The sequence below is a fragment of the Variovorax beijingensis genome (assembly GCF_007828835.1).
Classification (GTDB): domain Bacteria; phylum Pseudomonadota; class Gammaproteobacteria; order Burkholderiales; family Burkholderiaceae_C; genus Variovorax; species Variovorax beijingensis_A.
Genome location: NZ_VIVL01000004.1, coordinates 393,618 through 448,594, shown reverse-complemented (window position 1 = coordinate 448,594; position 54,977 = coordinate 393,618). Strand labels below are relative to the sequence as shown.

55 protein-coding genes and 1 other RNA gene (2 of these 56 cut by a window edge) are annotated in these 54,977 nt (G+C 66.7%); 22 read left to right on the top strand and 34 right to left on the bottom strand.

Annotation, left to right across the window (positions count from 1 at the left end):
• A protein-coding gene (locus FB547_RS15625) for a xanthine dehydrogenase family protein molybdopterin-binding subunit (protein ID WP_145743662.1) crosses the window boundary here: on the bottom strand, positions 1-2,330 show its 5' portion. It extends 1 nt beyond the left edge of the window; only the first 2,330 of its 2,331 coding nucleotides appear in the window; it begins with the start codon at positions 2,328-2,330; the stop codon is cut by the window's left edge — 2 of its three bases fall inside, at positions 1-2.
• A 234-nt stretch (positions 2,331-2,564) separates the two neighbouring features.
• On the opposite strand from FB547_RS15625, the gene aat reads away from it, so the two are divergent.
• The 3 genes from aat to FB547_RS15610 are packed head-to-tail and all read left to right on the top strand — an operon-like array spanning position 2,565 to position 4,942.
• Positions 2,565-3,320 (top strand): leucyl/phenylalanyl-tRNA--protein transferase, encoded by a 756-nt coding sequence (gene aat / locus FB547_RS15620; protein WP_145743660.1) that lies wholly within the window; start codon positions 2,565-2,567, stop codon positions 3,318-3,320.
• Positions 3,317-4,066 (top strand): arginyltransferase, encoded by a 750-nt coding sequence (locus FB547_RS15615; RefSeq protein WP_145743658.1) that lies wholly within the window; start codon positions 3,317-3,319, stop codon positions 4,064-4,066. The genes aat and FB547_RS15615 overlap by 4 nt, the downstream gene beginning before the upstream one ends.
• Before the next feature lie 30 nt (positions 4,067-4,096).
• A complete protein-coding gene (locus FB547_RS15610; RefSeq protein ID WP_145743656.1) occupies positions 4,097-4,942 on the top strand; it encodes an IclR family transcriptional regulator in 846 nt (281 codons plus the stop codon).
• Between the two features lie 70 nt (positions 4,943-5,012).
• Here the strand turns inward: FB547_RS15610 and FB547_RS15605 are convergent, their stop codons facing one another.
• The 8 genes from FB547_RS15605 to FB547_RS15570 all read right to left on the bottom strand — a co-directional run bounded on the left by FB547_RS15605 (position 5,013) and on the right by FB547_RS15570 (position 14,602).
• Entirely contained in the window at positions 5,013-6,197 is a 1,185-nt protein-coding gene (locus FB547_RS15605; RefSeq protein ID WP_145743654.1) for a serine hydrolase, read from the bottom strand.
• Positions 6,198-6,312: 115 nt separating this feature from the next.
• A complete protein-coding gene (locus tag FB547_RS15600) occupies positions 6,313-7,851 on the bottom strand; it encodes a 2-isopropylmalate synthase (protein ID WP_145743652.1) in 1,539 nt (512 codons plus the stop codon).
• 51 nt (positions 7,852-7,902) lie between these two features.
• The gene (leuA, locus tag FB547_RS15595; protein ID WP_145743650.1) at positions 7,903-9,606 is read right to left on the bottom strand and encodes a 2-isopropylmalate synthase; all 1,704 of its coding nucleotides are present in this window, start codon (positions 9,604-9,606) and stop codon (positions 7,903-7,905) included.
• A gap of 184 nt (positions 9,607-9,790) precedes the next feature.
• On the bottom strand, positions 9,791-10,615 hold the full coding sequence (gene pssA / locus FB547_RS15590; RefSeq protein WP_021007106.1) for a CDP-diacylglycerol--serine O-phosphatidyltransferase: 825 nt from the start codon (positions 10,613-10,615) through the stop codon (positions 9,791-9,793).
• 184 nt (positions 10,616-10,799) lie between these two features.
• Complete coding sequence (ilvC, locus tag FB547_RS15585) at positions 10,800-11,816, bottom strand: ketol-acid reductoisomerase (RefSeq protein WP_093019123.1); 1,017 nt, start codon at positions 11,814-11,816, stop codon at positions 10,800-10,802.
• A gap of 53 nt (positions 11,817-11,869) precedes the next feature.
• The gene (locus FB547_RS15580; protein ID WP_145743648.1) at positions 11,870-12,142 is read right to left on the bottom strand and encodes a DUF4282 domain-containing protein; all 273 of its coding nucleotides are present in this window, start codon (positions 12,140-12,142) and stop codon (positions 11,870-11,872) included.
• A gap of 55 nt (positions 12,143-12,197) precedes the next feature.
• The gene (gene ilvN / locus FB547_RS15575; RefSeq protein ID WP_012747479.1) at positions 12,198-12,689 is read right to left on the bottom strand and encodes an acetolactate synthase small subunit; all 492 of its coding nucleotides are present in this window, start codon (positions 12,687-12,689) and stop codon (positions 12,198-12,200) included.
• Between the two features lie 128 nt (positions 12,690-12,817).
• A complete protein-coding gene (locus FB547_RS15570; RefSeq protein WP_145743647.1) occupies positions 12,818-14,602 on the bottom strand; it encodes an acetolactate synthase 3 catalytic subunit in 1,785 nt (594 codons plus the stop codon).
• A 285-nt stretch (positions 14,603-14,887) separates the two neighbouring features.
• Between FB547_RS15570 and FB547_RS15565 the strand changes: the two genes are divergently transcribed.
• The 6 genes from FB547_RS15565 to FB547_RS15540 all read left to right on the top strand — a co-directional run bounded on the left by FB547_RS15565 (position 14,888) and on the right by FB547_RS15540 (position 18,388).
• The gene (locus FB547_RS15565; RefSeq protein WP_012747477.1) at positions 14,888-15,454 is read left to right on the top strand and encodes an RNA polymerase sigma factor; all 567 of its coding nucleotides are present in this window, start codon (positions 14,888-14,890) and stop codon (positions 15,452-15,454) included.
• The gene (locus tag FB547_RS15560) at positions 15,451-15,873 is read left to right on the top strand and encodes a DUF3619 family protein (protein ID WP_145743645.1); all 423 of its coding nucleotides are present in this window, start codon (positions 15,451-15,453) and stop codon (positions 15,871-15,873) included. Before FB547_RS15565 ends, FB547_RS15560 begins: the two co-directional genes overlap by 4 nt.
• A 20-nt stretch (positions 15,874-15,893) precedes the next feature.
• Positions 15,894-16,781, top strand: a complete 888-nt coding sequence (locus FB547_RS15555) for a DUF3106 domain-containing protein (protein ID WP_145743643.1) — start codon at positions 15,894-15,896, stop codon at positions 16,779-16,781.
• A 119-nt stretch (positions 16,782-16,900) separates the two neighbouring features.
• Entirely contained in the window at positions 16,901-17,362 is a 462-nt protein-coding gene (locus FB547_RS15550; protein WP_410000803.1) for an RDD family protein, read from the top strand.
• Entirely contained in the window at positions 17,359-17,766 is a 408-nt protein-coding gene (locus FB547_RS15545; RefSeq protein WP_145743639.1) for a diacylglycerol kinase, read from the top strand. Before FB547_RS15550 ends, FB547_RS15545 begins: the two co-directional genes overlap by 4 nt.
• A 31-nt stretch (positions 17,767-17,797) precedes the next feature.
• Positions 17,798-18,388, top strand: a complete 591-nt coding sequence (locus FB547_RS15540; RefSeq protein ID WP_145743637.1) for a TIGR00730 family Rossman fold protein — start codon at positions 17,798-17,800, stop codon at positions 18,386-18,388.
• A gap of 24 nt (positions 18,389-18,412) precedes the next feature.
• On the opposite strand, the gene FB547_RS15535 is transcribed toward FB547_RS15540, so the two are convergent.
• Together FB547_RS15535 and FB547_RS15530 are read right to left on the bottom strand one after the other, a co-directional pair.
• Positions 18,413-18,751 (bottom strand): P-II family nitrogen regulator, encoded by a 339-nt coding sequence (locus tag FB547_RS15535; protein WP_012747471.1) that lies wholly within the window; start codon positions 18,749-18,751, stop codon positions 18,413-18,415.
• Positions 18,748-20,442 carry an NAD+ synthase gene (locus FB547_RS15530; RefSeq protein WP_145743636.1) on the bottom strand — a complete coding sequence of 565 codons (1,695 nt, stop codon included), beginning with the start codon at positions 20,440-20,442 and terminating at the stop codon, positions 18,748-18,750. Before FB547_RS15530 ends, FB547_RS15535 begins: the two co-directional genes overlap by 4 nt.
• 19 nt (positions 20,443-20,461) lie before the next feature.
• Here FB547_RS15530 and FB547_RS15525 point away from each other — a divergent pair, with 19 nt between their 5' ends.
• Positions 20,462-21,643: a GNAT family N-acetyltransferase gene (locus FB547_RS15525; protein WP_145743634.1), complete on the top strand. Its 1,182-nt coding sequence runs from the start codon at positions 20,462-20,464 to the stop codon at positions 21,641-21,643.
• A 78-nt stretch (positions 21,644-21,721) separates the two neighbouring features.
• A complete protein-coding gene (locus FB547_RS15520) occupies positions 21,722-22,474 on the top strand; it encodes a hypothetical protein (RefSeq protein WP_145743632.1) in 753 nt (250 codons plus the stop codon).
• 9 nt (positions 22,475-22,483) lie between these two features.
• Here FB547_RS15520 and ppa read toward each other — a convergent pair whose 3' ends face one another.
• The gene (gene ppa / locus FB547_RS15515; protein ID WP_021007095.1) at positions 22,484-23,011 is read right to left on the bottom strand and encodes an inorganic diphosphatase; all 528 of its coding nucleotides are present in this window, start codon (positions 23,009-23,011) and stop codon (positions 22,484-22,486) included.
• A 254-nt stretch (positions 23,012-23,265) separates the two neighbouring features.
• Between ppa and FB547_RS15510 the strand changes: the two genes are divergently transcribed.
• Both FB547_RS15510 and FB547_RS15505 read left to right on the top strand, forming a co-directional pair.
• A complete protein-coding gene (locus tag FB547_RS15510) occupies positions 23,266-25,794 on the top strand; it encodes a sodium-translocating pyrophosphatase (RefSeq protein WP_145743630.1) in 2,529 nt (842 codons plus the stop codon).
• Positions 25,794-26,162 (top strand): nuclear transport factor 2 family protein, encoded by a 369-nt coding sequence (locus FB547_RS15505; RefSeq protein WP_145743628.1) that lies wholly within the window; start codon positions 25,794-25,796, stop codon positions 26,160-26,162. The genes FB547_RS15510 and FB547_RS15505 overlap by 1 nt, the downstream gene beginning before the upstream one ends.
• Before the next feature lie 8 nt (positions 26,163-26,170).
• Here the strand turns inward: FB547_RS15505 and FB547_RS15500 are convergent, their stop codons facing one another.
• Complete coding sequence (locus FB547_RS15500; RefSeq protein WP_145743626.1) at positions 26,171-26,800, bottom strand: TetR/AcrR family transcriptional regulator; 630 nt, start codon at positions 26,798-26,800, stop codon at positions 26,171-26,173.
• Positions 26,801-26,912: 112 nt separating this feature from the next.
• On the opposite strand from FB547_RS15500, the gene FB547_RS15495 reads away from it, so the two are divergent.
• Entirely contained in the window at positions 26,913-27,749 is an 837-nt protein-coding gene (locus FB547_RS15495) for a metal-dependent hydrolase (RefSeq protein ID WP_145743624.1), read from the top strand.
• Here FB547_RS15495 and FB547_RS15490 read toward each other — a convergent pair.
• The 8 genes from FB547_RS15490 to FB547_RS15455 all read right to left on the bottom strand — a co-directional run bounded on the left by FB547_RS15490 (position 27,743) and on the right by FB547_RS15455 (position 35,292).
• On the bottom strand, positions 27,743-28,324 hold the full coding sequence (locus FB547_RS15490) for a hypothetical protein (protein WP_145743622.1): 582 nt from the start codon (positions 28,322-28,324) through the stop codon (positions 27,743-27,745). The genes FB547_RS15495 and FB547_RS15490 overlap by 7 nt on opposite strands.
• A 222-nt stretch (positions 28,325-28,546) precedes the next feature.
• A complete protein-coding gene (locus FB547_RS15485) occupies positions 28,547-28,777 on the bottom strand; it encodes a hypothetical protein (protein WP_012747462.1) in 231 nt (76 codons plus the stop codon).
• On the bottom strand, positions 28,764-29,132 hold the full coding sequence (locus FB547_RS15480) for a hypothetical protein (protein WP_145743620.1): 369 nt from the start codon (positions 29,130-29,132) through the stop codon (positions 28,764-28,766). The genes FB547_RS15485 and FB547_RS15480 overlap by 14 nt, the downstream gene beginning before the upstream one ends.
• 17 nt (positions 29,133-29,149) lie before the next feature.
• Entirely contained in the window at positions 29,150-30,049 is a 900-nt protein-coding gene (locus tag FB547_RS15475; RefSeq protein WP_145743618.1) for a DUF6999 family protein, read from the bottom strand.
• Entirely contained in the window at positions 30,033-31,976 is a 1,944-nt protein-coding gene (locus FB547_RS15470) for a 3-oxoacyl-[acyl-carrier-protein] synthase III C-terminal domain-containing protein (RefSeq protein WP_145743616.1), read from the bottom strand. Before FB547_RS15470 ends, FB547_RS15475 begins: the two co-directional genes overlap by 17 nt.
• Positions 31,977-31,979: 3 nt before the next feature.
• A complete protein-coding gene (locus FB547_RS15465) occupies positions 31,980-32,936 on the bottom strand; it encodes a fatty acid desaturase family protein (RefSeq protein ID WP_145743614.1) in 957 nt (318 codons plus the stop codon).
• Positions 32,920-33,708: a sterol desaturase family protein gene (locus FB547_RS15460; RefSeq protein ID WP_145743613.1), complete on the bottom strand. Its 789-nt coding sequence runs from the start codon at positions 33,706-33,708 to the stop codon at positions 32,920-32,922. The genes FB547_RS15465 and FB547_RS15460 overlap by 17 nt, the downstream gene beginning before the upstream one ends.
• Positions 33,709-33,717: 9 nt before the next feature.
• The gene (locus tag FB547_RS15455) at positions 33,718-35,292 is read right to left on the bottom strand and encodes a phospholipase D family protein (protein ID WP_145743611.1); all 1,575 of its coding nucleotides are present in this window, start codon (positions 35,290-35,292) and stop codon (positions 33,718-33,720) included.
• A gap of 44 nt (positions 35,293-35,336) precedes the next feature.
• Here FB547_RS15455 and FB547_RS15450 point away from each other — a divergent pair, with 44 nt between their 5' ends.
• The 5 genes from FB547_RS15450 to glp all read left to right on the top strand — a co-directional run bounded on the left by FB547_RS15450 (position 35,337) and on the right by glp (position 40,557).
• Positions 35,337-35,891 (top strand): peroxiredoxin, encoded by a 555-nt coding sequence (locus FB547_RS15450; RefSeq protein WP_145743609.1) that lies wholly within the window; start codon positions 35,337-35,339, stop codon positions 35,889-35,891.
• A gap of 20 nt (positions 35,892-35,911) precedes the next feature.
• Positions 35,912-37,345: an aldehyde dehydrogenase family protein gene (locus tag FB547_RS15445; protein ID WP_145743608.1), complete on the top strand. Its 1,434-nt coding sequence runs from the start codon at positions 35,912-35,914 to the stop codon at positions 37,343-37,345.
• 100 nt (positions 37,346-37,445) lie between these two features.
• Positions 37,446-38,597, top strand: coding sequence for a GTP 3',8-cyclase MoaA (moaA, locus tag FB547_RS15440; protein ID WP_145743606.1), 1,152 nt, complete (start codon positions 37,446-37,448; stop codon positions 38,595-38,597).
• Complete coding sequence (gene mobA / locus FB547_RS15435) at positions 38,594-39,244, top strand: molybdenum cofactor guanylyltransferase MobA (RefSeq protein ID WP_145743604.1); 651 nt, start codon at positions 38,594-38,596, stop codon at positions 39,242-39,244. Before moaA ends, mobA begins: the two co-directional genes overlap by 4 nt.
• Positions 39,241-40,557, top strand: coding sequence for a gephyrin-like molybdotransferase Glp (gene glp, locus FB547_RS15430; RefSeq protein WP_145743602.1), 1,317 nt, complete (start codon positions 39,241-39,243; stop codon positions 40,555-40,557). Before mobA ends, glp begins: the two co-directional genes overlap by 4 nt.
• Positions 40,558-40,568: 11 nt before the next feature.
• Here the strand turns inward: glp and rnhA are convergent, their stop codons facing one another.
• Positions 40,569-41,018, bottom strand: coding sequence for a ribonuclease HI (rnhA, locus tag FB547_RS15425; RefSeq protein WP_145743600.1), 450 nt, complete (start codon positions 41,016-41,018; stop codon positions 40,569-40,571).
• Between the two features lie 35 nt (positions 41,019-41,053).
• Positions 41,054-41,809, bottom strand: a complete 756-nt coding sequence (locus FB547_RS15420; protein WP_145743884.1) for a class I SAM-dependent methyltransferase — start codon at positions 41,807-41,809, stop codon at positions 41,054-41,056.
• 19 nt (positions 41,810-41,828) lie between these two features.
• Here FB547_RS15420 and gloB point away from each other — a divergent pair, with 19 nt between their 5' ends.
• A complete protein-coding gene (gene gloB / locus FB547_RS15415; RefSeq protein WP_025569369.1) occupies positions 41,829-42,608 on the top strand; it encodes a hydroxyacylglutathione hydrolase in 780 nt (259 codons plus the stop codon).
• A complete protein-coding gene (locus FB547_RS15410) occupies positions 42,605-44,215 on the top strand; it encodes a transglycosylase SLT domain-containing protein (RefSeq protein WP_145743598.1) in 1,611 nt (536 codons plus the stop codon). The genes gloB and FB547_RS15410 overlap by 4 nt, the downstream gene beginning before the upstream one ends.
• A gap of 37 nt (positions 44,216-44,252) precedes the next feature.
• Here FB547_RS15410 and FB547_RS15405 read toward each other — a convergent pair whose 3' ends face one another.
• The 7 genes from FB547_RS15405 to dnaX all read right to left on the bottom strand — a co-directional run bounded on the left by FB547_RS15405 (position 44,253) and on the right by dnaX (position 50,589).
• On the bottom strand, positions 44,253-45,086 hold the full coding sequence (locus FB547_RS15405; RefSeq protein WP_145743596.1) for an ABC transporter permease: 834 nt from the start codon (positions 45,084-45,086) through the stop codon (positions 44,253-44,255).
• The gene (locus FB547_RS15400) at positions 45,083-45,979 is read right to left on the bottom strand and encodes an ABC transporter ATP-binding protein (protein WP_145743594.1); all 897 of its coding nucleotides are present in this window, start codon (positions 45,977-45,979) and stop codon (positions 45,083-45,085) included. Before FB547_RS15400 ends, FB547_RS15405 begins: the two co-directional genes overlap by 4 nt.
• Before the next feature lie 74 nt (positions 45,980-46,053).
• Positions 46,054-47,088: an ABC transporter substrate-binding protein gene (locus tag FB547_RS15395; protein WP_145743592.1), complete on the bottom strand. Its 1,035-nt coding sequence runs from the start codon at positions 47,086-47,088 to the stop codon at positions 46,054-46,056.
• A 170-nt stretch (positions 47,089-47,258) separates the two neighbouring features.
• The gene (locus tag FB547_RS15390; RefSeq protein WP_145743590.1) at positions 47,259-47,651 is read right to left on the bottom strand and encodes an MAPEG family protein; all 393 of its coding nucleotides are present in this window, start codon (positions 47,649-47,651) and stop codon (positions 47,259-47,261) included.
• Positions 47,652-47,701: 50 nt separating this feature from the next.
• Positions 47,702-48,292, bottom strand: a complete 591-nt coding sequence (gene recR / locus FB547_RS15385) for a recombination mediator RecR (RefSeq protein ID WP_025569363.1) — start codon at positions 48,290-48,292, stop codon at positions 47,702-47,704.
• Between the two features lie 7 nt (positions 48,293-48,299).
• On the bottom strand, positions 48,300-48,632 hold the full coding sequence (locus FB547_RS15380) for a YbaB/EbfC family nucleoid-associated protein (RefSeq protein ID WP_012747441.1): 333 nt from the start codon (positions 48,630-48,632) through the stop codon (positions 48,300-48,302).
• Positions 48,633-48,729: 97 nt separating this feature from the next.
• Positions 48,730-50,589 (bottom strand): DNA polymerase III subunit gamma/tau, encoded by a 1,860-nt coding sequence (dnaX, locus tag FB547_RS15375; protein WP_145743588.1) that lies wholly within the window; start codon positions 50,587-50,589, stop codon positions 48,730-48,732.
• Positions 50,590-50,767: 178 nt separating this feature from the next.
• Between dnaX and ffs the strand changes: the two genes are divergently transcribed.
• An RNA gene (ffs, locus tag FB547_RS15370) (signal recognition particle sRNA small type) lies at positions 50,768-50,864 on the top strand.
• A 105-nt stretch (positions 50,865-50,969) separates the two neighbouring features.
• Here the strand turns inward: ffs and FB547_RS15365 are convergent.
• The 4 genes from FB547_RS15365 to FB547_RS15350 all read right to left on the bottom strand — a co-directional run.
• A complete protein-coding gene (locus FB547_RS15365; protein ID WP_145743586.1) occupies positions 50,970-51,569 on the bottom strand; it encodes an SCO family protein in 600 nt (199 codons plus the stop codon).
• Complete coding sequence (locus FB547_RS15360) at positions 51,566-52,039, bottom strand: hypothetical protein (RefSeq protein ID WP_261380292.1); 474 nt, start codon at positions 52,037-52,039, stop codon at positions 51,566-51,568. The genes FB547_RS15365 and FB547_RS15360 overlap by 4 nt, the downstream gene beginning before the upstream one ends.
• Before the next feature lie 6 nt (positions 52,040-52,045).
• A complete protein-coding gene (locus FB547_RS15355; protein WP_145743584.1) occupies positions 52,046-53,959 on the bottom strand; it encodes a galactose oxidase-like domain-containing protein in 1,914 nt (637 codons plus the stop codon).
• An 81-nt stretch (positions 53,960-54,040) separates the two neighbouring features.
• Positions 54,041-54,977, bottom strand: partial view of a TIGR03862 family flavoprotein gene (locus FB547_RS15350; protein WP_145743582.1) — the 3' portion only. The gene runs 302 nt beyond the window's last position; 937 of the gene's 1,239 nt are visible here — the last part of the coding sequence; its start codon lies off the right edge, out of view; the stop codon is at positions 54,041-54,043.

Genomic DNA, 54,977 nt, shown 5'->3' with positions numbered 1-54,977 from the left:
CAGTCGACGGTGTGCATGGCCTGCCACACGCGCGCCGGGCTCAGCGGCATGTGCAGGTGCGGAGCGCTGGCCGCAAGGCCGTTGCGCGCGAAGGCATCGGCCACCGCGTTCACGATGGCCGGCGTGGCGCCAATGGTGCCCAGCTCGCCCACGCCCTTCACGCCCAGCGGATTGTTGGCGCACGGTGTCGACTCGTCCATTTCCATGTGGAACATGGCCTGGACGATGTCCGCGCGCGGCGCGGCGTAGTCCATGAGGCTGCCGGTGAGCGGCTGGCCGGTTTCGTTGTCGTACACCACCTGCTCGTAAAGCGCCTGGCCGATGCCCTGCACTGCACCGCCTTCGAGCTGGCCGCGAACGATCATCGGGTTGATCACGCGGCCCACGTCGTTGACCGAGCTGTAGGCCACCACGCTGATCTCGCCTGTGGGCGGATCGATTTCGATCTCGCAGACGTGGCAGCCGTTGGGCCAGGTCGGCCCGGCCACGGTGCTGGTCGAGTCGACGAAGATCTCGCGCCCGGGCTGCTTGCCCGCCAGCGCGAACAGGTCGAGTTCCAGGTCGGTGCCGGCCACGGTGAAGACGCCGCGGGTGTAGGTGATGTCGTCGATGGCGGCTTCGAACTCCTGGGCCGCGAGCGTGCGCGCCTTGTCGATGGTGCGCTCGGCGCCGATGCGAACCGCCGAGCCGCCGGTGAACAGGGAGCGCGAACCGGCGCTGCCGAAGCCGTCGCCGCGGTCGGTGTCGCCGAGCACCACGCGCACCTTCTCGATCGGCACGCCGAAGGCATCGACTGCCAGCTGCGCGAGCGAGGTGGCAATGCCCTGCCCCATGGCATTGACTGCGGAGAACACCTCGATCACGCCATCGGCCTGCACCGAGACCGTGACACGCTCCTCGAACACGTTGCCACCGGTCCATTCGAGAAAGGTGGCAATGCCCAGCCCGCGATGCTTGCCGTTCTTCGCCGACTCGGCGGCGCGGGCCTCGAAGCCCTGCCAGTCCGCCAGCGCCAGTGCCTGGTCCATCACCGACTCGAACTTGCCGGTGTCGTAGGTCTGCGCCATCGGGTTCCTGTAGGGCATCTGCTCGGGGCGGATGAAGTTGCGGCGGCGCAGCGCGACGCGGTCGATGCCCGTCTGGCGGGCGGCCTCGTCCATCAATCGCTCGATGGTGAAGATCGCCTCGGGACGGCCCGCGCCACGGTAGGCGCCGGTGGGCGCGGTGTTGGTGAGCACCGCCTTGAAATGGAAGTCGATGGTCTGGATGTCGTAGACGCTGGTCTGCACCCAGGGGCCGATCAGGAGCTGGATCGCCACGCCGGTGCCGGTGGCATAGGCGCCGACGTTGGCCAGTGTCTTGATGCGCAGCGCAAGGATCTTTCCGTCGGCGTCGAGTGCGAGTTCGGCCTTGGCTTCGATGTCGCGGCCGTGCGCGCTCGAAAGAAACTCCTCGCTGCGGTCGGCCACCCACTTCACGGGGCGCTTGACCTGCAGCGCGGCAAAGGCCACGGCGATGTCTTCGGGATAGGCGCCGGTCTTCATGCCGAAGCCGCCGCCCACGTCGCCCACCACCACGCGCACCTTTTCCTTCGCGAGCCCGATGGCGGCGCAGATCGAATCGCGCACGCCCGAAGGCATCTGGGTGCTCATGCGGATGGTCAGGCGGCCGGATTCGGCGTCGGGCGCCGCGAGCACCGAGCGCGGCTCGATGGTCAGCGCCACCACGCGCTGGTTGACCACGTCGAGCGCGACCACGTGCTTCGCCTTGGCAAAGGCGGCTGTTGCGGCGTCGCTGCTGCCATGGCGCATTTCGGCGGCGACGTTGCCGGTGGCTTCATCGCACAGCAGCGGCGCACTGTCGGCGGTGGCGCTTGCGAGGTCGACCACCATGGGAAGCGCCTCGTAGTCGACCACCACCGCCTCGGCGGCATCGCGTGCCTGCTGGACGGTTTCGGCCACCACCGCGGCCACGGCCTCGCCCACGAAGCGGGCTCTGCCATGCGCCAGGGCCAGGCGCGGGGGGCTGGCGCAGTCGCTGCCGTCGGCCCGCTTGAAGCCCACGGCGCCCGGCATCGGCTTGACGCCGGCCTCGGCCAGCTCGGCGCCGGTGATCACGCGCAGCACGCCGGGCATGGCGGCGGCGGCGGCCGTGTCGATCGACACGATGCGCGCATGCGGATAGGGCGACCGAAGAAAGACGAGATGCGTCTGACCGGGGAGCGCAACGTCGTCGGTGTAGCGGCCTGCGCCGGACAGCAGGCTCTCGTCCTCGAGGCGGCGCACTGCCTGGCCGCTGCCGAAACGGGTGGGGATGGAATCAGTGGTCAACGTGGTCCTCTTGGGCAGGCCGGTACCGGGCAACGCTGGCCCGGCGGGTCCGCATGGAGTGCGAATGGGAAGCAGCACTATATGGGCTTCGGATAGTCTTGTGCGCTTCACGGGCGGCGCCTGTGGCGCGCGGGCTGCAATCGTTTGCCTTCCCGCTGTTTGCCTTCCCGCTGCAGGACGGGCATTTTTCCGGCCTCGGCCGAAGCGCGGGCGAAGCCGTGTATACCTACGGCCATGCAACAACTGCCCTGGCTCGAACCCGGCGACGCACTGCCCGACCCCGCCTCCGCCTGGGGCGAGCACGACCCCGTACCCGGCCTGCTCGCCGCCGGCGGCGCGCTCGACGTCGACACCCTGGTGCACGCCTACGGCCGCTGCGTGTTCCCCTGGTTCAGCGAAGACCAGCCGATTCTCTGGTGGAGCCCCGACCCCCGCATGGTGCTGCAGGTGGCCGAATTCAGGCTCCACAGGTCGCTGCGCAAGACCCTGGCCCGCTTCACGCAGACCGCCGGCTGCGAGGTGCGGATCGACCATGACTTCGCCTCGGTCATCGCGGCCTGCTCGCAATCGCCGCGCACCGGCCAATCGGGCACCTGGATCGTGCCGGACATGGTGCAGGCCTACATGGCGATGCACCGGGCCGGCCACGCGCACAGCGTGGAAACCTGGATCGACGGCAAGCTCGCGGGCGGCCTCTACTGCGTGGGGCTGGGGCGCGCGGTGTTCGGCGAATCAATGTTCACGCGCCGTCCGGACGCCTCCAAGATCGCGCTGGCCGCGCTGGTGTGCCTGTGCCGCCGCTTCCAGGTGAAGATGATCGACTGCCAGCAGAACACCTCCCATCTGGCCAGCCTGGGAGCCCGCGAAATATCGCGCAGCCGCTTCGTCGCGCACGTCGCGAGGGCCCGGGAACAACAGGGGCCACAGTGGCATTTCGAGCCCGTATACTGGGCAGAACTCCTTTCCGCGCGACCTTCCGGACCGACGTGACGCACCTCAAGGATCTTCCGCTTCACACGCTGCAGTTCTACGCGACGGCGCCCTACCCCTGCAGCTACCTGCCGGACCGCCAGGCCCGCTCGCAGGTGGCCACGCCCAGCCATCTGATCCACAACGACGCCTACTCCGACCTGGTGCTCAGCGGCTTCCGGCGCAGCGGCATGTTCACCTACCGGCCCTACTGCGACGGTTGCCGCGCCTGCATACCGCTGCGCGTGCTGGTCGATAGCTTCCACCCCAGCCGCAGCCAGCGCCGCGCCGTGAAGCAGCACCAGAACCTGCTGGCGCGCGTGCTCAAGCTGTGCTTCGTGCCAGAGCACTACAAGCTCTATCTGCGCTACCAGACCGGCCGCCACGCCGGCGGCGGCATGGACCACGACAGCATCGACCAGTACACCCAGTTCCTGCTGCAGAGCCGCGTCAACTCCAGGCTCGTCGAATTCCGCGAGGCACTGCCCGACGGCACGGCCGGCGCGCTCAAGATGGTGTCGATACTCGATGTGCTGAACGACGGCATTTCTGCGGTCTACACCTTCTACGAACCCGACAGCAGCGCAGGCTACGGCACCTACAGCGTGATGTGGCAGATCGAGCAGGCGCGCAAGCTCGGCCTGCCGCACGTCTATCTCGGCTACTGGATCGAAGGCAGCGCCAAGATGAACTACAAGGCGCGCTTTGCGCCGCACGAACTGCTGATCGACGGACGCTGGCAAGCACCATCTGATTTCACAAGGTAAAATGGCGCCCGGTCCACACCGCATCGCGCCATGAGAAAAAACCAATCCGACGTTCCTGCCGTTCCAGTCATCCAGGTGATCGAGCGCATGTTCGCGCTGATCGACGTGCTCGCCTCGCGCGAGGAGGCCATTTCGCTGAAGGAAATCAGCGAGAAGACGGGCCTGCACCCCTCCACCACCCACCGCATCCTCAACGACCTGGCGGTCGGCCGTTTTGTCGATCGGCCCGAGGCCGGCAGCTACCGGCTCGGCATGCGGCTGCTGGAACTTGGCAACCTGGTCAAGGGCCGGCTCAACGTGCGCGACGCCGCCCTGGGGCCGATGCGCGAGCTGCACAAGCTCACCCAGCAGCCCGTCAACCTCAGCATGCGCCAGGGCGACGAGATCGTCTACATCGAGCGCTCGTACAGCGAGCGTTCGGGCATGCAGGTGGTGCGCGCCATCGGCGGGCGGGCTGCCCTGCACCTGACCTCCACCGGCAAGCTGTTCCTGGCGGCCGATGATCCGCAGCGCGTGCGCAGCTACGCCACGCGAACCGGCCTGGCCGGCCACACGCGCAACAGCATCACGCAGTTGCCCGCACTCGAGCGCGAGCTATCGAAGGCGCGCCAGTACGGCATTGCGCGCGACAACGAGGAACTCGAACTGGGCGTGCGCTGCATGGCCGCCGGCATCTACGACGACCAGGGCAAACTGGTGGCGGGATTGTCGATTTCCGCACCTGCGGACCGGCTCGACGAAGGATGGCTGCCCAAGCTGCAGGCCACGGCCAACGAAATCTCGGGGGCGCTTGGCTACAAGGATGCTGGAGCAGCGGCCTCGACGGGTTCCGCGGCGGCCAGCACAAGCGGCACTTCAGGCTCCGTGGCAGGCTGACGACCCCGTCAGCGGGCCGCGCCGCGGCCCTGCTGCCTGCCAACGCGCCCTGCTCAGGGCGGCCAGCCGATCAACCGGCGACCTGGTAGGCCGACGTGCTGCGCGATGCAGCCGGCGAGCCCGTCGAAGCGTGCGTGGCCTCGACCCAGCGGCGAACGCGTTCCGCATCGGCAATGCGGCTGAACTTGCCGGCCGAATCCAGGAACACCATGATCAGCTTGCGCCCCGCCACCTTGGCCTGCATCACGAGGCACTGGCCGGCTTCGGAGATGTAGCCCGTCTTCTGCACGCCAATTTCCCAATCCGGGCTCTTCACGAGACGGTTGGTCGTGTTGAACTGCAGCACGCGGTTGCCCACCTCGACCTGGTATTCAGGCGAGGTCGACAGCGAGCGCACCGTGGCGTCGGAATAGGCGGCATTGACGAGCAGGGCGAGGTCCTGCGCGCTCGACTGGTTGCGGCTCGACAGGCCGGTGGGCTCCACGTAGCGCGTGTCCTTCATGCCGAGCATCTTTGCCTTGGCGTTCATGATGCTCACGAAGGTGGCGAGGCCGCCGGGATAGGTGCGGCCCAGTGCATGCGCCGCGCGGTTTTCGCTCGACATCAGGGCCAGGTGCAGGAGCTCGCCGCGCGACAGCGTGGTGCCGACCGTCAGGCGCGAACGGCTGCCCTTCTCGGTGTCCACGTCGTCCTGGGTGATGGTGATCAGCTCGTCGTTCGGAAGATGCGCTTCGCTGATCAGGAGGCCGGTCATCAGCTTGGTGAGCGACGCGATCGGAAGCACCGCATGGTCGTTCTTGCTGAACAGCACTTCATGCGTGTCCTGGTCGATCACGAGCGCCACGCTCGATTTCAGGTCGAGTGCGTCGTCGGTTCCGTGCAGGCCGGCCAGTTGCCCGAAGGACTGGCGTGCCGGCGTCTCGACGCGGACCACCGAACGGCGTTGCACGGCAACCACCGTCTTGCCGTTCTTCTGGCGAATGGAAGCCACCACGTTGCGGCCGCCACGGACGACCTTCTCGCTTCGATCGGCGACCTTGGCGCCACGCGGCGCCTTGGCAGAACGCTTGACTTCGACCGGCACCGGTCCTGCGGCCTTCTTGGCCACGGCGGTCTTGGCCGCGGTTGCTTTTTCCTTCTTGGCGGCCTGTGCACCGGACAGCAAAAACGCCGTGGCGCAGAGCGCGACGGCGACGAATTTGACTGCGGGCAAGAACCGCTGGCTGGAAACTCGGCGGGGGCGGGTTTCAGACATTATTAAATCTCCAGCGGCGAAAATGAGAACCGCAGTGTATCCAAATCAAAAAAGGCACGCAATATCAGTTACTTGCGACCTGTTCTTCAATCGAATAACAAGAACCGCCTGTCACCTAACCTTGTGCCGCCACTTTCTCAGCTTGGCTCTGTAACTTGTTGAGCGCACTCAAATAAGCCTTTGCCGACGCAACCACGATGTCCGGATCTGCCCCGACACCGTTGACCACCCGCCCCGCATTTTGTAACCTAATTGTAACCTCTCCTTGGCTTTCTGTCGAGCCACTTATCGCATTGACCGAGTAAAGCACCATTTCCGCGCCACTCTTGACATGCGATTCGATAGCCTTGAGAGAAGCATCAACCGGGCCATTTCCGTCGGATTCACTGGTGACTTCCTTGCCCTGAACGGTGAAGACAACCTTGGCCTGGGGACGTTCGCCGGTTTCGCTGTGCTGCGAGAGCGAGACAAAAGCAAACTGTTCGTCAACGTTCGAGTGCTCTTCCGCGCTGACCAGCGCGAGGATGTCCTCGTCGAAAATTTCGGACTTGCGGTCGGCCAGCTCCTTGAAGTGCATGAAAGCCGTGTTGATGTCGGCCTCGCTGGCCATGGTCACACCCAGTTCCTGCAACCGCTGCTTGAATGCATTGCGGCCGCTGAGCTTGCCCAGCACGATCTTGTTGGCGGCCCAGCCCACGTCTTCGGCCCGCATGATCTCGTAGGTGTCGCGGGCCTTGAGCACGCCGTCCTGGTGAATGCCCGAGGCGTGCGCGAAAGCGTTCGCGCCCACCACGGCCTTATTGGGCTGCACCACGAAGCCGGTGGTCTGGCTCACCATGCGGCTCGCGGCCACGATGTGCCGTGTGTCGATATTGATGTCGAGGCCGAAGTAGTCCCTGCGCGTCTTGACCGCCATCACCACTTCCTCGAGCGAGCAGTTGCCCGCACGCTCGCCCAGGCCGTTGATCGTGCACTCCACCTGGCGCGCACCGCCGATCTTCACGCCCGCCAGCGAGTTGGCCACCGCCATGCCGAGGTCGTTGTGGCAGTGCACCGACCAGATCGCCTTGTCGCTGTTGGGCACGCGCTCGCGCAGCATCTTGATGAAGTTGCCATAGAGCTCGGGAATGGCGTAGCCCACGGTGTCGGGCACGTTGATGGTGGTGGCGCCCTCGTTGATCACGGTCTCCAGCACGCGGCAGAGAAAGTCGGGATCGCTGCGGTAGCCGTCCTCGGGGCTGAACTCCACGTCGGACACGAGGTTGCGCGCAAAGCGCACGGCGAGCTTCGCCTGCTCGTGCACTTCGTCGGGCGACATGCGCAGCTTCTTTTCCATGTGCAGCGGCGAGGTCGCGATGAAGGTGTGGATGCGCCCGCGCGCCGCGCCCTTGAGCGCCTCGGCCGCGCGCGCGATGTCGCGGTCGTTGGCGCGCGACAGGCCGCACACCGTCGAGTCCTTGATGGCGTTGGCAATGGCCTTGACGGCCTCGAAGTCGCCGTTCGAACTGGCTGGAAAGCCGGCTTCGATGACGTCGACCTTGAGCCGTTCGAGCTGCTTGGCGATGCGCATCTTCTCGTCGCGCGTCATCGAAGCGCCCGGCGACTGCTCGCCGTCGCGCAAGGTGGTGTCGAAAATAATGAGTTGGTCGGTCATCGTGGATCTCCTTGGTTCATTTACACCTTGCGCGTACGGCGGGGGACGGCGTCAGGCGAGCTCAGCCACCGATTGTGCGCTGTGCGCGCCGCGGGTCCGCGCGCGCTGCACGCCCGAGACGATGGCCTTCAGCGAAGCGGAGATCACGTTCGCGTCGATGCCCACGCCGAACAGCGTCCGGGCCTCGTCCACGCGCAGTTCGAGGTACGCCACCGACTTGGCATCGGCGCCCGCGCCGATGGCGTGCTGGTGGTAGTCCATCACGCGCACGGAATGGCCGGTGGCCTTGCTCAGCGCCTGCGTGAAGGCGTCGATCGGCCCGTTGCCGCGGCCTTCGATGGAGCGGATCTCGCCGTCCCAGGGCAGGTCGCCGCGCAGCACCACCGAGGCGCTGGCGCCCTCGCCTTCTTCCTCGATCACGCGGTGCTGCAGCGAATGCGCGGCCTCAAGGCCGTATTCGCGCACGAACAGTTCCCAGAGGTCGGCGGCGGTGAGTTCCTTGCCGGCCACGTCCATCACGCGCTGCACGGTCTGCATGAACTCCATCTGCAGGCGGCGCGGCATCTCGAGACCGTACTCGCTCTCGAGCAGGTAGGCCATGCCGCCCTTGCCCGACTGACTGTTAACGCGGATCACGGCCTCGTAGCTGCGGCCCACGTCCTTCGGGTCAATGGGCAGGTAGGGCATGTCCCAGATATCGCCGTCCTTGCGTGCCGCGAAGGCCTTCTTGATCGCGTCCTGGTGCGAACCGGAGAACGAGGTGTAGACGAGGTCGCCCACATACGGGTGGCGCGGATGCACCGGGATCTGGTTGCAGTGCTCGACCGTCGCGCGGATCTCGTCGATGTTCGAGAAGTCGAGTTCGGGCGAAACGCCCTGGGTGTAGAGGTTGAGCGCGACGTTCACGAGGTCGAGATTGCCGGTGCGCTCGCCGTTGCCGAACAGGCAGCCCTCGATGCGCTCGGCGCCTGCCATCAGCGCCAGTTCGCCGGCCGCCGTGCCGGTGCCGCGGTCGTTGTGCGGGTGCACGCACAGCACGATCGAATCGCGGCGCGCGAGGTTGCGGTGCATCCACTCGATCATGTCGGCAAAGATGTTCGGCGTGGAATGCTCGACCGTGGTGGGCAGGTTGACGATGCACTTGCGCTGCGGCGTCGGCGCCCAGACTTCCGTCACCGCGTCGACCACGCGCTTGGAGAACACGACATCCGTGCCCGAGAACATTTCGGGCGAATACTGGAAGGTCCACTGCGTGCCCGGCTGCTTGGCGGCGAATTCGTTGAACATGCGCGCATGGCTGCTCGCGAGTTCGACGATCTGGTCTTCATCCATGCCGAGCACCACGCGGCGCATCACCGGCGCCACGGCGTTGTAGAGGTGGACGATGGCGCGCGGCGCGCCCTGCAGCGATTCGAAGGTGCGCGCAATGAGGTGGTCGCGCGCCTGCGTCAGCACCTGGATCGTCACGTCGTCGGGAATGCGGTCTTCCTCGATCAGCTTGCGCACGAAATCGAATTCGATCTGCGAGGCGGAGGGAAAGCCGACCTCGATTTCCTTGAAGCCGATGGCCACGAGCGTCTCGAACATCCGCATCTTGCGGGCGATGTCCATCGGCTCGACCAGCGCCTGGTTGCCATCGCGCAGGTCGGTCGACAGCCAGATCGGGGCCTTGGTCAGCACGGTATCGGGCCAGGTGCGGTCCTTGAGGCCGATTGGGGCGAATGCGCGGTATTTGGCTTGGGGTTGCTTCAGCATGTCGATTTCTCTGTGATGGTTGGAATCAACCAGCAACCCCAAAGACAAACGGCCCGTTGCTGGTGCGAACGGGCCGTGGTGAGGGATTTGCGCGTGCGCTACCGTCTCCGCCCGTGAGGGAGGGCTAGTAGGGCCAGCAGCGAAATCTTGGTCATGAGGGTTGTGAATGTAGCACAAGCCGGCTTCAGTTATGCAAGCCCCGCTCGTCGGGCTCTTCGGTCGAAGTGCTGATCACGCTCGCCTGCTGCCCCTTGGCCTTGCGCCAGGCGTAGACCACATAGCCGCTCAGGCCATAGGCCACGAACAGGCCGAAGAGCACCGTGGGCGGATGGATATTGATGACCGCGATGCCGAGCGCGATGAGCACGATCACCACGAAAGGCACGCTCTTCTTCATCTGGACGTCCTTGAAGCTGTAGAACGGCGCATTGGTGACCATCGAAAGCCCGGCATAAAGCGTGAACGCGAAGGTGATCCACGTGATCTGCGTCCAGGAGAGATACAGCACCTCGCCGCCGCGCTTGCCCCACTCGGTCATGAGCCAGATGAAGCCGGCCACCAATGCGGCCGCGGCCGGCGACGGCAGCCCCTGGAACCAGCGCTTGTCGACCACGCCGGTATTGACGTTGAAGCGCGCCAGCCGCAGCGCCGCGCAGGCGCAGTAGACGAAGGCCGCAATCCAGCCCCATCGGCCCAGGCCCTTGAGCGACCATTCGTAGGCGATGAGCGCAGGAGCGGCGCCGAACGACACCATGTCGGACAGCGAATCCATCTGCTCGCCGAACGCGCTCTGCGTGTTGGTCATGCGGGCCACCCGGCCGTCCAGGCTGTCGAGGATCATTGCAGCGAAGACGCCGAGCGCCGCAAGATCGAAGCGCGCGTTCATCGCCATCACGACCGAATAGAAACCGCCGAACAGCGCGGCGAGCGTGAACAGGTTCGGCAGTATGTAGATGCCCTTGCGGCGCTTGCGCGGCGGCACTTCGTCGGGAACCGTGTCGTCATGCATTGAATTTGCCTCCGTCCCTCGTGGGCACTGCGCGAACAGCCATCCATCCGATAGCTTCTTGATCTGTAAATCGCATGGGTTCGCAGTGTAGTTCAGGGGGATGGTTCGCCCCCTCATGAAAAAAGGCCACCCCGTCGGGTGGCCCTCGGAAAACGGGTGCCGCGGCACCCGCTTCATTGGCGGATCAGTTGCGGGTCTGGTCGACCAGCTTGTTCTTCTTGATCCACGGCATCATCGCGCGCAGCTTCTCGCCGACGACTTCGATCTGGTGCTCGGAGTTCAGGCGGCGGCGGCTGATCAGCGTGGGGGCGCCGGCAGCGTTTTCCAGCACGAAGCTCTTGGCGTATTCGCCGGTCTGGATGTCCTTGAGCACTTGCTTCATGACCTTCTTGGTCTCTTCGGTCACGATGCGTGGGCCGGTGACGTACTCGCCGTACTCGGCGTTGTTCGAGATCGAGTAGTTCATGTTGGCGATGCCGCCTTCATAGATCAGGTCGACGATCAGCTTGAGCTCGTGCAGGCATTCGAAGTACGCCATTTCGGGCGCATAGCCGGCTTCCACCAGCGTCTCGAAACCGGCCTTGATCAGCTCGACCGTGCCGCCGCACAGAACCGCTTGTTCGCCGAACAGGTCGGTCTCGGTTTCTTCGCGGAAGTTGGTCTCGATGATGCCGGCCTTGCCGCCGCCGTTGGCGGTGGCGTAGCTCAGCGCGAGGTCACGCGCCTTGCCGGTCTTGTCCTGGTGCACGGCCACGAGGTGGGGCACGCCGCCGCCTTGGGTGTAGGTGCTGCGCACCGTGTGGCCGGGGGCCTTGGGAGCGACCATCCACACGTCGAGGTCGGCGCGCGGCTGAACGAAGCCGTAGTGCACATTGAAGCCGTGCGCGAAGACCAGCGAAGCGCCTTCCTTGATGTTCGGTGCGACGTCGTTCTTGTAGACGTTGGCGATCTGCTCGTCGGGCAGCAGGATCATGACCACGTCGGCGGCCTTCACGGCGTCGGCCACTTCGGCGACCTTGAGGCCGGCCTTCTCGACCTTGGGCCACGAAGCGCCGCCCTTGCGCAGGCCGACCACGACCTTGACGCCGCTGTCGTTCAGGTTCTGCGCATGCGCATGGCCTTGCGAGCCGTAACCGATGATTGCGACCGTCTTGCCCTTGATGAGGCTGAGGTCGGCGTCCTTGTCGTAGTAAACCTTCATGATGCGTCTTTCCTATTTAATCTCTGGCACCCCCTGCGCGGAGGTGCGTTCACTCACAGTTGGCCGGAGGGATTCCGGTCCTTCATTTGCTGGTTGATGGACACGAGGTTGTCGTGAATGCGGAACAGCAGGATCAGCAATTCGCTGTAGACGCGAACCATGATCGCGCCAAAAATCAAGATGGCGAAGCCGGAAAGAATGCCTCTGAAGCCGCCGCTGAAGAGCGCGCCCACGCCGGAAATCAATACCACCAGCAACCCCAGGAAATACAGTATCCGGATGACGATCGGGGTGACCATCTTCTCGAAGCCCAGCAAGTCTTGCATTACCTTCTCCTCGTGCATTGGTTTAGAACAGTGGAACTGAGGGGATCTTCACCCCCTACACGCGCAGGATGCGCTCGCCGCGCCCGATGCCGCTGGCACCGGTGCGGACAGTCTCGAGGATAGCGCTACGGTCGATCGCTTCCAGGAAAGCGTCGTTCTTGCCGTGGTCGCCGGTGAGTTCGATGGTGTAGCTCTTGTCCGTGACGTCGATGATGCGGCCGCGGAAGATCTCGGCCATGCGCATCATTTCCTCGCGCTCCTTGCCGACTGCGCGCACCTTCACCATCATGAGTTCGCGCTCCGTGTACGCGCCTTCGGTCAAGTCGACGACCTTCACCACTTCGATCAGCCGGTTCAGATGCTTGGTGATCTGCTCGATCACGTCGTCCGAGCCGGCCGTGACGATCGTCATGCGCGAGAGGCTCGCGTCCTCGGTCGGTGCGACGGTCAGCGATTCGATGTTGTAGCCGCGGGCCGAGAACAGGCCCACCACGCGGGAAAGAGCACCCGGCTCGTTTTCCAGCAGCACTGCGATGATGTGTTTCATGTTTGCGTGACTCCTCTTTTCGCCTGCGCGGAAGCTTTCGCTTTCGCCGCCCTCCCCCGCGCACGGTAATGCGCGGGCTCGGCGGGCAATAGATTCGTCAGTAAAGAGTTGAGCGAATGTTCCGCGGATCAGAGATCTTCGGAACCCAGCAGCATTTCGGTGATGCCCATGCCGGCCTTGACCATCGGGAACACGTTCTCGGTGGGGTCGGTGCGGAAATCCATGAACACCGTGCGGTCCTTGAGCTTGCGTGCTTCGCGCAGCGCCGGCTCCACGTCCTGCGGGCGCTCGATCAGCATGCCGACGTGCCCGTAGGCCTCGGCCAGCTTCACGAAGTTGGGCAGCGCATCCATGTAGCTGTGGCTGTAGCGGCCGGAGTATTCGATCTCCTGCCACTGGCGCACCATGCCCAGGTAGCGGTTGTTGAGCGAGCAGATCTTGATCGGCGTGTTGTACTGCAGGCAGGTGGAGAGTTCCTGGATGCACATCTGCACCGAGCCTTCGCCGGTGATGGTGAACACTTCCGAATCGGGCTTCGCGAGCTTGATGCCCATGGCATACGGAATGCCCACGCCCATGGTGCCCAGGCCGCCCGAATTGATCCAGCGGCGCGGCTCGTCGAAGCGGTAGTACTGCGCGGCCCACATCTGGTGCTGGCCCACGTCCGACGTGATGTACGCGTCGGCGTCCTTGGTCATGTTCCAGAGGGTTTCGACCACGTACTGCGGCTTGATCACGTCCTTGTTGCCGCGGTCGTACTTGAGGCAGTCGCGCGAGCGCCAGGCCTCGATGGTCTTCCACCAGTCGGCCAATGCGCCGGCATCGGGCTTGGTGGTGCTCTCGCGGATCATCGAGATCAGCTCGGTGAGCACGTCCTTCACGTCGCCGACGATCGGGATGTCGACCTTCACGCGCTTGGAGATGCTCGACGGATCGATGTCGACGTGGATGATCTTGCGTTCGTTCGTCGCGAAGTGCTTGGGGTTGCCGATCACGCGGTCGTCGAAGCGCGCGCCCACGGCCAGCAGCACGTCGCAGTTCTGCATCGCGTTGTTGGCTTCGATGGTGCCGTGCATGCCCAGCATGCCCAGGAACTTGCGGTCGCTCGCCGGGTAGGCGCCCAGGCCCATCAGCGTATTGGTGACCGGGTAGCCGAGCATGTCGACCAGCGTGCGCAATTCGTTGCAGGCGTTGCCCAGCAGCACGCCGCCGCCCGTATAGATGTAGGGGCGCTTGGCGTTCAGCAGCAGCTGCAGCGCCTTGCGGATCTGGCCGCCGTGGCCCTTGCGCACCGGGTTGTACGAGCGCATCTCGACCTTGTCGGGATAGCCGGCGTAGGCCACCTTCTTGAAGGAAACGTCCTTGGGCACGTCCACCACCACCGGGCCGGGCCGGCCGCTGCGTGCGATGTGGAAGGCCTTTTTCATCGTCATGGCCAGATCCTTCGGGTCCTTGACGAGGAAGTTGTGCTTCACGATGGGGCGGGTGATGCCCACGGTGTCGCATTCCTGGAAGGCATCCAGGCCGATGGCGGCGGTGGGTACCTGGCCCGAGATGATCACCATCGGGATCGAGTCCATGTACGCCGTGGCGATGCCGGTGACGGCATTGGTGAGGCCAGGGCCCGAGGTAACCAGCGCCACGCCGACCTCGCCGGTGGCGCGCGCATAGCCGTCGGCCGCGTGGACGGCTGCCTGCTCGTGGCGTACCAGCACGTGCTGGATGGTGTCCTGCTTGTAGAACGCGTCGTAGATGTACAGAACCGCGCCGCCGGGGTAGCCCCAGATGTATTGGACGCCTTCGGCCTGCAGTGCCTTGACCAGCACTTCAGCGCCCATGAGTTCTTGCGTTGGGTTGCCGGCGCCAGAGGACGCGGCTGCCGCGGAAGCGAGTTCCGCCTTCGAGATTTCCATGATCAACCTTTGGAGTTTTTTCGGGAACGAAAAACCTTGGGTGCCCCTTGCCAGCCCTTGTGGGGCCGCGCCAGGACTTGAGGCCAAAGCCATGGGCGGACTGATGTTCCGCCGGACCTTGACCCGTTTGCCTTTTGACTTGCAGCGCGGATTATGACATTGATGGGCCCGCCGCCGCGCAAAAATCCCCGTGAAAAGGCACGGGGGCATAATCCGCGGCAGAAAAACACAAGCGCTTCCCGACATCCCCATTTCCCATGCGGCGTCCGCGGCGCCCCCTCTCGCTTGGCCACTGAACAAGAACTTTCCGACTTTCTGAAGAGCGTCGAACGGCGCGCTTTCAAGCGCTCGGTCTACCACGTGCGGGACGAGGAGGCAGCGCTCGACATCGTGCAGGACAGCATGATGAAGCTGGCGCAGCACTACGGCGACAAGCCGCCGGAAGAGCTGCCGATGCTGTTCCAGCGCATTCTTTCGAATTGCACGCTCGACTGGTTCCGCCGGCAGAAGACCCGCCGCGCCCTGTTCTCCAACCTTGGCGACTTCGAATCTGCCGGCGACGACGGCGATTTCGATCTGCTGGAGAACTTCGTCTCGCCAACCGACTCCAGAGAAACGGAGAGTGCCGAGGACACGACCCGCCGCGCCCAGATCTTCCATGAGATCGAAGAACAGATCGCGGCTTTGCCTGGTCGTCAACGCGAGGCTTTCCTGATGCGTTACTGGGAAGAAATGGATGTGGCGGAGACGGCCGCTGCAATGGGCTGCTCCGAAGGCAGCGTCAAAACCCATTGTTCGCGGGCCGTGCACGCCCTGAGCAAGGCGCTCAAAGCCAAGGGAATTTCGCTATGAACACTAAGGTTCCAACCTCTTCTTTTGCTGCCGAGGATCAATTCGGCCAGCGCGTCGCTGCGCGGCTGTCCGACGGCAGCCAGGAGCTGCCGCACGACATCGGCGAGCGGCTGCGGGTGGCGCGCGCGCAAGCCGTCGCCATGCGCAAGCAGGCGCCCCAGTTGCGGTCGGCTTCGGTGGTCATGCAGTCCGGGCATGTGGCAACGATGGGCGGTGGCTGGTGGACCCGCATCGGTTCGGTGGTGCCCCTGATTGCGCTGGTTGCAGGGCTGATCACCATCAGCGTGATGCAGGACGAGGACCGCGCCAGCGAACTGGCCGAAGTCGATTCCGCCCTGCTGACGGACGATCTTCCCCCGTCCGCCTACACCGACCCTGGTTTTGCCCAGTTTCTCAAGGCTGATGGCGCTTCCGACTGAGCCATCTTTCTGTTGAACGAATGCGACGCCCCCCCGTTTCCCGCACCGATACGCCTCGCCCGCTGCGCCCGCCCACGTCGGGCGCTGTCATTTGGGCGGGCGTCCTTGCCGCTGCGTTGTTCGGCCTGACGCTCGCCGACGCCCAGACGCATTCGGAGCCCAAATCCGCCGGCAGCGGCGCGCAGGCGGCGTCGCCGTCTTCGGCCTCGAAAACCGCCCCGGCCACCAAGCCCTACTGGAGCGAACTCACCGCGGAGCAGCAGCAGGCGCTGCGGCCGCTCGCGTCGCATTGGCACGCCCTGAATCCGGGCCACAAGCGCAAATGGCTGGCACTGTCACGCAACTACGCGAACATGTCGGCCGATGACCAAAGCACCCTGCACAGCCGAATGATCGAATGGGCGGCCCTGAGCAATCAGCAGCGGGCCCAGGCGCGCCTGAACTTCGCCGAGGTGAAGCGTGTCCCTGCCGACGAACGCAAGGCCAAGTGGGAGCAGTACCAGGCCTTGAGCGAGGACGAAAAGCGCCGACTGGCGGCTCGCGCCCCCGCCAAGCCGCGCGGCGCTGCCATTCCGGTGCGCCCCGTGCCCGCCCAGAAGCTCGTGACGGTGCCGGCCGTGACGCCGGCCGGGCAGCACACGCCGCGCATCATGCTGGCCCCGCCCGCTTCGCCGGCGGCGGCGCCTTCCGCGGCCATCATGGTGGCCTCGCCGCCGGAGCGCGTTCCGCCCGTGGTGTCCACGCCCTCCCCGTCGGGCGCATCCGGTGCGCCCGCCGCAACCTCCGCCTTGCAGCCGATTCCGGCCGAAGCGCAAGTGCCCATGCCTTCGGCTGCGGTGCAGGTTTCGCCGCCAGCATCCGCTTCCAATGCCGCGGGCCGTGCCGTCGAGCAGGCCACGCCCCCCTGATTCCCAAGGCTTCGATGGCTTCAAATTCTTCCGGCATACCGGAATCGAATCCCTCCTCTCCGCTCGCAGACAATCCCCCCAGCGCTCCTCTTCTGATAGTGCCCGGCCTGTGGCGGCGCATGGCTTGCGGGCTCTATGAGGGCATGCTGCTGTTCGCGGTGGTGTTCGTAGCAGGCTGGCTGTTCAGCACGCTCGGCCAGATGCGGGACGCCATGGATTCCCGCCGGCACCTGCTCCAGGCCTTCCTGTTCGTGGTGTTCGGCGTCTATTTCGTCTGGTTCTGGACCCGGGGCCAGACGCTGGCCATGAAGACCTGGAACATCCGCATCGTCGATGTGCACGGGCGCCCCATCACCCAGGCCCGGGCGCTCGCGCGCTACCTGCTCAGCTGGATCTGGTTTTTGCCGCCGCTGGCCGCCATCGCGCCTTTCAAGCTTTCGGGGGGAGAATCCACGGTGCTGATCTTCGGATGGGTCGCCGTCTGGGCATTGCTGGCGCGCTTTCACCCCGAGCGCCAGTTCTGGCACGACGCCTGGGCCGGTACGCGGCTCATAACCTCCAAGCCGATGAGCCGCCGATGAGTGCCCTGCCCAAGCTGCCCGACCCCGCCGTGAACCCGCAAAAGGCCCGCAAGGGCCTGGAGCGCGTATGGCATGCCACCCTGATCTCGCTGCACGGCCTTCGCGCGGGCTGGAGTGAGCCGGCGTTCCGCCAGGAAGCCATCATGGCCATCGTGATGATCCCGACGGCCTTCTGGCTCGGCCGCAGCTGGGTCGAAGTGGCCCTGCTCGCCGGCAGTGCCATCCTCGTGATGATCGTCGAGCTGCTCAATACCGCGGTCGAAGCCGCCATCGACCGCATCGGGCCCGAATGGCACGACCTCTCCAAGCGCGCCAAGGACATGGGCAGCGCCGCCGTGCTGCTGTCGCTCACCCTGTGCGGCGGCATCTGGCTGGCGGCGCTGTGGCATCGCTTCGCGTCATGAAGACGCCCGCCGCACGAGGCATGATGGCGGCATGAATCCTGAATTTTCGATCTGTGTATATTGCGGCTCGCGCCCCGGCGAGCGAGTCGAGTTTTCCAGGGCCGCGCAAGCGGTCGGCCAGTGGATCGGCCAGCACGGCGGCCAGCTGGTCTACGGCGGTGGACGCACCGGCCTCATGGGCACGGTGGCCGAAGCCACCCGCAACGCCGGCGGCCGCGTGGTCGGCATCATTCCCAAGGCGCTGGTCGACCGGGAGCTGGCCAACCCCCTGTGCGACGAGCTCCATGTGGTCGACACCATGCACGAACGCAAGGCCATGATGGGTGAGCGCGCCGATGCCTTCGTCGCGCTGCCGGGCGGCATCGGCACCTTCGAGGAACTGTTCGAGATCTGGACCTGGCGCCAGCTCGGCTACCACGACAAGCCCACCGGCATTCTCAATACCGCGGGCTACTACGACGGTTTGCTGGGATTCCTGGCGCACAGCGTGCGCGAGGGCTTCATGGGCGATTGGCAGATGGAACTGATCCGCACCGGCACCAACCCCACCGAACTGCTCAGCTCGCTGCGCGCCGAAGTGCCCCTGCACCCCCGAGACGACCGCCTGGCCGAAAACCTGTAGCGCGCCTCCTGGACCGAGCCGTTTTCAGACGGCGTTCTCGTTTTCCTCGCCGGTGCGGATGCGCACGATGCGCTCCACGCCGGTGACGAAGATCTTGCCGTCGCCGATCTTGCCGGTGCGCGCGGAATTGACGATGGCTTCGATACAGCGCTCCACGTCGCCTTCGTTGACGACCACTTCCACCTTCATCTTCGGCAGGAAGTCGACCACGTATTCCGCACCACGATAGAGCTCGGTGTGCCCCTTCTGGCGCCCGAAGCCCTTGACCTCGGTCACTGTGAGCCCGGTAACGCCCACCTCAGCCAGGGCTTCGCGTACGTCCTCGAGCTTGAAGGGTTTGACGATGGCGGTGATCTGCTTCATGGTTTTTGCGCTCCGGCGGTTTCGTTGAACTTGCTGGTGATAGGGTAACGCCAATCCTTGCCGAAACTCCGGTGGGTCACCCGAATGCCCACAGGCGCCTGGCGCCGCTTGTATTCGTTGAGCTTGATGAGCCGCGCAACCCGCTCGACCACCGCGCGCTCGTAGCCGGCGGCGATGATCTCGTCGATGCCCTCGTCGTCCTGCATGTAGCGTGCCAGGATGCCGTCGAGGATGTCGTAGGGCGGCAGGCTGTCCTGGTCGGTCTGGTCGGGCCGCAGCTCGGCGCTCGGGGGCCGCGTGATGATGCGGTCGGGAATCGGCGAGGCGCCGGTGCCGTACGGGTCGTGGGCATTGCGCCAGCGGGCCAGCGCGAAGACGGTGGTCTTCAGCAGGTCCTTGATGACCGCGAAGCCGCCCGCCATGTCGCCATAGAGCGTGCAGTAGCCGGTAGCCATCTCGCTCTTGTTGCCGGTGGTGAGAACGATCGAGCCGAACTTGTTCGACAGCGCCATCAAAAGCGTGCCGCGGATGCGGGCCTGGAGGTTCTCCTCGGCCGTGTCTTCGGGCAGGCCCTTGAACTCATCAGCGAGTGCGCCCTTGAACGACTCGAAGGTGTGCTTGATCGAGATCTCATCGTAGCGCACGCCCAGGCGCGTGGCCATCTCGCGCGCGTCGATCCAGCTGATGTCGGCGGTGTAGGGCGAAGGCATCATGACGGCACGCACCTTGTCCTTGCCGAGCGCATCGACCGCGACGGCAAGCACCAATGCGGAATCGATACCGCCCGAGAGCCCCAGGATGGCGCCGGGAAAGCCGTTCTTGCCGATGTAGTCGCGCACGCCCAATACCAGTGCATCCCACAGCTGGGCTTCCGCTTCGCGCGGCGCAGCGATGGCCGAAGGCGCCGCCACCACACCCACGCCCTGGGGCGAGCGCTCCAGCTGCATGAAGACCAGGCTCTCCTTGAAACTCTCGGCCTGCATGGCCAGCTCGCCGTCGGCCTGCAGCGCAAAGGAGGCGCCGTCGAAGACCACTTCGTCCTGCCCACCCACCAGATGCGCGTAGGCCAGCGGCAGCCCGACGGCGCGGGCGCGATCGGCCATCCGCGCCACGCGCTCGCCCTCCTTGCCGACGTGGTACGGCGAAGCGTTGATGACGGCCAGCACTTCGGCGCCCGCAGCGCGGGCCAGTTCGGCCGGCTCGTCGAACCAGGCGTCCTCGCAGATCAGCACGCCCACCGAGACGCCGCCGGCCTCGAACACGCAGGTGCCCTGCCCCGGCGTGAAGTAGCGGCGCTCGTCGAACACCTGGTAGTTCGGCAGTTCGCGCTTGGCGTAGGTCTCGAGGATGCGGCCTTCCTTGATGACGCTGGCGGCGTTGTAGCGCATCTGCACCGCCACGGAGCGGCTGCGCAGGCTGCCGCCCGTCGGATGCCCCACCACCACGACCATGTCTTTGAGATCGGCGAGTGCGGCGGCAATGCCTTTCACGGCATCATCGCAGGCTTCGGTGAAGGCGGGACGCAGGAAAAGGTCCTCCGCCGCATAGCCGGCGATCGAGAGTTCGGGCGTCAGCAGAAGACGCGCGCCTTGGGCGTGGGCCTGGCGCGCGGCATCGACGATTTTTTTCGCGTTGCCGGCGAGGTCGCCCACCACAAAATTGAGTTGCGCGATGGCGAGCTTGAGCGTCATACGGAAGGAAGAAAAAGGCTTGAACGATTATGTCATCCGGGTGGTGGCGTCGGTGTCGGACCTGGACCCGAAAGCATGGAACGCCCTCCTCTCAGCCGAGGCGCAGCCCTCGCCCTTCATGCGCCATGAATATCTTTCGGCGCTGCACGACAGCGGCAGCGCCTCGCCCGAAAGCGGCTGGATGCCGCAGTTCATCACCCTGTGGCGCGGCGACGAACTGCGGGCGGCCTGCCCGGCCTACATCAAGACCCACTCCTATGGCGAGTATGTCTTCGACTGGGCCTGGGCCAATGCCTACGAGCAGCACGGGCTTGCCTACTATCCCAAGGCGGTGGTGGCCGTGCCTTTCACGCCGGTGCCCGGCGCACGCCTGCTGGCGCGCGATGCGCAAGACCGCACGCTGCTGGTGCAGGCGCTGGTGGCCTGGTGCAGGAAGGAAGAACTCTCGTCGCTGCATCTGCTGTTCGGCGCGGAGGCGGACATCGCCGCCTGCACCGAAGCGGGCCTGATGCTGCGCAACACGGTGCAGTTCCACTGGACGAATGCCGCCCCGGGAGAGTCGGGCGAAACAGCCGGCTACGCGGACTTCGAGGCCTTTCTCGCCAGCCTGTCCCACGACAAGCGCAAGAAGATCCGCCAGGAGCGCCGCAAGGTGGCCGAAGCCGGCGTGACCTTTCGCTGGTCGCGCGGCGCCCACATCGCCCGCGCGGACTGGGACTTCTTCTATCGCTGCTATGCGCGCACCTATCGCGAGCATGGCAACCCGCCCTACCTCTCGCGCGACTTCTTCCAGCGCATGGCCGACACCATGCCCGAAGCCTGGCTGCTGTTCGTCGCCGAGCGCGAGGGAAAGCCGATTGCCGCGAGCCTGATCGCGCTGTCCACGCACGGGGAGGACGCGCTGGTGGCCTACGGCCGCTACTGGGGCGCCGTGGAGCGCGTCGACTGCCTGCATTTCGAGGCCTGTTACTACCAGCCGCTGGCCTGGTGCATTGCGCATGGCGCCAGGCGCTTCGAAGGGGGCGCGCAGGGCGAGCACAAGATGGCGCGCGCATTGATGCCGGTAAAGACCACCAGCGCCCACTGGCTCGCGCACCCCGGCTTCGCCGACGCGGTCGAGCGCTTTCTCGAGCGCGAGGGCGAAGGCATCGAGAACTACATGGACCACCTGGGCGAACGCAGCCCGTTCAAGGCCGGCTGAGGCGCTGCGGATTGCGGCCGTTCGCTGCAATCGGGGGCTGCTATAAACGCGCCCCGATACAACAACAGAAAGAAACCAATGCCGTTCGTCGGACTGGGGCTGCACATCCTCATTGCGCTGTTCTTCGCCGTGCATGCAATGCGCCATGGCAAGCAGATGTACTGGCTCATCATTCTTTTCAGCTTCCCCCTGCTGGGCAGCATCGTGTACTTTGTGGTCGAGTACCTGCCTGCTTCCCGCATGCAGCGTACCGCCGGCAAGGTGGCAAGCGCAGCCATCGGCCTCATCGACCCCGAGCGCGAGTACCGCGCGGCCACCGAGGCCTACGATCTGGCCCCCACTGCCCAGAACAAGCTGCGCCTCGCCAAGGCCGCGCTCGGCAGGGGCCAGGCTGGCGATGCGGTCGGACACTATCGCGACGCCCTGAAGGGCCCGCTCGCATCCGATCCCGAGTTGCAATTTGGCTTGTCCAGCGCACTGCTGGCCGCGGGCGGCGCGGCTTCAGGCCGCGAAGCGCTGCAGGCGCTCCAAGCCCTGCGCGCCTCGCGCGACGACTACCGCCGGGACGAAGTCGCCGTGCTCACCGCCCGCGCGCTCGCTGCCGATGGGCGCCATGCAGAGGCACGCGAGGCCTTCGAGGCTGCGTTGAGCCAGTACAACACGGTCGAGGCCCGCGCCCGCTACATTGCCTGGCTGGCCGAACAAGGCGACGCCACCGGCGCACAGCGCCAATGGAGCGAACTCCAGCAGGCCGCGCGCCACTGGAACTCGCACGCCCGCTCCGTCAATCGCGAGTGGATGCGGCTGGCCGGCGACGCGGCCCAGCGCTGAGGCAGCCGATTACTTCTTGTAGGCAGCGATGCCGTCGACGACTTCCTTCTTGGCCGCGTCGATGCCTTCCCAGCCCAGCACCTTGACCCACTTGCCGGCTTCCAGGTCCTTGTAGTGCTCGAAGAAGTGGCTGATGGCCTTCAGGCGCATCGGGTTCACGTCGTCGACCGACTTCCAGTGGCTGTAGATCGGCAGCACCTTGTCGGTGGGCACGGCCAGCACCTTGCCGTCCACGCCGGCTTCGTCTTCCATCATCAGGATGCCGAGCGGGCGGCACGGCACCACGACGCCGGGCAAGAGCGGGTACGGCGCGATCACCAGCACGTCAACCGGGTCGCCATCGCCGGAGAGGGTCTGCGGCACGTAGCCGTAGTTGGCCGGGTAGTACATCGCGGTCGTCATGAAGCGGTCCACGAAGATCGCGCCCGATTCCTTGTCGACTTCGTACTTGATCGGGTCGGCGTTCATCGGGATTTCGATCACGACGTTGAAGGCGTCGGGGATGTTCTTGCCGGGGGAGACTTTGTCGAAGGACATGACGTTTTCGAGTAGTTGAAAGTATGAGGAGGAGATGGGGACAAACCCGGAGTTTACTTTCCGTGTCGCGGCCCGGTCGCACACGTTTTGGTTTTTGCCTGTAAATTGCACCCGTTGGCCAATCGGCTCCGCACCTTGGTGCTGCGAGCTTCGAGGAAGCAACGCGACGGAAAACCTGGGTCCCGTACGCGTTGCGCGCAGGACCCATGCTGTCCGTCTCCACTAGTCACAACGAACGAATGGAGAAGCAAAGCATGATCGGCAACACCCCCCTGATACTCGCCATCGTCTGCGGCCTCGTGGCCGTCGGCTACGGTTTCTGGGCCCGAAGTTGGATTCTCGCCAAGGATCCCGGCAACGCGCGGATGCAGGAGATCGCGGCCGCCATCCAGGCCGGCGCGTCGGCCTACCTCGCCAAGCAGTACACCACCATCGCGGTGGTCGGCGTGGTCCTGGCCATCCTCATCGGCATCTTTCTGGATGCGACCACGGCCATCGGCTTCGTGGTGGGCGCGGTGCTTTCGGGCGCCTGCGGCTTCATCGGCATGAACGTGTCGGTGCGCGCCAACGTGCGCACCGCGCAGGCGGCCACGCAAGGCATCGGCCCGGCGCTCGACGTCGCGTTCCGCGGCGGCGCCATCACGGGCATGCTGGTGGTGGGACTGGGGTTGCTGGGCGTCTCGGTCTTCTACTGGTTCCTGGCGGGCAACGGCAACCTCACGCCGGACCGCAGCCTCTCGGCCATCCTCAATCCGCTGATCGGCTTCGCCTTCGGCTCCTCGCTGATCTCGATCTTCGCGCGGCTGGGCGGCGGCATCTTCACCAAGGGCGCCGACGTGGGCGCCGACCTGGTGGGCAAGGTCGAGGCCGGCATTCCGGAAGACGACCCGCGCAACCCGGCCGTCATTGCGGACAACGTGGGCGACAACGTCGGCGACTGCGCCGGCATGGCGGCCGACCTGTTCGAAACCTATGCCGTCACGCTGATCGCCACCATGGTGCTGGGCGCGCTGATGGTCACGGCAGCGCCGCTCAATGCGGTGCTCTATCCGCTGGCACTGGGCGGCGTGTCGATCATCGCGTCGATCATCGGCTGCTTCTTCGTCAAGGCATCGCCGGGCATGACCAACGTGATGCCGGCGCTCTACAAAGGCCTGGCGGTCGCGGGCATCCTCTCTTTGATCGCGTTCTGGTTCGTCACGAGCTGGCTCATTCCCGACAACGCCATTGCCCCGAGCGGCAGCCAGCTCAAGCTGTTCGGCGCCTGCTTCGTGGGCCTGGCGCTGACCGCCGCGCTGGTATGGATCACCGAGTACTACACCGGCACGCAGTACAAGCCGGTGCAGCACATCGCGCAGGCCTCGACCACGGGCCACGGCACCAACATCATCGCGGGCCTGGGCGTCTCGATGCGCTCGACGGCATGGCCGGTGATCTGCGTCTGCGTGGCCATCATGGCCTCGTATGCGCTCGCCGGGCTGTTCGGCATTGCGGTGGCCGCGACGGCCATGCTCAGCATGGCGGGCATCGTGGTGGCGCTCGATGCCTACGGCCCCATCACCGACAACGCCGGCGGCATCGCCGAGATGAGCGAACTGCCCGACAGCGTGCGCGCCGTGACCGACCCGCTCGACGCGGTCGGCAACACGACCAAGGCCGTGACCAAAGGCTACGCGATCGGCTCGGCCGGCCTCGCCTCGCTGGTGCTCTTTGCCGACTACACCCACAAGCTGGAGAGCTTCGGGCTGAACATCAGCTTCAACCTGAGCGACCCGATGGTGATCGTCGGCCTGTTCATCGGCGGGCTGATTCCCTACCTGTTCGGCGCCATGGCCATGGAGGCCGTGGGCCGCGCGGCCGGTGCGGTGGTCGAGGAGGTGCGCCGGCAGTTCCGCGAGATCCCCGGCATCATGGAAGGCACCGGCAAGCCCGAATACGGCAAGGCCGTAGGCATGCTGACCGGCGCGGCCATCAAGGAGATGATGATCCCCTCGCTGCTGCCGGTGGTGGTGCCGATCCTGGTGGGGCTGGTGCTGGGGCCGAAGGCGCTCGGCGGCCTGCTGATGGGCACCATCGTCACGGGCCTGTTCGTCGCCATTTCGATGTGCACGGGCGGCGGCGCGTGGGACAACGCCAAGAAGTACATCGAGGACGGCCACCACGGCGGCAAGGGCTCCGAGGCGCACAAGGCCGCCGTCACCGGCGACACCGTGGGCGACCCCTACAAGGACACGGCCGGCCCGGCGGTGAATCCGCTCATCAAGATCATCAACATCGTGGCGCTGCTGATCGTGCCGCTGGTGGTCAAGTTCCATGCCGGCGATGCGGCCGCGGCCGTGCCGCACAAGGTCGAGACGCCGCCGGCAGCGACTGCGCCGGCCGCCGCTGCCCCGCCCTCTGCGCCCGCAGCGCCGGCGGCAGCGGTGGCCTCCGGCGCCGTGGCAGCCGCCGACGCCGCGGCCGTGAAGGTCGAGAACGGCGTGGTGAAGTTCTACTTCGAGAGCGGCAAGGCCGAGCTCGCGCCCAATGCCAAGGAGGCGCTGGCCGACGTCATCAGGGCCGTGCAGAGCGGCAGCGTCCTGCTTGTGAGCGGCTACCACGATGCAAGTGGCGATCCGGCCAAGAACGCCGAGCTCGCCAAGCAGCGCGCCATGGCCGTGGGCGATGCGCTGAAGGCCGCCGGCGCCCCTGCGGACAAGATCGAGCTTGCCAAGCCCGAGCAGACCCAGGCGGACGGGCCCGCGAGCGAAGCCCGCCGCGTCGAAGTGAAGGTCAAGGCCTGATGCCCTCCGCAGAAAGACTCGAGGCCTTTATTGCCGCCGTGGAAAGCGGCGCGCACGCCCGAGCCATCGAGAACTACTACACCGAGGACGCGACCATGCGCGAGAACCAGGCCGAGCCCCGGCGCGGCCGCAGCGCGCTGGTTGCGCGCGAGCAGGCGACGCTGGACCGCACCGCCTCGGTGGTTTCGACCTGCGTACGGCCGGTGTTCGTGAACGGCGAACACGTGGTGATCCGCTGGGTCTTCGATTTCCGCTTCAAGGACGGCAAGGCCATGCGCATGGAAGAGCTCGCCTGGCAGCGCTGGGAGGGCGAGCGCATTGCGCAGGAAGAGTTCTTCTACGACCCGGCGCAGGCCAGGCCCGCCTGACGCTCTCGCTATCTGGCGCTCTCGGCCGCCACCGCGCGCACCAGGCGCGTGGCCGGCGCCACCAACTGGCCGAGTTCACCGACCCGGTCCTGCTCGATGGCCTGGAGCACCAGTTCGTTGATGCCGCCCACCACGGTCATCGCCAATTCGCTCGTCAGGTGCCCCACCGGGCCGCTGTTCGCGCCGCCGCCGTTGATGGCCGCCTGGATGAAGCCGGCGATTTCGCCGTTCACCCGGCGCCGCGCCGCCAGCCCCGGCATGCCCAGGCCGAGGATCTCGACGAACAGCGTGCGCAGCAGCGCCGGGTCCTGCGCGAGGTAGTCGAAATACGCGGTGATCGTCCGCTCCACCTGCGCATGCCAGGGTTGCGCCGGATCGAAGGCCTCGCTCACGGCGCGCAGCGCCAGCTTGCTGGCCGCCTCGTACAGCGCAATCAGGCACTCCGACTTGGTCGTGAAGTGCTCGTAGAAGGTGCGGCGCGAAACAGCGGCCTCGCGCACGATGTCGGCGATGGTGGTGTCCGCGTAGCCCTTCGCGGCCACGGCGCGCGCCATGCCTTCCAGCAACCGGGCGTAGTGCTCAGGGGCCGGTTCTGCAGAGGGGGCGGCAAGGGCTGGTTTTTCGGTCGCGATGCTCATGGAAAAGACATTGTCCTCCGCATTGGTACTTGACGGTACCAGCCGTGGGGCGCACCATGCCGGAAATTGGTACGAACATGTACCACATTGCATTTTCCAAGGAAAATCCGCCATGACCGATCTTGTGGTGCGCCGCCTTCTGATCGACCTGCAGACCCCATTCGACCGCAACTGGTGCGGCGGCGACGCATTCTCCACCGCCTTTTTCAATGCGCTGTCGATGAGCTTCCCGTTCGGCGAGCAGTTCTTCATCGATGCCGTGCGCGACGCGGCGGCCACGCTGCCGGCGCAAACGCAGGAAGCGCTTCGTGCCGACGTGCGCGGCTTCATCGGCCAGGAGGCCACGCACCGGCGCATTCATTCGCTTTTCAACACCCACCTGCAGGATCAGGGCCTGGTGGACGGCTGGACGCTCCGCGCCGCCGGGCGCATGCAGTTGCTGGAGGGTGCCGATCCGCGCCATGCGCTGGCGGCCACCGCGGCCACCGAACACTTCACTGCCATGTTCGCCGAATGGCTGCTCGCCCATCCCCAAGTGCTCGACGGCGCCGAGCCGCGGCTGCGCACCATGTGGCTCTGGCACAGCGCCGAAGAACTGGAGCACAAGGCGGTCGCCTTCGATATTTACAGGGCTGCGCAAGGGTCCGACGCCTGGCGCAAGCGCTGGTTCCGGCGCGTGACCCTGATGTTCCTGGGCGACCTGATGCGCCAGACCGCCGACAACCTGCGCCGCGAAGGCCAGCTGTGGACATGGGCGACCTGGAAGAGCGCCGCGCGCATCCTGCTTGGCAGAGGCGGCCTGTTCAGCAGCAACTGGCGGGCCTGGCGCAGCTACTTTCGCGCCGATTTCCACCCGGCGCAGCAGGACAGCAGCCTGTCGGCACGCTGGCTCGAGAACAACCGCGCGCAATACACGCCTGTGGGCGCGGCGGCCGAGGCTCTTCAGTAGAAACTGGCCCGGTGGGTGGGAGGAGTGGCGGCGGCCCGCTGTTCGGGGCGCATGGCCAGGTCGTGCAGGGTGTCGAAGTCCGAAGGGGCATCCGGAACGCGCATCACGGTTTCCTGTTCGGTCAGCGAAGCCACCCACAGGCCCGCGGCCGACTCGGCGGGCTCGTCGTTGGCAAAGGTGCCGTCGCGGATGTAGAGGGTTTCGCCATCGGGGCGTTCGGCGTGCAATTCGATCAGGCGCGAAATCGAAAAGTTGTAGGTCACCAGCTTTTCGCGCGTATTGCGGTCCTTGCCGCCGCAATTGAACGAGCCTTCTGCCGCAATGACGATGCAGGAGCCCTCCACGCCCTCGTCGACGTGGCTCCCGGTACGCCAGATGGCATTGGGGAGCCGCGCGCGCACCTTGTCGATCACCAGGTCGCGCTGCTTGTTGAGGCTGCCCAGCGGTGGAACCAGCGAGCGCAATTGGCGCAGGCGCTCCGCAAAGATGTTGTCCATGAGGAATTCCACATGGTGCGTCGCACTGCCGGAGGAACGCTTGACCACCTGCATGACCACGTGGCGCGACTTGTTCATTGCAGATTCCTTCCGCAAATCGCCCGGCCTCGGGCGTTATTGCATATACACAAAATCATTTGCCATCGACTACAAATTAGAACTTTTGACTGATGCAATAAATGCATCAATTGTGTCCAACTGTATATCGATTGCAGGGGATTTGGAAAGAAAATCTGCAATGCGCGCGCTCGGGCATGTCGCCAAGGCGTCGCCCGGCCCTGCTAGGCCGGCGAATCCGGTTTATTCAAGGGATTCGTCGAGCGCCTTGCACGAGGGTGCGCAAACGGTTTGCGACTTGCCCAGCACCTGGCGGGTGCGCAATTGCGACCGCACACGGTGCTTTCCGCACATGAAGCAGGACATGGTCGCCCCGCTGAACGACGCCGAAGCGCGGAACGGAGAGCCCGGCGCCTTCGATTTGTAACGCAGGCCATCGGCCACGACGGCGGTCTTGACCTCAGCTTTGGCCATCGGCTTTGTCCTTTTTCGGTTCAGTGTTGCGCATGGCGCGTGCAATGGCTTCTCTCGCGCTGACTTCGGCTGCAAGCGCCGTGTCGAGCGCCGAGCGGCAGAGGCCGGCATGTTGGTAATTGAGGTTTTCGTAGACCTCGGCGGCAGCAGGATAGGCGTCGAGCAGACGGCCGAGGTCGGCGCCCGGTTCGACGTCGTTGAATTCGTGCACCAAGTGTTCTACCACCGAGCGGTATTGCTCGGCGCCTACGGGGACGGCACTGTGCTCAAGCCGCTCAAGCAGTTGAGCCAGCACGTGGGTCACTGCCAGATCGGTCTTGGGAGACGGATTATGGGTCGTGTTCATGGATTGCATCTGGGGGCAGCATACGCTTATGCAAGTGGCTGCTCTGGCATGGGGGTTGCCCCGTGCGCAGCCTGCATGCGCCGCAGCAGGCTGTGCAGCATCTCCGTCGACAGCCCGTGAATGACCAGCCGGTGCCCGGCCCGCAGGGTCGAAAGCGGCACCAGCGGATGCTTGTTGTTCACCAGGATGAGGTGCTCGGGGGCGCCCAGCAAGGTGGCCGCGTAGATGCCGATGGTTTCATCCAGTTGCAGCGAATTGGCGGCGCGCCAGAAATCGTTGTCGGTCAGCATCAGCTGGTACAGCGGCGTGAAAAGCTCGATGGCGCTCTGCAGGTCGAGGAAATTGAGCCTGCCGCGCGGCATGTCCGAAAGCCGCAGGCCCGGATCCTTGATCATCGAAAAATCGACCTGGGGCGCCTTGCCCAGCACCAGCCCCTTGTCGCGCAGCGCCTGGTTCAGCCGGATCACGAAATTGAAGAGATTCAGGTCGTGCTTCAGGAAGGTCTCGTCCTTGAGCGCATCGATGTCGGCCGGCTCCAGCGGCGACGTGCCCACGGGCGCCGGCGAATTGCGGCCGATGAAGCCCAGCACCTGCGAGCCGAGGTGGAAATGCCGCAGGATCAGCCAGTTCGCTTCCGGCGAGACGAAGCGCTTCAGCCCCCAGGCCAGCAGCCGGTGCAGCAGCTTCGAATGCGACCAGTTGCGCGGCACGAACACCTTCACCACCTGGATCAGGATGATCGTGAGCCGCGCGACCGGGCGCAGGAACGGCAGCAGGTACTGGCGCGAGCCCGAGCTCGAGTCGACCAGCCACGCTGCCTTGACCTCGTCGGGCAGCGGCGTGCTCTGGTCCAGGTAGAGGGCGAGCCAGGGACTGGGATCGCGCTCGTCGTGCCCCCGGGCAAGAAAATCAGGCGTTCGGCTCATGTGGCATCCGCTCCGTGATGTGCTGAAACTGCATCAGGTACAGCGCGGCTGTGTGGCGCGCCGTATCGATGATCTGGCGGGCCGCCCGGCCCCGGCCTTCGGCGCCCTCGCAGCCTTCCACGGCCATCACCATCTCGACCGCGGCGAGCCAGCGGTTCAGGTGGTTCTCGTCGTTGTGGCCGTGGTATTCGAGAAAGCGGAAGGCGTCGGGCGGCAACTTCAGGCCGGCCTTGATCAGCGGCAGCAGCGCGGGAACGATGCGCTGGCCCGTGCCCTCGATGATGTAGATCGCGCCCAGCAGGCCGATCGGGTTGCGCGTGGCGGCCAGGCCGTGCAGGTAGGCGTTGAGCGCCTCCCCGCCGGGGTTGCGGCGCAGATCGTCGATCCGCGCCACGGTGCCGCCGGCCTTGCGGTAGTCGCTGAAGAGGATGTTGAAGTCGTCCTGCTCCTCGCCCGCATGCACGTCGATCAGCGCGGCCAGCGCCTGGTACGGGCCGGTCAGCGACGCGGCGCCCTCGCGCATCCAGCGGCTGCCTTCGCGGACCTGCGGGACCCACTGCTCCATCCAGTTCAGGTAGTCGGGCAAGGCAAGGCGGCGCTCGCGGATCTGGCGGATCAGCGGCGTGCGCCAGACGCGCGAGCGGTAGTCGTGCCAGATGCCGGCCAGTTCGGTCAGCAGTGCACCGAGCCCTTCGGGCGCGGCGGCCGGATCGTGAGGCGGCGCGATCGCGGCTTCGTCGTCCGCGGCCGCGCCGGCCGTCGTGCGCGGCCCGGCCAGCGCCCCGGCGGGCGCCTCGGCAGCCTCGACCTCCAGCAGCATGTAGGCGGCCATGAAACGCCCCGATTCCGGCACGTAGCAGAAGATCTGTTCCCCGGGCTTCAGCGCCTTGGTGTGCAGGAACTCCGACAGCATGATCAGGATCGACGCGGCCCCCGTGTTGCCACGCCAGGCCAGGTTGCTCCACCAGCGCTCGCGTGGAATGGCGAGGTCGGCCTTGGCCATCAGGTCCTCGACCACGGGGATGAATTTCTCCGACGAGTAGTGGCACAGGAAATGGTCGATCCGCTTCGGATCGAGCCATCCGCCCTGCACCAGCGTTGCGTATTCATGAATGCCGATGTCGAACAGGTGCGGCAGCAGGCGGATGTCCTGCCGCAGCGACAAGGCACCCGCCGCCTCCGCTTCGGCCCACGAGCCGAAGTCGAGATGGCCGCGCGCGCGGTCCTCGGTCAGGCCCAGCTGCATGCAGACCGGATAGTCCCCCGAGAACGCGCGCTGGTGCACCCACTTGAGCCGCAGGCGCAGCCCGGGGTTGCCGGCCAGCGCGGGCGTGCCGCCCGACAGCAGCAGCGCGCCCGCACCGTCGGAGAGCATCCAGCGCAGGAAGTGCGAATCGAAGTCGGTTTCGTAGCCGCGCGCTGCAAAGCGCGAGCGCTTGAAAAGCCGCGACGGCATTTCGCTGGCCACCGCCAGCGCGCTGCGGTGCGCCCCCAGTTCGATGCCCTGCGCGGCCGACTGAATGGCCGACACGCCCGCGGCGCAGATGCCGTGTACCGACAGCGTCTCCATGGGCGGTGCCGCCAGTTCGCCCTGGATCATGTTGGCAAAGCCGGGCATCAGCGCGTCGCCGCCCGAAGAGCCGCTGGCCAGCAGCGACACGCGCGACAGCTCGGCACCACCGCGCTGCAGGCAGTCGCGGATCGCGCCTGCCGCCAGCTGCGCATTGGTGTGGCGCGTCACGCCCTCCTCGTCGATCGCATAGTGCCGCGTGAGGATGCCGTTCTCGGCCAGGATGCGCCGCTTGATGCGCTCCGACATCCGGTTGAGCGGCGCGATGTAGGCGTCCATGCGCTCGTTGGGAATGGGCTCGCCGGGCATGAAGTAGCCGGCGCTCTCGATGTACACGCGTTGGAATGGGACGGGCATGGTTCAGTGGGTTGAAGACTCGGGCGGCACGGGCACGGACGGCATCAGCGAGCGGCTGCGAAAACGCGGCCACAGCGCTCCGAGCACGAACACGCGAACCATGTAGGGCACCAGCCCCTGCTCGTTGAGCGCAGGGTCGACTTGCGCGCGGTAGCGCGTGCGGTGCAGTTGCGCGAGCTCGGACCAGTGGACATGCGGGTTCTCGTGATGTGCGGTGTGCAGGCCGATGTTGAACAACAAGGGGTTCACCAGCCCCTCGAAATTGCGCGCGTAGTTCAGTCGGGTACCCGCGGTATCGCGCCGCGCCTCCTCGTCCGGCCCGAGCCGGCGTCCGTCGGCATGCGCATGCTGCAGATAGTTGGTCGCCAGCAGCCAATGCAGCCCGTGGAGCTGGGGCACGATCACCAACAGCAGGGCCTTGCGCCAGTCGAGCAGCAACAGCGCGCCCCAGCTGCCGAGCCACAGGGCGTACTGCGCCATGCAGTAGCGCCAGGGTCCCGGCCGGTAGCTGCGAAGCCGGCCGAGCCAGCCGAAGAACACCGGCACCAGCACCCACACGGCCTGGAACGGATGCAGCAGGTAGCCCCGCAGATGGTTGGTGTCGCCGCCGAAGCGGTAGGTGCGCGCGACGTCCTGCGGCCCATGCCGATGGCGATGGTGGTTGGCCACGTGCGCCGGCCAGAAGACGAAGGTCGGGTGACCCTGCAACAGCGTGATCCAGAAGTCGGTGATCCGGTTCATGCGCCGCCCGCGCCACATGCGCAGGTGCACATGGTTGTGGTGGATCACACCCACGCCCAGCGTCAGGAACAGCATCGGCGCGTAGAGCAGCACGGCAAAGCCATGCACCCACTGCCAGGCCGCCAGCGCCGGAAGTGCCACCAGGTACGCCAGGCTCTGCCAGTCGCGCCCATGGCGAAGGCGCGCCGGCCGGCGCGGCGCCTCAAGCCGGCGTGCCATGCTGCCGTTGGCGTTGCTGCTTCTCGCGGAAGGCCAGGAACTGCGGCTCGGCCGCATCGGCGGCAATGCGCGTGCCGAACAACCGGTCCATGAAAGTGAACTGGAAGCCGTAGTTGCCGCTGTGGCAGGCGTGGTGCAAATGGTGCCGGCGGCTCGCGGCAAACCAGTGGCTGTACGGCGCCCGGGGAAAGAAGTCGTAGTTCGAGTGCCCGACGCTGTTGAAGAACAGGCTGAACAGCGGCACCGACGCGAGCGACCAGAAGCTGAAGTCATGCAGCAGCATCGGCAGCAGGATCACGTTGCCGAGCATGGCCGCCTCGATCGGATGGAAGCTGTAGGTGGCCCACGGCGTGGTCACGACCGAGCGGTGATGCGGCCCGTGGAAGCGCCGCAGCCAGCGCGTGTGCAGCAGCCGATGGTTGAACCAGAAATGAACGTCGTTCCAGATCGCGAGCGCCAGGATTTCGATGGCGACCTGGCGCCAGCCGGCGTCGGCATCGAGCCGCGCCCAGCCCAGCTGGAGCAGGCCCCACGGAAACACCATGCCCAGCCCGAACACCAGCACCGACACGCCCGACTGCGCCAGTTCGCGGCGCAACTGCCCCGGCTGCAGCGGCCGCGGGTCGAGCACGCGCCCGATGCCGAGCGCGGGCAGCACCCGCCGGGTCAGAAGCCAGTTGAAGGCGCCGAATCCCAGGTAGATGCCGCCGAAAAAAATCAGCCCCCAGAACATCACCTGCAGGGCCGACAACGAAATGAAGCTTTGCGCCATCCCCCGAGGCTACAACAGCATTTCGGGAACCAGGGGCGCAATGATCAGGTTGTGAAGCCGCTGGAAGAAGCTCGATTCCGGCTCCGAGGTGAGGATGACTTCCTTTTCGCCATCGGTCGTGAGCCACTGCAGCGTGCCGGTCTCCTTGGCAATGCGCAGCCGGTACGAGTTCTGCAGCTTGCTGATGTTGATGACGCGCAGCATCTCGCGCGCCAGCTGCGGGCTGTCGACCACCACGCCCATCTCGGTGTTCTGGCTCGCCGAGCGCGGATCGAGGTTCATCGAGCCGATGAAGATGCGCGTCTTGTCGATGGCGGCGGTCTTGGAGTGCAGCCGCCCCAGCGACTTGCCGAACATGCCGAAGCGCTCGCCCGCGGTGGTGCGCTGCGGGCTCAGCTCGTACAGGTCGGCGCCGCTCCTGAGCAGCCGCTCGCGGTAGCGCGCATAGCCGGTGTGCACCAGCGGTTCGTCGTTGGCGGCCAGCGAATTGGTCAGCAGCGTGAGCTTGACCTTGCGCCTGGCCAGGTCCTCGAAAGCCGCCATGCCGCGTTCGCCCGGCACCAGGTAGGGGGAGGTCAGGTCGACTTCGAACTTGGCGTCCATCAGCAGCGTCCAGACCTTCATCGTCACGCTGGTGGCAATGGCTTCGTCCTCGGTCATCGTGGTGGGCTTGGTGGGCGGATCGGCAATGGCGCGGGCCTCGCCCCACAACAGCCCCATGCGCCCGCCGTCGAGCTCTTCCGCGATCGGCCCGTAGCCCAGCACGTCGGACGGCGGCAGCACGATCTTCGGCGGCGGCGCGGCCATGCCGATCCAGGCGTCGAAGTCGGCGACCGTGGGCTTGCGGCCGCCCTCGCCGCGCACGATGTCGGCAATGGGCCAGACCTGCTCGCTGTTCCAGTAGGCATCGAAGATCGATTCGAGCTGCGGCAGCACCTTGCCCACGACGAGCGCGTCCATGTCGATGAAGTTCTGCGCCTCGCTCAGCACGAAATACTCGTCGGCGATGTTGCGCCCCCCCACCACCGCCATGACGCCGTCGGCGATGAACAGCTTGTTGTGCATGCGGTGGTTGAGCCGCCCGATCTCGTGCGGCGAGGCCACGAAGCGCGAGAGAAAACCGTTGCGTCCGCAGCAGAACGGATTGAACAGCCGCACCTCCATGTTGGGCGTGGCGGAAAGCGCGAGCAGCGGCTGCTGGCTCTTGACGGTATAGAGATCGTCCACCAGCAGCCGCACCTGCACCCCGCGCCCGGCCGCCTCGCGCAGCGCACGCATCAAGAGGCGGCCGGTGGCGTCGTTCTCGAACTGGTAGTACTGGACCACCAGCGAGCGCTGGGCGCGCTGCGCCAGCTGGACGCGCGCGTCGAGCGAATACACGCCGAGCGGCATCAGCCGGAAGCCCGAGTGCTCGCCGGGCGGCGTCGAGGCGGCCGCGATGCGTGCCAGCGTGGTGGACGGATCGGCCGCTGCGGCATTCACCGCCGCCCGCTCGCGCGCCGGCGGCAGCGAGCCGCACGCCGCCAGCGCCGCGGCCATGGCGCCGGCAAGACAGATACGCAGAAGTGGGGTCCAGAGGTTCATGATGGCATCCTAGAATTCGTTTCACCCCTGCTCGGAGTTACACCATGGCAAGACCGATCCTCTCACGCATCGCCCTGATGTCGATCGCAGCCGGGCTGGCATTCCCCGCCGGGGCCGCACTGGACATCGGCGACCCGGTGCCCAGGTTCACCGCCAACGCCGCGCTGGGCGGCAAGACTTTCCGCTATTCGCTGGCCGAGGCGCTGGCCAAGGGCCCGGTGGTGGTGTACTTCTTTCCGGCGGCCGACTCCAGCGATTGTTCGATCGAAGCGCATGCCTTCGCCGAAGCCATCGACCAGTTCGCCGCGCTCGGCGCCACCGTCATCGGCGTGTCGGCCGACGACATCGACACGCTCTCGAAGTTCTCGGTCAAGTCCTGCCAGAGCCGCTTTCCGGTGGCCTCGGACGAATCGAAATCCGTGATCAACGGCTTCGACGCCCTGATGCAGACCCGGCCCGACTTTGCCAATCGCCTGTCCTACGTGATCGCGCCGAACGGCACCGTCGCGTACTACTACCAGAACCTGAATCCGGACAAGCACGTGGAGCGCATGCTCAACGCGATCCGGGCGCTGCCCCGGCCGGGCACACCCAGGTAGCGGGTGCAAAATCCCGTCCCATGCAACTCAACTTCATCGCCAACGCCGACGTCCCGTCATCCTCCGGCCGCACCCTGCAGGTGCTCGACCCTTCCGACGGCCAGCCTTTCGACGAAATCCAGCGCAGCAATGCCGCCGACATCGACTCCGCCGTGCGCGCGGCGCGCGACTGCTTCGAGGGCGTCTGGCACAAGGTGAGCGCGGCCGACCGCAGCCGCCTGCTCTACAGGCTCTCGCAGAAGATCGCCGAGCACGTCGACGAGCTCGCGCTCATCGAGCAGCGCGATTGCGGCAAGCCGGTGAAGCAGGCCCGCGCCGACGCGCTCGCGCTGGTGCGCTATTTCGAGTTCTATGCCGGCGCCTGCGACAAGCTGCACGGCGAAACCATTCCCTACCAGGACGGCTACAGCGTCTTCACCTGGCGCGAGCCGCACGGCGTCACCGGCCACATCATTCCGTGGAACTACCCGATGCAGATCTTCGGGCGCAGCGTGGGCGGCGCCCTGGCGGCCGGCAACGTGTGCGTGGTGAAGCCGGCGGAAGATGCCTGCCTTTCCCTCATTCGCGTGGCGCAGCTCGCGGCCGAGGTCGGCTTTCCGGCCGGTGCGCTCAACATCGTGACGGGCTACGGCCACGAAGTGGGTGACGCGCTTGCGCGGCACGAAGGCATCGACCACATCAGCTTCACCGGCAGCCCGAAGATCGGCACGCTGATCCAGCAGGTGGCGGCCGAGCGGCATTGCCCGGTCACGCTCGAGCTCGGCGGCAAGAGCCCGCAGATCATCTTTGCCGACGCCGATCTCGACGCGGCCATTCCGGTGATCATCAACGCCATCGTGCAGAACGCCGGCCAGACCTGTTCGGCAGGCTCGCGCGTGCTGATCCAGCGCGGCATCTACGAGCCGCTGCTCGAGCGCCTCGGCCGTGCCTTCGAGGCCCTGCGCGTCGGCCCCGCAGCCATGGACCTGGACGTCGGCCCGCTGATCCGCCAGACGCAGCAGCAGCGCGTGTGGGATTTCCTGAGCGATGCCCAGGTGGCGGGAATCCCCATGGTGGCCCACGGCATCGTGGTCGACGAGGCGCCCGAAACCGGCTTCTACCAGGCCCCCACCCTGCTGCGCGACGTGCCGGTGAACCACCGACTGGCGCAGGAAGAGGTGTTCGGCCCGGTGCTCGCCGCGATGCAGTTCACCGACGAGGACGAAGCGGTGGCGCTCGCCAACGCCACGCAGTTCGGCCTCGTGGCCGGTGTCTGGACGACCGACGGTGCGCGCCAGTTCCGCATGGCCAAGCGGGTGCGCAGCGGCCAGGTGTTCATCAACAATTACGGCGCCGGCGGCGGCGTGGAACTGCCGTTCGGCGGCGTCAAGTCGTCGGGCTACGGGCGCGAGAAGGGCTTCGAGGCGCTCTACGGCTTCACCACGCTCAAGACCGTCGCCGTCAAGCACGGCTGAGGCGCGCGCTGCGTGCGGGGCCGGGTTCCGGGCGGCACTCGCCGAGGAGTAGCCCTTTCGGGATCGGCCCGCGCCCGATGGAGTAAATTGGCCGCTGTCCATGAACCGCAAAAGCACCACCGTCATTCCGCTCTCCGAAATCGGCCGCGCGCGCCCCGCCGTGGCGGTTCCGGAGGTGGCCGTGCCCGCCACCGGGCGGCTGCTCGACCGCCTGGGTCGGCCGCTGACCGACCTGCGCATCAGCGTGACCGACCGCTGCAACTTCCGCTGCAGCTACTGCATGCCCAAGGATGTGTTCGACAAGGACTACCAGTACCTGCCGCACAGCGCGCTGCTGAGCTTCGAGGAAATGACCCGGCTCGCGCGCCTGTTCGCGGGCCACGGCGTGCGCAAGATCCGCCTGACCGGCGGCGAGCCGCTGCTGCGAAAGAACATCGAGGCGCTGGTCGCGCAGCTGTCTGAAATCCGCACCCCGGGTGGCGAACCGCTCGCGCTCACGCTCACCACCAACGGCTCGCTGCTGCAGCGCAAGGCGGCCGCGCTGGCCGCTGCCGGCCTGCAGCGCGTGACCGTGAGCCTCGACAGCCTGGACGACGCGGTTTTCCGCCACATGAACGACGTCGATTTTCCGGTGGCCGACGTGCTCGCCGGCATCGAGGCGGCGCTGGCCGCGGGCCTGGGCCCGCTGAAGGTGAACATGGTGGTCAAGCGCGGCACCAACGAGCAGGAAATCCTGCCGATGGCGCGCTACTTCCGCGACCACCACGGCGGCAAGGTGGTGCTGCGCTTCATCGAATACATGGACGTGGGCGCCACCAACGGCTGGCGCATGGACGAGGTGCTGCCCTCGGCCGAGGTCATTGCCCGCATCGGTGCCGAGTTTCCGCTGGTGCCGCTCGAGCCCAGCGCGCCGGGCGAAACCGCCCAGCGGTGGGCCTACGCCGATGGCGGCGGTGAGATCGGCGTGATCAGCAGCGTCACCCAGGCCTTCTGCCGCGACTGCAGCCGCGCCCGCCTCTCCACCGAGGGCAAGCTCTACCTCTGCCTCTTCGCAAGTGCGGGCCATGACCTGCGCCCCCTGCTGCGCGGCACCGCCACCGATGAGGACATCGGCTCCGCCATCGGCCACATCTGGCAGGGCCGCGCCGACCGCTATTCCGAACTGCGCGCGCTTCGCGGCCCTGAAAGCGGCGAGCACGACGCCAACGACCCCGCGCCTCGCCGCGTCGAAATGAGCTATATCGGCGGATGACCCCAAAAACACAAGATTCCATTTCCCCCAGCGAGATCACCGGCCTGCTGCTGGCCGGCGGCCGCGGTTCGCGCATGGGCGGTATCGACAAGGGCCTGCAGAACCTCAATGGCTCGCCGCTCGCCATGCATGCCGTGCTGCGCCTGGGCATGCAGGTGGGCGAGGTCATGATCAATGCCAACCGCAACCTGGCGGCCTACGAATCCTTCGGCGTTCCGGTCTGGCCCGACAGCCTGGCCGACTATGCCGGCCCGCTGGCAGGCTTCCTGACAGGACTGGAACGCTGCGAAACGCCCTACCTGCTCACCGTGCCCTGCGACACGCCGCTGTTTCCGCTCGATCTGGCGAGCCGGCTGGCCGAGGCCCTGAGGGCCAACGACGCGGAAATCGCCATGGTCAGCGCCCCCGAGGCCGCCGCCGAACCCGGCGCGGCGCCGGTGCTGCGGCCGCAGCCGGTGTTCTGCCTGCTGCGCACCACGCTGCTCGAAAGCCTGGTGAACTTCACCCAGTCCGGCGGCCGCAAGATTGACGCCTGGACCGCGCAGCACCGTACCGTGCTCGTGCCCTTCGACCGCCCCGGCGACGCGCCCGACGCCTTCTTCAATGCCAACACGCTGGCCGAATTGCACGCGCTGGAAAACCGATGAGCCGCATCGCCGACATTGCCGCCGCCCTTGCCGGCTATGACCCCCAGGCGCTGAGCGTCCAGGGCGTCCAGGCCTTCCTGGCACAGCTCGTGGCGCCCGCCGTGGTGGCCGAGCGCGAAGAAGTCGCGCTGCGCGAAGCGCTGGGCCGCGTGCTGGCCGAAGACATCATCTCGCCGGTCAGCGTGCCGCCGCACGACAACTCCGCGATGGACGGCTTTGCCTTCGACGGCGCGATCCTGCGAGACGATTCGCCCACCGACGCTTCCATCGAGCTGCGCGTGGTGGGCACCGCCTTGGCGGGCGCGGCGTGGCGCGGCACGCTGGCTGCCGGCGACGCGGTTCGCATCATGACGGGAGCGGTCATGCCCGAAGGGCTCGACACCGTGATTCCGCAGGAATTCTGCAAGGTCGACGGCGACCGCGTGCGCTTTCCCGCCAAGGTGCTTCGCCGCGGCGACAACCGCCGCTTCGCAGGCGAAGACCTCATGCAGGGCCAGCCGGCCTTGCGCCGCGGCGAACGCCTGTCGCCCGCCGCGCTGGGCATGGTCGCCAGCCTGGGCCTGCCTTCGGTGCCGGCGCTGCGCCGGCTGCGCGTGGCCTATTTCTCGACCGGCGACGAAATCCTGAGCCTCGGCGAGCCGCCACGCGAAGGCGCGGTGTACGACAGCAACCGCTACACGGTGTTCGGCCTGCTCACGCGACTGGGCTGCGAAGTGGTCGACCTGGGCCTGGTGCGCGACGACCCGGCCACGCTCGGCGCCGCGCTGCAACAGGCCGCGGGCCAGGCCGACGCCATCATCACCAGCGGCGGCGTGAGCGTCGGCGCCGCCGACCATACCCGGGCCGTGATGCAGCAGCTCGGCGACATGGCATTCTGGCGCGTGGCCATGCGCCCCGGCCGGCCGATGGCCGTCGGGCTCGTTCCCCGCAGCCCGCAGGCCTCCCCGCGGCCAGGCTCGGCCGTGCTCTTCGGCCTGCCCGGCAATCCGGTGGCGGTCATGGTCACCTTTCTCGCCTTCGTGCGGCCGGCCTTGCTGCGCATGATGGGCTGCCACGAGATTGCCGCGGCGCCGCCGCCCCTGCTGCGCGCGCGGGCCGCGAGCGCCATCCGCAAGAAACCGGGCCGCACCGAATACCAGCGCGGCTTCGTGCAGGCCGTGGCCGGCGCGCTGCCTGAGGTTCGCATCGCCGGCAACCAGGGCTCCGGCGTGCTGAGTTCGATGGTCGAAGCCAACGGGCTCGTGGTGCTGCACCACGACCAGGGCAATGTGGCCGCGGGCGACGAGGTCGACGTGATGATGCTGGAGGCTTAGAGGGCCAAGGCTCAGATCCGGCCCAGTGCCCTGTCCACGCCTTTGTTGGCGAGCATGTCGGCGCGTTCGTTGCCGACGTCGCCCGAATGGCCCTTGACCCAGCGCCATTCGATCACGTGACCTCCTTCGGCCACCAGCTTGTCGAGTTTCTGCCAGAGCTCGACGTTCTTGACCGGCTGCTTGGTCGAGGTGCGCCAGCCCTTGGCCTTCCAGCCGCGGATCCATTCGGTGATGCCCATGCGCACGTACTGGCTGTCCAGGTAGAGGATGACCTTGCAGGGCCGCTTGAGCGCGGCCAGTCCCTCGATCACGGCGGTGAGCTCCATCCGGTTGTTGGTGGTGTTGAGTTCGCCGCCGAACAGTTCCTTTTCGGTGGCGCCCGACTTGAGCCACGCGCCCCAGCCGCCAGGGCCGGGATTGCCTTTGCACGCACCATCGGTGTAGATCACGACTTCGTTCAAAACGCTCTTTTCCTTCTTCTTTCAATACTTCAATATCAATCGGCGCGGTCGGCCTTGGCCTTGTGCATCTTGCCTGCAATGGGTACCGGCGCGGTGGCGCGCGCCGCTGCGCGGCGCCAGTCGGCGCTCAGCAGGCGCATGCCGCGCACGCGCTTGACGGCCACCAGGAAGTACGCCGCGCCGAAGATGGACCACCAGCGCTCGCCGGCGGCGTCCATCCAGCGGCAGCGCTCGAGCCACGCCTCGCTGCGCACCGCGGGCCGGTAGACGCCGAAGCGCCCCGACTCCACCTCGAAGCTCAGGAGCCGCAGCCAGTCGCGCATGCGCCAATAGCCGATGAACTCGCCGCCCTCGGGCAAAAAGAGATCACCGAAGCCGAGCCGACGGTACAGGTGCGCGCGGCGCTGCCGCATGCCCCAGAGGCTGGCCGGATTGAGCCCGCAGATCACCACGCGGCCCTCGGGTACCAGCACCCGCTCCACTTCGCGCAAGGCCGCGTGGGGGTCCTCGCTGAGCTCCAGCGCATGCGGCAGCACCACCAGGTCGAGGCTGTTGGCAGCAAACGGCAGCGCCGCAAAATCGGTGAACAGCGCCGCCCTGCCGGACGGCTGGATCGGGTCGGGCAGGGCCAGCCAGCGATGCGGCATGCGGTTGGTGCGCAGGCCATCGACGCCGGCGGCGCCGAGCTGCAGCGCGTGGTAGCCGAAAACATCCGCCACGGCCTCGTCGAACTGGGCCTGCTCCCACGCGAGCAGGTAGCGGCCGGGGGGGGTCGCGAACCAATCCTGCAAACCTATAATTTGACCGCTCATGACCCTTGTTCCGCTGCCCGCCTTCGCTGACAACTACATCTGGATGCTGCAGGACGGGTCCAACGCGATCGTGGTGGACCCGGGCGACGCCCAACCCGTGTTCGACGCCTTGGCGCGCGACAAGCTGCAGCTCGCCGCGATTCTAGTCACGCATCATCACCCCGATCACACGGGCGGCGTGGCCGCGCTCCATGCGGCCACCGGCGCACCGGTCTTCGGTCCGGCGCGCGAACGCATTCCGGAGCCGTTCAAGCCGCTGTCGCACGGCGACACGGCCGAGGTGCTCGGGCTGCGCTTTTCGGTCATCGACGTGCCGGGCCACACGGCCGGCCACATCGCGTACTTCCTGCCCGCAAACGCCGGCCGGACGCCGCTTCTTTTTTGCGGCGACACGCTGTTCTCCGGCGGCTGCGGTCGGCTGTTCGAAGGCACGCCGGCGCAAATGCTGGCTTCGCTCGATGCGCTCGCCGCACTGCCGGGCGACACACGCGTATGCTGCGCGCACGAATACACACTTGCTAACCTGCGTTTCGCCCGCGCGGTGGAACCCGGCAATGCCGATCTGACTCAGTACAGCGCGCACTGCGAAAGCCTGCGCGCGCAGGGGCGGCCCACACTGCCCTCGCAACTGGCCACCGAACGCCGGATCAACCCCTTTCTTCGCAGCCGCGAAGCCACTGTCCTTAGAGCGGTGCGCGAGCACGCCGAGCTTTCCGCAGATGCGGCCGAAGCCGACGTGTTTGCTGCGCTGCGCCAATGGAAAAACGACTTCCGATGAAACTTATCGCTGCTGTCTGCCTTGCAGGCTCACTGTTGCTCGCGGGCTGCGCGGGCACCACCAGCTCGTCTTCCTCCACCGCCGCATCCGCGCCATCCTCCGCCGGCGGCACCGGCGCCAAGGCCTCCGGCAGCGCCGCGCCGGTCTACCCGGGTGGCCCGCTCACTCCCATCACCAACAGCGAAGCCCATTCGCAGAGCGTCGTCACGCTGGCGCCGCCCGCCGACATGTGGGACCGCATCCGCCGCGGCTTCAAGATGCCGAACCTCGAGAGCGACCTGGTGCGCGACCGCGAGCAGTGGTATGCCAGCCGGCCCGACTACATCCAGCGCATGACCGAGCGCTCGAACAAGTACATCTTCCACATCGTCGAGGAACTCGAGCGGCGCAACATGCCGACCGAGCTCGCGCTGCTGCCGTACATCGAGAGCGCGTTCAACCCGCAGGCCATTTCCAGCGCGCGCGCCGCGGGCATGTGGCAGTTCATGCCCGCCACCGGCACCGACTTCGACCTCAAGCAGAACATCTTCCGCGACGACAGGCGCGATGTGGTGGCCTCGACGCGCGCCGCACTCGACTACCTGCAAAAGCTCTACGGCATGTTCGGCGACTGGCAGCTCGCCCTGGCCGCCTACAACTGGGGCGAAGGCAGCGTGAGCCGCGCGATCGCCAAGAACCAGCGCCTGGGCCTGCCCACCACCTACAGCGATCTTTCCATGCCGGCCGAAACGCGGCTCTACGTGCCCAAGCTGCAGGCGGTGAAGAACATCGTGGCCAATCCGCAGGCGTTCAACACCGAGCTGCCGCTGATCGCGAACCACCCGTACTTCCAGACCGTGACGCTCACGCGCGACCTCGACGTCGAACTCGCCGCCAAGCTGGCCGACATCCGCCTCGAAGACTTCCGCGCCCTCAATCCGGCCGCGCACAAGCCCGTGCTGCTGGCGGCCGGCACGCCGCAGATCCTCCTGCCCTGGGACAACGCGGCCGTGTTCCAGCGCAACTTCGATGCGTACTCGCAAGGCCAGTACGCCAGCTGGACGGCATGGGTGGTTCCCAACACGATGACGGTGGCCGATGCGGCCCAGCGCTCGGGCATGAGCGAGGCCGACCTGCGCGCGCTCAACAGCATTCCGCCGCGCATGCTCATCAAGGCCGGCTCGACGCTCATCGTGCCGCGCAGCGCCCGCGTCAAGGAGGACGTGACGGCACTGGTGGCGGACAGCGGCCAACTGAGCTTCCAGCCCGAAATCGTCAATCGCCGCACCACCGTCAAGGCCGGACGCAACGACAGCGTGGCCAGCATCGCGCGCCGCTACAAGCTCAAGCCCGACAGCGTGGCCGAGTGGAACGACGTCAAGCTCAACCACGCATTCAAGCGCGGCTACAGCGTGGTGGTGTACCTGCCGGTTCGTGCTGCGCCCGAAGCGCGCGTCGGGTCGGGCGCGGCACGGGCGCACGGCCGAGCCGCCGTTGCCGACAAGCGCGGCGGCAGCCAGGTGAAAGCGGTTGCCGCGCGCGGCCGCAACGTGGTGGTGAAGACGCCGGCAAGCAAGCAGGTGGTGCGCGAGAAGCGCGGCGGCACGCCGTCGAAGAAAAAGCGCTGAGCCTTGCCTGCGAGCCGGCGGCAACCGAGGCGCTGCGCTAGAGCTTTTCGGTTTCGCCGCTGCGCGGCTGCCACTTCATCAGCCGCTTCTCGATCAGGCCGACCAGGCCGTCGAGCAAGAGCGCAAAGCCTGTCAGCACCACGATGCCGGCAAAGACGGTGTTCACGTCGAAGGTGCCCTCGGCCTGGAGGATCAGGTAGCCCACGCCGCGTGCCGAGCCCAGGTACTCCCCGACCACCGCGCCAACGAAGGCCAGGCCCACCGAGGTGTGCAGGCTCGAGAACACCCAGCTCGTCGCGCTCGGCAGGTAGACCGTGCGAAGCAGCTGCCGCTGGTTGGCGCCGAGCATCTTCGCGTTGGCCAGCACCACCGGGCTCACCTCGCGCACGCCCTGGTAGACGTTGAAGAACACGATGAAGAACACCAGCGTGACGGCCAGCGCCACCTTGCTCCAGATGCCCAGGCCGAACCACAGCGCGAAGATGGGCGCGAGGATCACGCGCGGCATGGAGTTGGCGGCCTTGATGTAGGGGTCGAGGATCAGGCTCGCGGTGGGTGCCAGCGCCAGCCAGAGCCCGCAGGCCAGCCCGAGCACGGTGCCGATGCCGAAGGCCAGCACCGTCTCGAGCAGCGTGGTGCCCAGGTGCCGGTAGATGTCGGCATTGCCCTTCAGGCCTTCAGGAAACAGCAGGTTCGGCGGCACCTCGAACGGCAGGAACCAGCTCCAGATGCGCCCCGCCACCTGGATCGGCTCACCCAGGAAAAAAGCCACCTGCTGGTTGCGCGAAGCCAGGTGCCAGCCCACCAGGATGATCGCGAGCAGCACCAGCTGCCAGAAGCGCGCGTTGCGTTCGTTCAGGCGCGGCATCATGCGGCCTTCCTCAGCTGCTGCGCATAGCCCTTGAGCACTTCGTCGCGCAGCACCTCCCAGATCTGCGTGTGCAGCTCGACGAAGCGCGGCTGCGTGCGCACCTCGGCCACGTCGCGCGGGCGCGCAAGATCGATCGCGAACTCGCCGATCGGATGCGTGGCCGGCCCGGCCGACAGCACCACCACGCGGTCGCTCATCGCAATGGCCTCGTCGAGGTCGTGCGTAATAAAGAGCACCGCCTTCCGTCCGTGCGAGCCCCCGGGCACTGTGCGCCCACCCCCCGAGGGGGTGAGCTCCTGCCTTGGGGCGGCCCGGCGGCCCTCGCTCGGCGCACTCCAGAGTTCGAGCACCTCGTTCTCCATCAGCTGGCGCGTCTGGATGTCGAGCGCGCTGAAGGGCTCGTCCATGAGGATGATGTCGGGGTCGAGCACCAGCGTCTGCGCGAGCGCCACGCGCTTGCGCATGCCGCCCGAGAGCTGGTGCGGATAGCGGTCGCCAAAGCCCGAGAGGCCCACGCGAGAGAGCCAGGCCTCGGCCTGCCCGCGCGCATCGGCATCGGGCACGCCGCGGTACTGCAGCCCCACCATCACGTTGTCGATGGCGCTTCGCCACGGCATCAGTGCCTCGGTCTGGAACATGTAGCCGGCGCGCGCATTCACGCCCGCGAGCGTCTGGCCGAAGACCTTGACGGTACCCGACGAAGGCTCGAGCAGGCCCGCGCCCACGTTCAGCAGGGTCGACTTGCCGCAGCCCGTGGGGCCCACCACCGAGACGAATTCTCCGGCCCGCACGCGCAGCGTGGTGTCGGCCACCGCGGTGTAGCGCTGGCCCGGATCGTCCTTCGAATGGAAGGTGCAGCTGATGGAGAGAAGCTCGAGTGCGTAGTCGGACATGTCTGGCAGGAATTCTGGCATTGGCCGCCACAAGAAAAAACCCGGCCGAAGCCGGGTCGCGGGGACGTTCGGAATCAGGCTTTGAACCTGTCTTTCGCGCGCCTTGCAAAATCGTTGGTGTAGGTCTTCATGAGATCGATCTTGTCGGGCTTCACTGCGGTGTCGAAGCTCGAGATCGCGGCGAGCGCCGTCTTGGGGCCGTCGGCCGGCACGAGACCGTCGGTGGCGATCGATTCGCGCACCTTGTCGAAGGACGCGAGGTACAGCGCGCGGTCGCCGAGCAGGTAGGTTTCGGGCACTGTCTTGATGATGTCGCCCGGGCCGGCAGTCTGCAGCCACTTGAGGCCGTGCACGATCGCATTGGCCAGCGCCTGGCAGGTGTTGGGATTCTTCTGGATGAAGTCGACCGGCGCATAGAGGCAGGCCGCAGGCATCGGCCCGCCGAACACCTGCTGCGTGCCCTTGAGCGTGCGCGTGTCGCTGATGATCTTCACGTCGCCCTTCTGCTCGAGCATGGTCATGACGGGGTCGGTGTTGCTGATGGCGTCGATCTGGCCCGAGCGCAGCGCCGTGAGCGCGCCGGCCGCCACGCCCACGCCGATGTAGCTCACGTCGCTGGCCTTGAGGCCGCCGCGCGACAGCACCAGGTTGGCCACCATGTTGGTCGAGGAGCCCGGTGCCGAGACGCCGATCTTCTTGCCCTTGAGATCCGCAATGCCGGTGTAGCCCGCCATGTTCTTGGTCGACACGCCCACTGCGATCTGCGGCGCGCGGCCCTGGAGCACGAAGGCCTGGAAGAACTGGTTCTTTGCCTGAAGGTTGATGGTGTGCTCGTAGGCACCGGAGCACACGTCTGCCGATCCGCCCACCACGGCCTGCAGCGCGCGTGCGCCGCCGGCGAAATCGGAGATCTCGACGTCGAGGCCTTCGGCCTTGAAGTAGCCGAGCTGTTCGGAGATGGTGAGCGGCAAATAGTAGAACGCCGCCTTGCCGCCCACCGCAATGGAAATCTTCGTCTTCTCGAGCTTGGCTTGCGCAAAGACCCGCGGCAGCGCGATGGTTGCCGCAGCAACTGCGGAGACTGTCATGAGGGTTCTGCGGTGGAGCATGGAGCAATCCTGCGGGCACTTGATTCTGGTGGACTGAATCGAGCTTAGGGGTGCGCCCCCGTTGCCTGCATCGGGGTCATCCCGTGCGGGTTTCCACGTAAGCATGAAGACCTCCGCGAGGCCTGTGCCAAACGGCCTGTTGCGCGCTGGCGCAGCGGCCGTTTGCGCTCTTAGCGCGCGAGAAAAAGGATCGCGATATTGATCACGAAACCGAGCGCCCAGACCGCACTGCGCACGGAGCCGATGCCCTTGATATAGACCGCGATATAGATCACACGCAGTACGACATAGGCCGCCGCCAGCATGTCGAGCCGCGCCTGATTGGCGCCGAGCTGATGCGCAATGATCACCGCGCCGATGAAGAACGGAAGGCCTTCGAAGCTGTTGGCCTGCGCGCTGTTGGCGCGCGCCCGCCAGCCGCTTTGCCTTGCGGCCCAGTCGCGCGGCTGCACGTTGTCGCGCGGACCAAAGCTGCCGGCCTTGGCGATCCATGCCGCGAAATACGGCAGGCCGCAGGCGATGAACACGCACCAGTAAGCGACGGTGAGCAAGGAAAAAGTCATGGGGATTGCTTGTCTGCTTTCAGCACGGCGGCTGCAGCGGCCGCTGCGCGCTATCGGCGGTCCACCAAGGCATGCGCGATGGTGCCGAGATCCACGTATTCGAGTTCGCTGCCCGCGGGCACGCCGCGCGCGAGGCGCGTCACGTTCAGGCCCCGCTGCCGGAGCGCTTCGCCGATCACGTGCGCGGTGGCTTCGCCCTCTGCCGTGAAGTTGGTGGCCAGGATGACCTCGCTCACCGTGCCGTCCAGCGCGCGGTCGAAGAGCTTCTGCAGGCCGATGTCCTTGGGCCCGATGCCGTCGAGCGGGCTGAGCTTGCCCATCAGCACGAAGTAGTAGCCGCGGAAGGCCCCGGTGCGCTCGAGCGCGGCCTGGTCGGCCGGCGTCTCGACCACGCAGAGCTTGCCTGCGTCGCGGCGCGTGTCCAGGCACACGTTGCAGACTGGTGCTTCGGTGAAGGTGTTGCAGCGCTCGCAATGCCGCACGTTGCCGGCCGCCTGCTGCAAGGCGCGCGCAAGCAGCTGTGCGCCCTCGCGGTCGTGCTGCAGCAAGTGGAAGGCCATGCGCGAGGCCGACTTGACGCCGACGCCGGGCAGGCGGCGCAGCGCATCGACCAGGGCGTCAAGCGAACTGGCGTCGGCCATCAATGGCTCAGAACGGCAGCTTCATGCCGGGCGGAAGGCCCGGCATGCCCGCGGTGAGCTTGCCCATCTTCTGTTCGCTGGTTTCCTCGGCCTTGCGCACCGCGGCATTGAAGGCGGCGGCCACGAGGTCTTCGAGCATGTCCTTGTCATCGGCCAGGAGGCTCGGGTCGATGGTGATGCGCTTGACGTCGTGCTTGCAGGTCATCACGACCTTCACGAGGCCTGCGCCCGACTCGCCTTCGACCTCGATGGTGGCCAGTTCTTCCTGGGCCTTCTTGAGGTTGTCCTGCATTGCCTGCGCCTGCTTCATGAGGCCGGCCAGTTGTCCTTTGTTGAACATCGTTGGTCCTGATTGGTTGAAATGGAGGAAGGATAAGAGAGATGGCGGCCGATGCCGAATGCCGCAAGTGCCGGCACGGTTTTTCAGTGGCGTTCAGTCAGGCGGGCTTGAGTGTTCCGGGCACGATCTTCGCATCGAATTCGCGCATCAGCATCTGTACTTCGGGATCGCTGCGGATGGCCTCCTCGGCCACGCGCTGGCGCTCGTCGGCCGCCTGCTTGTTGCGGCGCGCGGGGCTGTCGACCACGGCGCCGATCTCGATCGCGAGCTTCACGCCGTGGCCAAGTGCGGCCAGGGCATCGGTGAGCTTCTCGCGGGCCGAAGGCTGGTTGAGCAGCTCGCGCTCGACGCGAAGTATCCACTGGTCGACATCGCGCGCCACCAGCTGCGACTGGAGCGCGAGCTCGCGCGCCAGCGCGCTGATGCTCTCGGCCGCGATCATCTGCGTGACCGCGGCGTGCCAGAAGTCGCCGTCCTCGCTCGGCGGAATGGGCGGCGCCGGGCCGCGCTGCTCGTCGGGGCGCGGCGCGTCGCGCTGGCTCGGCGGCGGCTGCACGCGCATCGGAACGGCAAGCACCCGCGGCGCTTCCGCAGCCGGCGAGGGTTCGGCCTCGGCGGAAGGCCGGGCCCCGCCCTGCCGCACCGGCTCGCTGACCACGGCCAGGCGCTGGCCGGCCGGCGCCGGGTTGGATCGAGGCACCGGCGCAGCGGGGGGATTCGACGCTGGCGGCGCGGCGATCACCGCCGTGTGCTGATGAGCCGGTGCCACGGCCGCAGGGACCGAAACCGCCCGGGCGGCTTCATTCAGAGTTTTTTTTTCCGCGAAGGCCGAAGCAGCGGCCGCGTTGGAAGGCTTGAAAGCCAGAAGCCGCAACAGCACCATGGTGAGCGCCGCGTATTCGTCGGGCGCCAGGCCCAGTTCGCCGCGCCCGTGCAGGCACAGGCTGTAGAGCAGCTGGGTTTCGTCGGCCGGCATCAGCGACGCGAGGCGCGCCGTGTCGGCGGCATCGGGATCGGTCGCCGAATCGGCCGATTCGGCCCGCGAGGGCACTGCCTGCAGCACGGCCATGGCCTGCAGCACGGCGGTCATTTCTTCCAGCGTGGACGCGGCGGACATGCCGTCGCGCCGCAGCGCTTCGGAGGTGTCGACCACCGTCCGGCCGTCGCCCAGTGCCAGCGCCTCGATCAGCTTGAACACATGGCCGCGGTCCACGCTGCCGAGCATCTGGCGCACGCCGGTTTCGAGCAACTCGCCATTGCCGAAGGCGATGGCCTGGTCGGTGAGCGACAGCGCATCGCGCATCGAGCCGCGCGCCGCGCGCGCCAGCAGGCGCAGCGCCTGCGGCTCGGCCGGCACCTGCTCGGCCTGCAGCACGCCCGTCAGGTGCTCCAGCACCGTTTCGGGCGCCATCGGCCGCAGGTTGAACTGCAGGCAGCGCGACAGCACCGTGACCGGCACCTTCTGCGGATCGGTGGTCGCGAGCACGAACTTGAGGTATTCCGGCGGCTCCTCGAGCGTCTTCAGCATCGCGTTGAACGCGGTGTTGGTGAGCATGTGCACCTCGTCGATCATGAAGACCTTGAAGCGCCCCTGCACCGGCTTGTAGACCGCCTGCTCGAGCAGCGACTGCACCTCGTCCACGCCACGGTTCGATGCCGCGTCGAGTTCGGTGTAGTCGACGAAACGGCCCGAATCGATGTCCTTGCAGGCCTGGCACACCCCGCAAGGCGTGGCCGTGATGCCGCCCTGCCCGTCCGGGCCCTGGCAGTTGAGCGACTTGGCCAGAATGCGGGAGACGGTCGTCTTGCCCACGCCCCGCGTCCCGGTGAAAAGATAGGCGTGATGCAGCCGCTGCGTGGTCAACGCGTTCTCGAGCGCCTGCACCACGTGCCCCTGACCAACCATCTCACCGAAGGTTTTCGGACGGAACTTGCGAGCGAGCACGAGATAAGACATTGCGGGCATTCTAAAAGGCGCGGCGGCCCCTCTTGCCCTCACCCCGCAATCAAAAAAGGCCCTGTCTTTTCGCGGGATACCGCGGAACCGGCTCAGCCGGGCCGCTGGTATCGCCCCCAGCAGGGGGTGGGCGAAGCGACACGAAGTGCGCGCAGCCTGGGGGGTTACAATAGCCTTTGACGGGCCTCCCTGCATGGTGAAGTGGCCAACCGGGTCAGGTGGGGAACCAAGCAGCCCTAACTGCGTAGTCAGTGCCAGGGGTAAGGCTCGTCAACCTAACATCCAGGAAGCCGTGAGCTCTCAAGAGCTTGCGCGCTGAACAGGGGCCACGAGTCCCGGTCCGCAGAACCTGCCTGCAGACTTTCGCACAGCTGCCCCCGCTATCCAATCTGTCGCAAGCCGGCCATGACCTCTTCGGCAGGCGGCAGTTCGCTGGTACGCCAGACCAGGCGGGCGCGGCGATCGAACAGATAAACCTGGCCGGTATGCCGGTCGCCCGCTGCCGCGCCTCCCGTGAAAAGCCTGAACATCGACTCGAGTGCTTCGGGGGCTGGCGCCGCCGCGCTCCATGTCGGTCTTGCGCCAAAACGCCGCAGCCAGGCGCTCAATGCCGCGGGGTCGTCGGCCAGCGGATCGATGCTCAGCGACAGCAGACGCACCGCTGCATTGCGCTCGGTCAGCAATGCCGCCTGCAGCGTCGAGAACAAGGCCCCCTGGATCGGGCAGACCGTGCTGCAACCGGTGAACATCAATTGAACGGCCGTCAGGCTGCCTCGGAGCTGCGCCGCGAGCATTGGCGCGGCGCCATCATGGCGCCGCAGCGGCAAGGCCGGGGCCGCCACCGCCGGCATCACCGGGCCGGTGCTGTCGTTCGCGCGGGCCGGAGGCACACCCAGCCACGCCAGCGCGCTCGCGGCAAGCAGGCGCCGGCGCCCGAGGGATGCAGCCCTGCAGGTTAGGAAGCGGCTAGGCGCGTTCATTCGGAGGGAGCCTGCGTCAGATAGTCCCACAACGCCGCGCACTGGCCATCGTCGGCATCGAAGCGCGGCATGGCTCGGGGCAGCGTGACGTGGGCCGGGTCGACGCCGGTGCGCAGCGTGCGGCAGAAGGATGCGCGCTCGTACGCGACGGGCGGGCCGCCGCGCCGCGGGAGGGTTTCGCGCAACTGGCGCCGGTCGAGCGGCGGCGCGAATCCGGGGACCGCGGCGGCGGACCTGCCGGGCCCCGCATGGCATTGGATGCAGCGCGTCGCAGCACTCGGCAGCGGCGCGTTGTGGCCGGACAGTGTGCCGGCCAGCGGCTCGGCGCCATCGAACAGGCGCACGCCGCGCGCCACCGAGGAAGGCACGGCCGCTTCAGGCTCTTCGGACCACGCCGGGCCAACAGCCAGTGCGGTTCCGAAGGCCAGCGCCAGCATCATCATCGAAGGCCTCGGCTTCGCGAAGCGCACCGGCCGCTACCGGATGTTGATGGTGCGCGCCACGCTTGGCACGCCACTGCTGTCGAGCGCAAACAGCATGTAGTTGCCCGGCAGCACCGTCCCGCGGTCGGCCGGAATGCCCAACTGGTAGTTGCCTGCCGTGCCCGTGAATGACAGCGGGATGCGGCGCTGATCGGTGTTGACCGAGTGAGTGGCCGATGCCATGCGCACCAGCGCAAAGCGGGCCGCCGCGCGATCGGTCGTCACGGCGATCTGGCTTCCCCATGTGGCGCTGGCCGGCGCGGCCGTGATGGCCGGGCGGGGCGCCGGCGAACCGTCGCTCGCCAGCAGGTACGGCGGCGTGTAGATCTCTGCATCCGGGTGGTCGCCCGCACAGTCGCACAGCCCACCGCCGCCCGACAGCACGCGTCCGTCCATCAGCAGCAAGGCCATGCTGTGATAGTTGCGCGGTTTCTGCATCGGCGGCACGGTGATGAAGGTCTCGAGCTCCGGGCTCCACAACTCGGCCGCCAGCACGCTGTAGGAGTCGGAGAACGGAACGGGCTGCGTCTGCCCGCCTATCACGAACACATCGCCGTTGGGCAGCACCACGCTGTTCACGAAGGTTCGGCCATAAGCCATCGGCGAGAGCTTGCGCACCGTGGGTGCCATCGGCGCGCCCGCGCTGATGTCGATGATGTAGGCGGTCTTGAAGGCGTCGCCGCTGTCGTGGTTGGGCGCGCCGCCGAGCTTGAGGATCTTGCCGATGTCGTACATCACGGCGCTGGCCGTCATGGCATAGGGGTCGTCGCTGCGTGGACCGGCCTGCAGGATCGCGCCGCTGCCGCGTGTGTCGATCCAATGCATTGCCGCCGCGGGACCGGCGTGGAATACCCAGCCGTCGGCGGCGCCGAACAGCCACATGTGGTTGTCGCCCCGGTAGACCCCGGCCGCGTCCGGGCCGGCCAGCGGCGGGTTCGAGACATTGCTCGCATCGGGCATGTTGGCCGGTACGCCGGACAGCGTGCGCCAGGTCCTGGTGGCGGCCGACCACACCTCGCCGTACTTGCCGCCCTGCCCGCCGTTCCACGACCCGCCGACTGTGAACACGGAGCCGTCGGACATCGTCGTGCTCGCCTGGTAGGCGCGTGCAATGCCGAGTTGCGCACCCGTCACCCAGCCGCCCAGCGCCGGGTCGTAGATCGAGGTCTTCGTCGCATCGCTGCCGCCGCTGACCAGCACGCTGCCATCGGCCAGCATGCTCAGGCCGGGGCAGAACATCTGGTGGCCGGTCGCCGTGATCGACAACGGGCTGGCGCTTCGCGTGACGGGGTCGAACACCGTGGTGTAGGTGTAGGCCTCGCTGCTGCTCGTGCTGAAGCTGTTGGGCGAGCGGGCTGCCCACAGCAGCAGCTTGCCGTCCGGCAGGTTCGCGGCCGACGCGGGCACGAGTGGCAACGCGATCGGGTCGGACCAGGGCTTCACCGCGGCGGTCGATTGCGCCGCGGTGTAGCCGGCTGCCGTGAACAGGTACTCGTTGGCCGGCAGCCACTTCCCCTTGAATCGGGAGCGCAGCCGGACCACGAGCCCCGCACCGTCTATGGGAAGGTTTGTCACCGTCAGCGTTGTCGCGCTGGTCGATGTGTCCACAACGGGTGTCGCCGAAGAGGCCGACAGGATCGTCAAGCCGTACTGGTTGGCACCCGTGTTGGTCCAGACGAAGGTCGCGCTGCGGCTGGCGAACTTGGTGCCGGGGGACGGACTGGTGAGGGACGCCGGCTGTCCGTCTGGCGGCACCGGCTTGCTTGCCGATGCGGACGCGCCCGCCAGCGTCGGATTTGCGCCCTGCGCGCGGGCGCCGCCTCCTGCGTCACCGCCGGACCAAACCAGGAACACCAGGGATGCATAAGCAAGCCCGCGCGCGGCGCGCGGCGATGGAACGCTGGTCATCGCTGCTCCTTTATTTTTTGTCTGGTCGCAGCTTAATCCTTGCGCGTGCAATAAACAATACAAAAGTATTCAGTCATGCCCTCAGAGGCCCAGCTGCTTGATCGCTCCGCGCGCCGCGGCCGCCCCACTGGCCATGGACGCCGTCAGCAGGTAGCCGCCGGTCGGCGCCTCCCAGTCGAGCATTTCTCCTGCCACGAACACGCCCGGCGCCGCGCTGACCATGAGCCGTTCGTCGAGCGCCTCGAAGCGCACGCCGCCTGCGGTGCTGATGGCTTCGTCGATGGGCCGGGTCGCGACCAGCCGCAGCGGCACGGCCTTGATCGTCGCCGCCAGTTGCACGGGATCCTGCATGGCTTCGCGGCTGAGCGCCTCGTGCAGCACGCCGGCCTTGATGCCTTCCAGTCCGAGCCGGCTCTTCAGATGGCTGCTGAGCGAGCGGGCGCCGCGTGGATGCTTCACGGCCGCCAGCACCTGCTCGGCACTGCGGTCGGGCAGCAGATCGAGCAGCAGCGTCGCGCTGCCGTGCACGGCGATCTCGTCGCGCAGCAATGCCGAGGCCGCATAGATCAGGCTGCCTTCGATGCCGGTCGCGGTTGCAACGAACTCGCCCTTGCGCGCAAAGCGGCGCCCCTGGCTGTCGGTGAACGCAATCGCAACCGACTTGAAGGGCTGGCCTGCGAAACGGCTCGCGAAATGTTCGCTCCACCCTGCCCCGTCGAAACCACAGTTGGCAGGCAGCAGCGGCGCGATGTCGATCCCGCGCGCCTGCAGCCACGGCGCCCATGCGCCATCGGAGCCCAGCCGCGCCCAGCTCGCACCACCCAGGGCGAGCACCACCGCATCGGCCTTCGCGATGGCCTCGCCCGTCGGTGTGGCAAAGCGCAATGAGGCCGTGGCCAGTGATGCGTCACCGAGCCAGCGGTGGCGCATATGGAACTGCACGCCCGCCGCACGCAACCGGTGCAGCCAGGCGCGCAGCAGCGGCGCGGCCTTCATGTCGGTCGGAAACACGCGGCCC

Bases quoted from the DNA above. Each gene is read 5' to 3' on its own strand.
- ilvC (WP_093019123.1), bottom strand. From the start codon at position 11,816: ATGAAGGTTTACTACGACAAGGACGCCGACCTCAGCCTCATCAAGGGC.
- ilvN (WP_012747479.1), bottom strand. From the start codon at position 12,689: ATGAAACACATCATCGCAGTGCTGCTGGAAAACGAGCCGGGTGCTCTT.
- FB547_RS15380 (WP_012747441.1), bottom strand. From the start codon at position 48,632: ATGTTCAACAAAGGACAACTGGCCGGCCTCATGAAGCAGGCGCAGGCA.
- FB547_RS15535 (WP_012747471.1), bottom strand. From the start codon at position 18,751: ATGAAGCAGATCACCGCCATCGTCAAACCCTTCAAGCTCGAGGACGTA.
- FB547_RS15510 (WP_145743630.1), top strand. From the start codon at position 23,266: ATGATCGGCAACACCCCCCTGATACTCGCCATCGTCTGCGGCCTCGTG.
- FB547_RS15485 (WP_012747462.1), bottom strand. From the start codon at position 28,777: ATGGCCAAAGCTGAGGTCAAGACCGCCGTCGTGGCCGATGGCCTGCGT.
- FB547_RS15395 (WP_145743592.1), bottom strand. From the start codon at position 47,088: ATGCTCCACCGCAGAACCCTCATGACAGTCTCCGCAGTTGCTGCGGCA.
- aat (WP_145743660.1), top strand. From the start codon at position 2,565: ATGCAACAACTGCCCTGGCTCGAACCCGGCGACGCACTGCCCGACCCC.
- FB547_RS15520 (WP_145743632.1), top strand. From the start codon at position 21,722: ATGCCGTTCGTCGGACTGGGGCTGCACATCCTCATTGCGCTGTTCTTC.
- FB547_RS15455 (WP_145743611.1), bottom strand. From the start codon at position 35,292: ATGAACCTCTGGACCCCACTTCTGCGTATCTGTCTTGCCGGCGCCATG.
- FB547_RS15545 (WP_145743639.1), top strand. From the start codon at position 17,359: ATGAGTGCCCTGCCCAAGCTGCCCGACCCCGCCGTGAACCCGCAAAAG.
- FB547_RS15530 (WP_145743636.1), bottom strand. From the start codon at position 20,442: ATGACGCTCAAGCTCGCCATCGCGCAACTCAATTTTGTGGTGGGCGAC.
- leuA (WP_145743650.1), bottom strand. From the start codon at position 9,606: ATGCTGAAGCAACCCCAAGCCAAATACCGCGCATTCGCCCCAATCGGC.
- FB547_RS15410 (WP_145743598.1), top strand. From the start codon at position 42,605: ATGAAACTTATCGCTGCTGTCTGCCTTGCAGGCTCACTGTTGCTCGCG.
- FB547_RS15550 (WP_410000803.1), top strand. From the start codon at position 16,901: ATGGCTTGCGGGCTCTATGAGGGCATGCTGCTGTTCGCGGTGGTGTTC.
- FB547_RS15470 (WP_145743616.1), bottom strand. From the start codon at position 31,976: ATGCCCGTCCCATTCCAACGCGTGTACATCGAGAGCGCCGGCTACTTC.
- FB547_RS15445 (WP_145743608.1), top strand. From the start codon at position 35,912: ATGCAACTCAACTTCATCGCCAACGCCGACGTCCCGTCATCCTCCGGC.
- gloB (WP_025569369.1), top strand. From the start codon at position 41,829: ATGACCCTTGTTCCGCTGCCCGCCTTCGCTGACAACTACATCTGGATG.
- FB547_RS15540 (WP_145743637.1), top strand. From the start codon at position 17,798: ATGAATCCTGAATTTTCGATCTGTGTATATTGCGGCTCGCGCCCCGGC.
- moaA (WP_145743606.1), top strand. From the start codon at position 37,446: ATGAACCGCAAAAGCACCACCGTCATTCCGCTCTCCGAAATCGGCCGC.
- mobA (WP_145743604.1), top strand. From the start codon at position 38,594: ATGACCCCAAAAACACAAGATTCCATTTCCCCCAGCGAGATCACCGGC.
- FB547_RS15580 (WP_145743648.1), bottom strand. From the start codon at position 12,142: ATGCAAGACTTGCTGGGCTTCGAGAAGATGGTCACCCCGATCGTCATC.
- FB547_RS15405 (WP_145743596.1), bottom strand. From the start codon at position 45,086: ATGATGCCGCGCCTGAACGAACGCAACGCGCGCTTCTGGCAGCTGGTG.
- recR (WP_025569363.1), bottom strand. From the start codon at position 48,292: ATGGCCGACGCCAGTTCGCTTGACGCCCTGGTCGATGCGCTGCGCCGC.
- FB547_RS15480 (WP_145743620.1), bottom strand. From the start codon at position 29,132: ATGCAATCCATGAACACGACCCATAATCCGTCTCCCAAGACCGATCTG.
- FB547_RS15500 (WP_145743626.1), bottom strand. From the start codon at position 26,800: ATGAGCATCGCGACCGAAAAACCAGCCCTTGCCGCCCCCTCTGCAGAA.
- FB547_RS15560 (WP_145743645.1), top strand. From the start codon at position 15,451: ATGAACACTAAGGTTCCAACCTCTTCTTTTGCTGCCGAGGATCAATTC.
- FB547_RS15450 (WP_145743609.1), top strand. From the start codon at position 35,337: ATGGCAAGACCGATCCTCTCACGCATCGCCCTGATGTCGATCGCAGCC.
- FB547_RS15490 (WP_145743622.1), bottom strand. From the start codon at position 28,324: ATGAACAAGTCGCGCCACGTGGTCATGCAGGTGGTCAAGCGTTCCTCC.
- FB547_RS15390 (WP_145743590.1), bottom strand. From the start codon at position 47,651: ATGACTTTTTCCTTGCTCACCGTCGCTTACTGGTGCGTGTTCATCGCC.
- FB547_RS15505 (WP_145743628.1), top strand. From the start codon at position 25,794: ATGCCCTCCGCAGAAAGACTCGAGGCCTTTATTGCCGCCGTGGAAAGC.
- FB547_RS15570 (WP_145743647.1), bottom strand. From the start codon at position 14,602: ATGGAAATCTCGAAGGCGGAACTCGCTTCCGCGGCAGCCGCGTCCTCT.
- FB547_RS15610 (WP_145743656.1), top strand. From the start codon at position 4,097: ATGAGAAAAAACCAATCCGACGTTCCTGCCGTTCCAGTCATCCAGGTG.
- FB547_RS15465 (WP_145743614.1), bottom strand. From the start codon at position 32,936: ATGGCACGCCGGCTTGAGGCGCCGCGCCGGCCGGCGCGCCTTCGCCAT.
- FB547_RS15475 (WP_145743618.1), bottom strand. From the start codon at position 30,049: ATGAGCCGAACGCCTGATTTTCTTGCCCGGGGGCACGACGAGCGCGAT.
- FB547_RS15460 (WP_145743613.1), bottom strand. From the start codon at position 33,708: ATGGCGCAAAGCTTCATTTCGTTGTCGGCCCTGCAGGTGATGTTCTGG.
- FB547_RS15400 (WP_145743594.1), bottom strand. From the start codon at position 45,979: ATGTCCGACTACGCACTCGAGCTTCTCTCCATCAGCTGCACCTTCCAT.
- FB547_RS15600 (WP_145743652.1), bottom strand. From the start codon at position 7,851: ATGACCGACCAACTCATTATTTTCGACACCACCTTGCGCGACGGCGAG.
- FB547_RS15355 (WP_145743584.1), bottom strand. From the start codon at position 53,959: ATGACCAGCGTTCCATCGCCGCGCGCCGCGCGCGGGCTTGCTTATGCA.
- ppa (WP_021007095.1), bottom strand. From the start codon at position 23,011: ATGTCCTTCGACAAAGTCTCCCCCGGCAAGAACATCCCCGACGCCTTC.
- dnaX (WP_145743588.1), bottom strand. From the start codon at position 50,589: ATGTCTTATCTCGTGCTCGCTCGCAAGTTCCGTCCGAAAACCTTCGGT.
- FB547_RS15495 (WP_145743624.1), top strand. From the start codon at position 26,913: ATGACCGATCTTGTGGTGCGCCGCCTTCTGATCGACCTGCAGACCCCA.
- pssA (WP_021007106.1), bottom strand. From the start codon at position 10,615: ATGCATGACGACACGGTTCCCGACGAAGTGCCGCCGCGCAAGCGCCGC.
- FB547_RS15605 (WP_145743654.1), bottom strand. From the start codon at position 6,197: ATGTCTGAAACCCGCCCCCGCCGAGTTTCCAGCCAGCGGTTCTTGCCC.
- glp (WP_145743602.1), top strand. From the start codon at position 39,241: ATGAGCCGCATCGCCGACATTGCCGCCGCCCTTGCCGGCTATGACCCC.
- FB547_RS15555 (WP_145743643.1), top strand. From the start codon at position 15,894: ATGCGACGCCCCCCCGTTTCCCGCACCGATACGCCTCGCCCGCTGCGC.
- FB547_RS15365 (WP_145743586.1), bottom strand. From the start codon at position 51,569: ATGAACGCGCCTAGCCGCTTCCTAACCTGCAGGGCTGCATCCCTCGGG.